This is a genomic window from Corynebacterium sp. NPDC060344, from assembly GCF_042725215.1.
Taxonomy (GTDB): Bacteria; Actinomycetota; Actinomycetes; order Mycobacteriales; family Mycobacteriaceae; genus Corynebacterium.
Genome location: NZ_JBHXCS010000003.1, coordinates 228,598 through 286,268 on the forward strand (window position 1 = coordinate 228,598; position 57,671 = coordinate 286,268).

The window sequence follows — 57,671 nt, forward strand, 5'->3', positions numbered from 1 at the left end:
CGAGCTCGAGTCGTTCCGGCCCCGGTTCATCCTGGAGCACCTGCGGGCGATCGCGGAATCGGATGTGCCCATCGAGCGCTGGTACCACTGGTGTTTCGTGGACAACTGGGAGTGGGCCGACGGCGAGGAGCCGCGGTTCGGCATCGTCCACCTGGACTACGAGACGCAGGAGCGCACGCTCAAGCCGTCGGGGCGCCTGCTCGCCGAGCTCGCCGCCGCCGGGCGCATCACCCCGGAGCTGCACGGGCGCTACACCGCCGGGCAGCGCTACCCGGTCGCCGTCGAGGGCACCGACCCCAACGTGCGGTCCGGTCCGGTCGGGGCGGCCGAATGAGCGCGGCGGAGAAGGCCATCGCCGACGTCGGGCGCTTCAGCTCCGACCCCGCGCAGCGCACGCCGGTGACCACCGGGTGGATCGTCCGCTACGGGCTGCTGTACCTGGGGCAGAACATTTCGTGGGCCGCGCCGACGCAGCTGCTGCTGGCGCAGCAGATCCTGGTGTGGCACCCGGGCGACAAGGAGCAGAAGCTCGCGCTGCTCATGGCGATCGGCGGCTTCTTCTCCATCATCGGCCACCCGTTGGCGGGGTGGCTGTCGGACCGCACGAATTCGAAGTGGGGCCGGCGCGCGCCGTGGATCCTCTTCGGGGGCCTGGCGGCGGCGGGTGCGCTGGTGTTCCTCGGCGCGGCGCCGGGCTTCGCGGCGCTGACCATCGGCTGGGCGGTGTTCCAGCTGGCGATCGCGGCGTCGATCAACGCCGCGCAGGCGGTGGCGCCGGACACCGTGCCCGACAAGCAATATGGCGTGGTCTCCGGCGTGCTGGGGCTGACGTACACGCTCGGCGTGGTGCTGGGCACGGTCGTGGCGACCCTTTTCGACGTCGGCTTGGCCTACATCGTCACCGCCGCCCTGCTGCTGGTCTTCATCGGCCAGTTCCTGCCGGGCTTCCGCGACGTGTCCCGGGTCAGGTCGCGGGGCTCGCTGTCGCCCATGCTTGACGACGCCCACCCCAGCCAGTCCGACGTGGTCCCCGCCGTCGCCGAGGCGCGCGGTGGGCTGTACCGCGACTTCACGTGGGTGTTCATCGCGCGGTTCCTGGTGACCACGGGCAACTCCGTGGCGTTGTTCTACCTCTTCTATTACTTGCGCGATCACATCGGCCACGCCGACCCGGATGCCGGGGTGCTGGTGCTCACCGGCGCCTATGCCGGATGCGTCGTGGTCACGGCGATTGCGTCGGGCAAGGTGTCGGACAAGCTGGGAAAGCGCCGCGTGTTCGTGGCGGCGTCGTCGCTGGGCGTCGCGGGGGCGTGCGCGCTGATGGCGGTGGCGGAGTCGTTCGCCATGGTCGTCGGGGCCGCGGTGCTGCTGGGCCTGTCGTGGGGCGTGTTCATGGCGGTGGATCAGGCGCTGATCAACCAGGTGCTGCCCAAGCCGGAGGAGCGCGGCCGCGACGTGGGCGTCATGAACCTCGCCGTCGCCGGCCCGAACATGGCCGCCCCGGTATTGGCCGCCTTCGCGCTGGCGAACCTCGGCGGCTACCCCGGCTTGTACATTTTCGCCGGAGTGCTCACCGCCGTCGGCGCCGTGCTCGTCTACCGGGTGCGCTCGGTGGCCTAAACCCGGCGGGCCATCCGGGCCATCGATTAGGGTTCCAGGCAGTCGTCGAAAGGTTCTTTTCCGTGCGCATCCCGCCGCTGCCCGTGACCGAAACCGCTCAGCCCAAAGCTGCTCAGCCCCATTCCGTCCGGCCTTCCATGCTCCGCCGGATCCTCGCGCCGGTGACGGTGCTGGCACTGGCCGGCGGGCTGGTGGCGGCGCCGACGGCCGCGGCGGACGAGCATGCCGATCTGGGCGGCCTCGACTGGGGCGAATGTCCGACCGCGGCGATGACGGCGCCGGGCACCGTGTGCGCGGATGTCCAGGTCCCGCGCGATCACGCCGACCCGGGTGGAGCGGAGATCACGTTGACGGTCAGCCGGGTGCCGGCGACGGGGGAGCGCCGCGGCGTCATCGCGGGCAATCCCGGCGGACCCGGCGGCGATGCGCTGGGCATGTTCTCGGATGAGGCCGTGCGCATGCCCGACGCCGTCCGCGAGCATTTCGACCTCATCGCCGTCGAACCGCGTGGGCTCTCCTGGGGCACGCCGCTGAAGTGCAATGTGGCGGGCATTCCGACTTCGGGGATCATCGCCGGGCAGGTCGGCGCGATGTACACGGCGTGCGAGTCCAATGATCCGGGTTACGCGGCGACCATCACCACGGAGAACACGGCCCGCGACCTCGAGCACGTCCGCGGGGTCCTCGGCCAGGATGAGCTGCACTTGTACGGCCTGTCCTACGGCACGGATCTCATGGGCACGTACGCGACCCTGTTCCCGGGCAGCACCGGCCGCGTGGTCCTCGATTCCTCGGTGGACCCGGCGCACCGGTATTTCCAGTTGGGCGATGCCCGCGAGCAATGGCGCCGGGACGCCCTCAACGCCATGTTCCAGTGGATCGCCGACCACGATGAGCAGTACGGGTTGGGCACCACTCCGCTGCAGGCGTACACGAGGTGGTCGCAGCGCATCAACGAGGAGGTCGGCGCGCCGGGCCAGGTGTATCCGCCGCCGACGCAGGTGGGCGACGTCCCCGCGGTGTTCGCCGACAATCCCAAGGCCGTCAATGAGCTTGCCGACGCCATTCTCCCCGCCGTCTGGCGCGGCCATTCCTTCGCGGCGTCGATGCTCCGTCCGGGCGCAGGCGCGCAGTCGGTGCTGCTGCAGATGACGTTCGCCGCGACGTACTCGGAGAGCATGTGGCCGCAGATCGCCGATGCGATCGTCACCGGCGACGTACCGGTCCCGCCGACGCCGGAGGGCGTCACGCCGGAAGATGCCGTCGCCCAGTTGGAGGCCATGACCACGGTGGAGCGCGCCATCGTGTGCAACGACAACGTCTCCGACGCCGACCCGACGCGGATCCCGCGCGCGTACGTCGACCAGTACACAGGTGGGGACATCTTCCGCGTCAACGCCGATGCCCTGGCGTCCGGGCAGCTGTGCCTGGGGTGGCCGGGCCACCGTGCCGCGGTCGACCTCGATGGCGCGGCGCTGAAGACCCCGCCGCTTCTGCTGCATTACGACAAGGATGCCGCCGTCACCGGCACCGGCGGCCGGGCGATGCAGGCGGCCATGGGCGGCGAGTTGATCGAGTTGCCGGGCTACAGCCACGGCGTGCTCGTGGGCAACAACGACCCGGATCAGGTCGCCGATGCCGTCAGCGCCCACTACCTGGGATAGGACCGTCTCACCGGTCACTTCTTCCGGTCGTCGCGGCCCTTCTGCCATTCGCGCACGTCATCGGAGTTCCACAGCGTCAGGCCGTGGAGCTTCGTGGCGGGCACCGGCGCCTTGCCGCGGCCCGCATAACTGGTGAACGTGCCTCGGGCCGTGCCGGTGAACTCGGCGCATTCGGCCGCCGTCCACAGCTCGACGCCGGTGTCCTTGTCGATGATGCGGGGATCCATGCGAACCACGATAGCCACGCTTTACCCCTGCAAACGATCCCGACTGACAGTGCCATCGACTTGTGATCTGGGCTCAACGCAACCGTGACTCAACCTCGAACTCGGGGCCAGAGGATCTCCGTCGACCCAGGGTCCTCACACGGCCCGTAGGCGCTTTGACGTCCGCGGGGTGGGTGAACCCCGCTGCGGTGCAATCCTGAGAACAACCTATTCAAGAACGTCCCGTACGTGGCCTGGGGAGGGGACATGCACGGGATGAAATTGAATTTTCGGGGCCTCTTTTCTTCAAATTCGTCCCGTAGGTGCCCATCGGAGCGGACACGTACGGGATGAAATTGAATTGTTGGGTCAGCGCCAATGAATATCCACGGCTCGCGGGGTGGGGGACGGGTTGCGTGGCGGCTCGAAGCGGGGCGATAGGTGTTCAGGGGACTCGTGGGGTGGGGGCCGGCTGCGTCGTGGCTCGCCGCGGATCCCGAGGTGGGGATCCTGCCGTGCCGTGATGTCGGCGGGGTTGGAGGCGGCGGGGTTAGAGGCGGCGGCATGGGCGAAGGGCGCATGCGAAAACCGCCGCACCCGACGGGTGCGGCGGCCTGAAAACTCACGTGGAGGGGATGACGGGAATCGAACCCGCGTCTTCAGCTTGGAAGGCTGAGGTATTAGCCACTATACGACATCCCCGCAGCTCAGATGGGGCGGTGGGATCGTCGTAAAGCGAAACCCGCCCCGCATGAACGTGGGGGAAACTATAGCGCACCCCGTGCCCGCCGCCATAATCGCCGCGCAACCGCCTTAAACCGGGGCGGTGATCACCCCCCGAATGGGAGACACGTAGACTGCACGACGTATTCACAACGGGGTATGGCGCAGCTTGGTAGCGCACTCGCTTTGGGAGCGAGGGGCCGTGGGTTCAAATCCCGCTACCCCGACCAGCATCACGGGCACTCCCGTGGTCTGTGAAATCATCAACTCACAATCTACTAACAGGAGTGTGCAACCAGTGAAGTCCTCCGTCGAGCAGCAGAGCGCCACCCGCGTCAAGATCACCGTCGAGGTCCCCTTCGACGAGCTCAAGCCCGAGTTCGACAAGGCCCACGAGGCCCTGTCGCAGCAGGTCCAGATCCCGGGCTTCCGCAAGGGCAAGGCCCCCGCCAAGCTCATCGAGGCGCGCGTCGGCCGCGGCCCGATCCTCGAGCAGGTCCTCAACGAGATGGTCCCGTCCCGCTACGGCCAGGCCGTCGAGGAGCACGACCTGAAGGTCATCGGCCAGCCCGAGGTCGACGTGACCAAGCTCGAAGACGGCGACGTCGTCGAGTTCACCGCCGAGGTCGACGTCCGCCCCGAGATCGAGCTGCCGGACTTCTCCGACATCTCCGTCGAGGTCGACGCCCTCACCGCCGACGACGACGCCGTGCAGGCCGAGCTGGACAACCTCCTCGCCCGCTTCGGCACCCTCACCGGCGTCGAGCGCGCCGTCGAGGACGGCGACTTCATCTCCATCGACCTGTCGGCCACCGTCGACGGCGAAGAGCTGGAAGAGGCCTCCACCGAGGGCCTGTCCTACCAGGTCGGCTCCGGCGACCTGATCGACGGCCTGGACGAGGCCGTGACCGGTCTGGCCCAGGGCGAGTCCAAGGAGTTCGGCACCAAGCTCGTCGCCGGCGAGCACGAGGGCGAGGACGCCCAGGTCACCGTGACCGTCCAGTCCGTCAAGGTCCGCGAGCTGCCCGAGGCCGACGACGAGTTCGCCCAGATGGCCTCCGAGTTCGACACCATCGACGAGCTGCGCGAGGACCTGGCCAAGCAGGTCGAGACCACCAAGAAGGGCGAGCAGGCCCAGCAGATCCGCGACAAGGTCCTGGCGGCCGCGCTGGAGAAGACCGAGGTGCCGCTGCCGGAGGGCGTGGTCAAGGAGCAGGTCGACGGCCAGCTGCAGCAGCTGCTCGGCCAGTTCGGCGGCGACGAGGCCGTGCTGAACACCATGCTCGAGGCCCAGGGCACCACCCGCGAGCAGTTCGACGCCGACTCCCGCACCTCCGCCGAGGAGGCCGTGCGCACGCAGCTCTTCCTCGACGAGCTGGCCGAGGCCGAGCAGCCGGAGGTCTCCCAGCAGGAGCTCACCGACCACATCCTGTTCACCGCGCAGTCCTACGGCATGGACCCGAACCAGTTCATCCAGCAGATCCAGCAGTCGGGTCAGCTGGGCAACCTGTTCGCCGACGTCCGCCGCGGCAAGGCGCTGGCCGTGTCCATCCTGAAGGCGACCGTCAAGGATTCCGAGGGCAACGACATCGACGTCGCCGAGTTCTTCGGTGAGGCCGAGAACACCGAGAACACCGAGAACGCCGACGCCGCGGCCAAGGCCGACGAGGCCGACGCCGAGAAGTAAGGCACCGCCGGACGGGGACCGTCGCAAAGCAAGAAAGATGCTTGACGACGACCCCGGCCCGACCGCACAGCCGGTCCCGGCCGGGGAACGCCAACCGCCGATCCCCGGCCCCCGACGCTGACAGCGAACATGGGGCCGTCCCGAAACAAAGGGGCGGTCCCTTTCGTTACCCTCAATGAGAGATCCCGCCCCCGAGGCGGGCCGCCCGTGAAACGGCGGCGAAGGCGAAATGGAAGGGAAACCCTTTTTCGATGAGCGAGCAGAACCACGCCCCGGCCGACTCCGTGTTCGACAAGCTGCTGAAGGAGCGCATCCTTTTCCTCGGCGACCAGGTCGACGACCAGATCGCCAACAAACTGTGCGCCCAGATGCTGCTGCTGTCCGCCGAGGACCCCGAGCGTGACATCGCCCTGTACATCAACTCCCCGGGCGGCTCCGTCACCGCCGGCATGGCCATCTACGACACCATGAAGTTCGTGCCGTGCGACGTGGCCACCTACGGCATGGGCCTGGCCGCCTCGATGGGCCAGTTCCTGCTGTCCGCCGGCACCCCCGGCAAGCGCTACGCCCTGCCGCACGCGCGGATCATGATGCACCAGCCGTCCGCCGGCATCGGCGGCACCGCGTCGGACATCACCATCCAGGCCGAGCAGTTCGCGCAGACGAAGAAGGAGATGGCCCGCCTCATCGCCGAGCACACCGGCCAGCCGCTGGAGCGCATCGTCGAGGACTCCGACCGCGACCGCTGGTTCACCGCCGCCGAGGCGCTCGAGTACGGCTTCGTCGACCACGTGGTCACGTCGCTGAAGGACGCCCGCGACGCCCGCACCGGCACCGCCTCCGGCAACACCGCCAGCGATGACGCCGAGCGCGACGCCGAGAACGCCGCCGACGTCGCCCGCGAGCAGGACTCCGGCCAGTAGGCCCGGGGCGCAGGAAAGCGAGCCACGAATCATGCACCGCGAATACCCCGGCCAGAAGCCCGGTACGAACACGTCCGAAACGAACATGGAGATGAGCACCAACATGCAGATGCCGCAGTCGCGCTACGTGCTGCCGTCCTTCGTCGAGCACTCCAGCTTCGGCGCCAAGGAGTCGAACCCGTACAACAAGCTGTTCGAGGAGCGCATCATCTTCCTCGGGTCGCAGGTCGACGACACCGCCGCCAACGACATCATGGCGCAGCTGCTGGTGCTCGAGGGGCTGGACCCGGACCGCGACATCACCATGTACATCAATTCGCCGGGCGGTTCGTTCACGTCGCTGATGGCGATTTACGACACCATGCAGTACGTGCGCCCCGACGTGCGCACCGTCTGCCTGGGCCAGGCCGCGTCGGCCGCCGCGGTGCTGTTGGCCGCGGGTGCGCCGGGCAAGCGTGCGGCGCTGCCGAACACCCGCGTGCTCATCCACCAGCCGGCGACGCAGGGCGTGCAGGGCCAGGTGTCCGACCTGGAGATCCAGGCCGCCGAGATCGAGCGCATGCGCAAGCTGATGGAGGAGACCCTGGCCGAGCACACCGGCCAGACCGCCGAGCAGGTGCGCCGCGACACCGATCGCGACAAGATCCTCACGGCCCAGCAGGCCAAGGAGTACGGCATCATCGACCAGGTCTTCGAGTACCGCAAGCTGAACAAGTAGGCGGCTGCGCGGATGGCCGCCCGCGCCTGGTTCGCGGCTGGTTCGCGCCTGATCTGCGGCCGTTGCGCGTTCGACCCGGTTCCCGAGAGGGGGCCGGGTTTTCGCGTATCCGGGCCCCGCTTCACGACGGCCGCCGCCGCGCACGACCACCGCCGCGCACGACCACCGCCGCCGGGATCCACGCCGCCCACGACCACCGCCGCCGGTCCGAGTGGCCGCCCGACCATCGGATCCGCCGTCAGCGCAGGCCTTTCCGTCCCGAACGAGCGCCAATTTCCAAACCCCGACATCGAAACCCCGACATCAGTGGTGATGTCGGGGTTTGGGCGCCGTTCGTGGGCTGAAGTCGGGGTTTAGAAGTCGGGGTTTGGGATCGAGAGCCTGGATTCGAGGCTGGTGTCGGGGTGTGGCGCGGTGATGGTGCGGCGGAGCAGCCGGCCGAGTCGTCCAGAGTTCTCCACAGGGGCGGATCCATCCACAATTGACGGTCCGTCGTGAAGCAAGCGAATGGCGGGAACGCGGGATGCGGGCGAAGCTGCGGCCATGAGGAATTGGAAAGAGCATTTCGGGCTGATCGAGGTTCGCACCAAGGCCGGCGACCACGTGTGGGGCAACGTGAACCGCTATCTGTTTCTCACGGCGGAAGTGGCGATGCCCCTCGAGCCGTACGCGAGTCTGCCGCCGTGGGAGCAGGCGACGGCGAGGGCGGCGGCGGTCGCCTTGACCATCGATTCGGCGGTGGTCGTGGGCTCGGCGGCGGCCCGGCTGATGGGCATCCAGGTGCTCGGCTGGGCGCAGCCGACCGTGGACACGATGCTGGTGGATGGCAAGCATCCCAAGGCGAAACGCTTGTGGCCGAGGGGCGTGACGTTCCGCTACGGCCACCTGCCCGCCGATTGCGTGTACGAGGAGCACGGGATGCGGGTCTCGCGAATCAGCCGGACGCTGCGCGACATCTGCTGCTTCGACGGCGTGGCGGCGGGCGTGGTGGCGTTGGATTCGGCGCGGCACAACTGGCCGGACATCCCGATCGGGCAGGTCCGCGACGCGATGCTCGCGGGCCCGCGGTTCAAGGGCGCGGCGGCGGTGCGCGAGGCGGTGGCGTTGTCGATCCCGAATTCCGGCAGCGTCTCCGAGACTCGCGCCCGCCTGCTGCTGAGGGGGCTGGCTGGGATCGTGACCATCGAGGTGCAGGCCAAGTTCATCGACGAGGAGACGGGGGAGACGTATTACGTGGACTTCCTTATCAACGGCTGGCTGATCCTCGAGGTCGACGGCGACGTGAAGTACGACGGGGTGACGTACGGCAGGACGGACGATGTCATCCGCAAGGAGCGCCGCCGCGAGAAGGCGCTGCAGAACATGGGCAAGGTCGTGGTGCGGGTGACGGATCCGCTCGACGCCCCGGCGGTGGTGGCCGCGGCGCTCGATCGCTTCGCCCACGCCGTGCCGGTGGCGGCGTGAGCGCTGTGCCCGCTTCCTGCTTTGCGACGCCCACGTCCCCGCCACCCGGCGCCCCCGTCGAAGGGGCCTGGGGTCACCGGCCCGCCACTACCTCCGCCGGAGCGCGCCCGGCAGTTCGGATCGGGTGCGGATGCCCAGCTTCCGGTACACGCGCGTGAGGTGGTACTCGACGGTCTTGGGCGACAGGAACAGCTCGGAGGCGGCCTCGCGGTTGGAGGCGCCGTCGGCGATGAGGGCGGCGATCTCCTCCTCCTGCGGCGTCAGCCCGGCGGCGTTGGTGGTGCGGGTGCCCAGGCCGCCGGCGCGGCGCTCGCGGTTGCAGCGGTCGACGAACTCGGTGGCGCCCATCGCCGCGAAGATCTCGCCGGCGCGGGCGAACATCTCGTCGGCGCGGCGCCGCCGCCCGAGCCTGCGCAGCACCTGCCCGTATTCGTAGATGATCCGGCATTGGTACGCGGGCATGGGCAGGGATTCGATGGCGTCGACACCGTCGTCAAGCAGGCGCAGGCCCTCGTCGACGTCGCCGCGGGCAATGGCCAGCCCGCCGGCGGGGACGGAGAGTTTCGCCTGGCTGGACAGGATGCCGGAGCCGTCGTGGCGGTCGAGCGCGGTCTCGGTGACGGATTCGGCGTCGTCGATGCGCTCGACGCGCAGCAGCGCCTGGGCGTAGACGTCCTCCCACGGCCAGAAGCCGGGCTGGAGGATGTCGCGGCGGGCGTTGATGGCGGCGAGCATGTCGCCGGCGCGGGCGGCGGTGGCCGAATCGGTCGCGAGCGTGGCCACGTGCATGCGGCACATCGCCGACGGCACCGATTGGATGAGGAAGGAGTCCGGGCTGATGCTCAGCCGGTTGACGTACGAGCGCGCCAGCCCCGTGTCGCCCCGGTATGCGGCGATCTGCGCGCCGGTCCACAGCAGCAGCGGTTCGAGCAGGCGAATCTCGTAGCGTTCGGCGCGCGCCAGGCCGCGCTCGACGACCGCCATCGCATCCGCCCATTCGCCGAGGACGTAGTGCGAGCGGGCGAGCCAGCCGTCCATCCACAGGCTGATGCGCTCCGACCCTTCGGCCTGCGTGCGGTTCTGCAGCAATTGGCGGGCGACGACGGGGTCGTCGTGGACCAGCGACAGCCACCCCAGGGCCATGTCGCGCCTCTGGGAGTGGAGCGGCGATTCTGCTTTGCGACGGTCCAGATCCGGCCTCGTTCCCTCCAGCGCAGAGTGCCCGATCAGCGCGATCGCGGCGGATTCCTCGGAGGCGCCGTCGCCGTCGCGCGACCATTCGGCAGCTCTGCGGGTCCATTCGACGACCTCGTCGGGGCGCCATTCGACGAGGCCGAGGAGGGCCTTGCGGGCGGCGACGCGGGCGCGGAGATCGGGTGGGATCGGGGCGCCGGACTTCGCGATCGTCTCCGCCGCCCGGTCGATGAGGTAGCGGGCCTCGCCCTGGCGGCCCTCGTGGAGCGCGAGGTAGCCCAGCAGCGAATCGTGGCGGGGATCGGCGGCGCCGGGGCCCAGCGACCGGGCGTGGAGGCGGGCTTCGGGGATGTCGGAGGCGGAGATCATGGCCTCGATCGCGTCGAGGCGCAGCGTGTCGCGGGTGGCGGCGTCGCCGGCCAACTCCGAAGCCAGGCGCAGATTCCGTGCGGCGTCGCGCCAATGGCCCGCGCCGCCGGTGGCGCGGCCGTAGTCGGCGAGCTCGGCGGACAATGCCGGATCGGGGCCGTCGGCCGCGGAAGCCCGCTGGTGGAGGGCGGCGACGGCGTCGCCCCGCTCGGCGAACGTCGCGGCGGCTCGCTCGTGGAGGGCGGCGCGCCGGGCGGGCGGCATCTCCGCGAGCAGCACCGCCCGGTCCATGGGCACCGCGAAGTCGACGGAGGAATCGCCGGGCCGCACCGTCACTCGCAGCACGCCGGCGGCGACGGCCTCGTCGAGGGAGGTGCCGCCGGGATCATCGGCGAGGTCGCGGACCTGGGACACGGGGGCGGCGCGATCGAAGATGGCGACGGCGTCGGCGATGCGGCGGGCACCGTCGGAAAGCGGGGCGAGGCGGCCCCGCAGCGACGCCGCCCACGACGGCGGGAGCGGGATTGTCGGATCGGGGTCGCGCCAAAAATCTGCCGGCGCGGCCTGGAGCACCTCACGGATGCGGCCGGGCCACCCGCCGGTGATGCGGCGCAGCGCCATCGCGGCCGAGGCGTCGATGGGGGAGCCGACTGCGGCGTAGACCAGGGCGCGGACCTCGGAGACCTGCATCGGCGGCACCGAGGCGACGACGTCGGCGATGCCCGCGAGAGTGCGCAGCTCCTCGTCTGCGGCCCCGCCGGCATCATGGGCGAACACCACCGCGATGCGGCCATGGAGGAAACGCCGCGTCATCCCCGCGAGCTGGCGCAGGGAGGTGGCGTCGGCGTGCTGGGCGTCGTCGACGACGATGACCGTCGACGACGCCGGTACGTCGAGGTGCCGGGCCAACCGCGTGGACAGGCCGGCGACGGCCGAGGGGGAGGGGGCGCCGCCGGGGCCGGAATCGAGGAGGGATGCCTCCGACAGCGCGTCGGCGGGGGCGGCGCCCGCACGGGCCGCGACCTGCTCGAGGACGGTGCCCGGGCGGTCCGCCTCCCACGGCAGCGCCGACACCCGGATGCCCTGGTAACCGGGGAGGTTGGCCAGGACGTCGTGAAGCAGGGACGACTTGCCGGAACCCGCCGGGCCCGTCAGCAGCGCCAACGTGCCCTCGCCGGCGCCGGCGGACATGATCCGCTCGATCAGGGAGCGCGCGGGAGCTCGGCTGATCGGGTTCGGCATCGCGGATCCGGGGGACGTCATGATCCCCCGATGGTACGCGACGCGAAACCCGCCGGACCCCCTGCGAACTGCGAGGGGATCCGGCGGGCGCTGCGGGAAGGGCACGGTCGGCGATTAGCCCTGATCGCCGCCGGCGACGGGCAGCACCGAACCGGTGATGTACGACGCCTCCTCGGAGGCGAGGAAGCAGATCGGGCCGGCCTGCTCCTCGAGGGTGCCGTAGCGGTTCATCACAGTGGAGTCCACGGTCTGGTCGACGATGCGCCGGTACCAGGCCTCCTCGCGCTCGCCCTCCGGCGACGGGCCGCGGGCGACGCGGCGCTGCGGGGCCAGCGTGCCGCCCGGGGCGGTGGCCACGACGCGGATGTTGTGCTCGGCCGCCTCCAGCGCCAGCGCCGAGGTCAGCGCATTGACGCCGCCCTTCGACGCCGCATACGGGGCGCGGTTGACGCCGCGGGTGGCCACGGAGGAGACGTTGACGATCGTCCCGCCGCCGCCGTCGATGAGCACGGGCATCGCGGCCCGGCACATCCACAGGGTGGGGAAGAGGCTGCGGCGGATCTCCTTCTCGATCTCCTCCGGCGCGTAATGCTCGTACGGCTTGGCCCAGATGGTGCCGCCGACGTTGTTGATGACGATGTCGACGCTGGTCAGCTGCTCCGCGGCCGCGGCCATGGCGGCGGCCGCGCCCTCGAAGGTCTCCAGGTCGGCCGTGACGGAGCGGACGGTGCCCGCGCCGGCGTCGGCGAGCGACTCGGCGACCTCGTGAACCAGGTCGGAGCGGTCGACGAGCATGACCGAGCCGTCCTCGTGGGCGATGCGCTGGGCCACGGCCCGGCCGATGCCCTGGGCGGCGCCGGTGATGACGACGCCCTGGCCGAAGAACCGCTCCGGCGTGATCAGCCGGGGACGATCGCCGATGTCCGCGCCGACCGGGGCTCCCGCGCCGGTGCCGTCGCCGCCGCGGCCGTCGCCGACGGACCGGGTGGCCGACTTCAGTCCGATGACGGGGCCGCTCATGCCGGCACCTGCTCGTCCTCGATGGCGCGGTGCATGGTGTCGATCGCGTGGGTGTTGTGCGCGCGGATCAGCTCGGCGGCGCGGGCCTTGTCGCGGGCCTCGACGGCGTCGACGATGGCCAGGTGCTCGTCGGCGATGTCGCCCTGGATCCACTTCGCGTCGGCGAGCTCGCGGTTCATGACCTCGATGACGGCCAGGTTGCGGTACGCCGCCAGCAGCGCCGGGTTGCCGGTGCGGGTGAACAGGAACTCGTGGAACTCGTTGTTCGCCGCGGTGAACGCCTCGGAGTCGACGATCTTCTCGCCGTCGATGTGCTCGTTGACGGCCACCGCCAGGCGGCGGTATTCCTCGACGTCGACGTCCTTGAGGCGGTGCAGGCTCAGCTCCAGGGCACCGAGCTCCAGGGCCATGCGGGCCTCGAACTGGGAGGTGGAGTCGGCCTTGGCGGAGTGGACCTCGCCGGTGACGACGCCCGGGGCGGCCACGGCGACCTCGTCGCGGGCGGCGTCGCCCTCGCCGGTCGACGTCGACGTGACCTCGACCTCGGCCGAACCGGCGCCGGCGGGGCCGGCGGCGGAGGAGAACTTCTCGTAGTAGAAGTTGGCCGGCGGGTTGGGCTGGTCGGCCAGGAAGACGCGGACGGCCTCGACCATCGGCGGCGGGCCGCACAGGTAGACGTCGGCCTCGCCGTCTTGGAGGTGCTCCTCGGTCATGTGCTGGGTGACGTAGCCCTTGCGCTCGTGGTCGGACTCCGGATCGGAGACCACGGTGATGTAGTCGAAGTCCGGCAGGCGGTCCTTGAACGCGTCGAGCACGTCGAACTTGACCAGGTCCATGTCGAAGGTGGCGCCGTAGATGAGGCGCACCGGGACGTCGAGAAGCTCGTCTTCGGTGAGCTTCTCCAGGATGGACAGCACCGGCGCCAGGCCCGTGCCGCCGGCGAGCAGGAGGATCGGCGCCAGCGGCTCGCGGAGGAAGAACGAGCCCATCGGGCCGGTCATGGCCAGCTTGTCGCCGACCTTGGCGCGCTCCTCGAGGTAGCCGGTCATCAGGCCGCCGCGGGTGAGCTTGACCAGGAAGGACACGGTGTCCTCGGACGGGCCGGACGAGAACGAGTACGAGCGCGTCTGGTCGGTGCCCGGAACGGTGATGTTCATGTACTGGCCGGGCAGGTACGCCAGCTCGGAGCGGTCGTCGAGTTCCACGGAGAAGCCCACGGTCGACTCGGAGTGCCGGACGATCTCGGTGATCGTGCCGGTGACGGTCGACGCACCGGTCTTCGCCTGCTCCGAGGTGGTGGCCACCTGCAGGACGATGTCCGTCAGCGGCGTCATCTGGCAGGGCAGGCAGTAGCCTTCCGCGGCCTCGGCGTCGGACAGGGCGTCCTCGATGTACTCGCCGTCCTCGTAGTCGCCGGCTTCGCAGAACGCCTTGCACGTTCCGCAGGCGCCGTCGCGGCAGTCGAAGGGGATGTTGATGCGGGCCTTGTAGGCGGCGTCGGCGACGGTCTGGTCTTCGTCGCAGTCGATGAACCGGGTGATGCCGTCTTCGAAGGCGAGGGCGATCTGGTGCGTCATGGGTTTCTCCTCGTAGAGCGTGTGTTCCGTCTGGTTCGCGCCGGGCGGCGCGGGCTGGGCCGTGCCCGCGCCATCGGGCGCCGGGCGGTTCTACACGTGGTAGATGTCCACCACGTGGTGGATGTAGTCGTTCTTGAGCACCACGCGCTTCTTGGTGATCAGCGGCTGTTCGCCGGTGACGTCGAGGGTGAGGTTGGTGGTGCCGAAGTAGGTGTCGGTGGTGTTGTAGCGGAAGTAGAAGGTGATCCAGTTGAAGGTCACGTCCACCTCGCCGTCGCGGCGGGCGAGGATTTCCACGTTGGTGATGTTGTGGCCGGTGCGCGGCTCGGGCAGCGACGTCGCGGACGACCGGTCGGTGCGGATGCGGAAGACGCGGTCTTCCAGGCCGCCGCGGTTGGGGTAGTAGATCAGCGAGATCTCGGACTGGGGGTCCTGGGTCAGCTCGCCGGCGTCGTCCCAGGCGGGCATCCAGAATTCGGCGTCTTCGCGGTAGCACTGGAGCCAGTCCTCGAAGCGGCGGTCGTCGAGCAGGCGGGCTTCGCGGTAGAGGAAGTCCTCGATGTCGCCGCGGGCGATGGTGGCGGCGCGGGTGCCGTCGGGGGCGTCGTTGCCGGCGCCGTTGGCGTGGGCGGTGCCGTCGAGGGCGATGGTGTCGGTGGGGGTGCTCATGGGTTCTCCCTGTCTGGGTCTGTGGGGTGGCCGTCGCAAAGCAAAGTGCCTGCTTGACGACGGCCCGGCGTGGGTTTTCTACTGGGCCGCGACGCGGGAGCGGCGGCGACGGCGGCGCTCGGGGGCGGCGGCGTTGGCGGCTTCGCGGGCGCGGGCGCGGGCCAGGGCGGCCTCGCGGGTGGCGGCGAAGGCGGCGGCGTCGTCGGCCTCGTCCTTGAGGCGCTCGGCGTCCTTGGCCACGGCGTCGTCCATCAGCTCCATCCAGTAGCCGTGCTGGATGGGGTAGAGGCCCTCGTCCTCGGTGCGGGCGCCGGAGGACAGCACGCCGTTCATGCCCAGGCCGCGGGCGACGTCGTCGGGGCCGGTGAGCTGGTGGCCCAGGCCGCGGGTCATGTCGTTCCAGGGGAAGGCGCTGGCCTGGTAGGTCTTCTGGCAGGAGCGGAATTCCTCCAGGTCATCCGGGGTGGCCATGCCGGTGGCGTTGAAGAAGTCCTCGTACTGGCGGATGCGGTTGGCGCGGGCCTCCGCGGACTCGCCCTTGGGGGCGATGCAGTAGATGGTGACCTCGGTCTTGTCCACGTCGATGGGGCGGATGTGGCGGATCTGCGACGAGAACTGGTCCATCACGTAGACGTTCGGGTACAGGCACAGGTTGCGCGAGGCGCCGACCATGAACTCGCCCTTCTCCTCGCCGAACTCGGCCTTGAGCTCTTCCTTGCGGTCGTAGAGCGGGCGGTCGGCGGGGTTGCCCCACCACATCCACAGCAGCATGTGGCCGTGCGGGAAGGAGTGGTAGCCGCCGCCCTGCTTGCCCCAGGTGCCGGCGTCCATGGCGCGGGTCTCGTTGGTGGACTCGCCGGAGCCGCGGCGCGAGGTGGTCGCGGCGTAGTTCCAGTGGGTGGAGGAGACGTGGTAGCCGTCGGCGCCGTTTTCGGTCTGCAGCTTCCAGTTGCCGTCGTAGACGTAGGTCGACGAGCCGCGCAGGACCTCGAGGCCCTCCGGCGACTGGTCGACGAGCATGTCGATGACCGTGGTGGTGTCGCCCAGGTGCTCCTCGAGGGAGGGCACGTCGGGGTTGAGGGAGCCGAAGAGGAAGCCGCGGTAGCTCTCGAACTTGGGCACGCGGCGCAGGTCGTGGGAGCCGTCCTTGTTGAAGTTCTCCGGGTAGGCCCCGTCCTTCTCGTCCTTGACCTTGAGCAGGGCGCCGTCGTTGCTGAACGTCCAGCCGTGGAACGGGCAGGTCAGGGTCGTGCGGTTGTCCGTCTTGCGGCGGCACAGCATCGCGCCGCGGTGGGAGCAGGCGTTGATCAGCGCGTTGAGCTCGCCGTCCTTGGAGCGGGTGATCATGATCGGCTGGCGGCCCATGTAGGTGGTGAAGTAGTCGCCGGGGTTGGGGATCTGCGACTCGTGCGCCAGGTAGATCCAGTTGCCCTCGAAGATGTGGCGCATCTCCAGGTCGAAGATCTCGGGGTCGGTGAAGATGCGGCGGTTGACGCGGACGACGCCCTCGTCGGGCTGGTCCTCCAGCGCGCGGTCGAGGGTGGTGCGGATGTCATCGAGGGGGGTGCTCATGGCCTGGCCTCCTGGGTGATGGGGGTTGGGGGCTTCACGACGGCCCGGCGTTGGATCCGGGTTGCGCGGTGAGGCGGGGGTCATGTGCCGCGACACCGTGGCTGGTGTGGTGCGGCTCACGATCCATCATGAGTGAGGATGCCGTGGATCACACTAGGGAGATGCCTAGGGTTGACCTAGGGGTCGGCGTTCGTTGTTTGGGCGACAAATGGTCGAACAAGGCCGTGAACTGGGGCTTTGATCGTCGTAAAGCAAATAGCAGATGAACTGTCCCTGAAATCATGACAATTAGGAGGGTTGACTACCGCTGTGTGCTGGCGCACAGTTGGGTCATTCCAGTCGGGCGGACCACCGCACCGAGCCCCGCAACCGCGGTGGCCGGACCGGCCGGACAAGCACCAGCCCCCTTCCCGGGCCACCCGGCCCACGACCCGAGGAGAGCACCATGACCCAGACGCTCGACACCAACCAGACCAACGGCCAGGCCGTGGACCCCACCGCCCACGACTCCGGCAACAAGGCCACCGACAAGTTCAAGTCCGAGCGCGTCACCGCCGACACGTCCAAGGAGCGCGCCGCCGCGATCTACACGGACCTGCTCGCCGCCATCGCCAAGGTCGCCCACGACCACCAGGTCACCTACGACGAGTACCGCGTGCTCAAGCAGTGGATGATCGACGTCGGCGAGTACGGCGAGTGGCCGCTGTGGCTCGACGTCTTCGTCGAGCACGAGATCGAGGAGATCCACTACAACCGCCTCGACTACTCCGGCACCAAGGGCTCCATCGAAGGCCCGTACTACGTGGAGAACTCCCCCGAGCTGCCCGCCGTCTGCGAGATGCCGATGCGCGACAAGGACCGCGCCGCCACCTCCCTGATCTTCAAGGGCCAGGTCACCGACCTCGACGGCAACGGCCTCGCCGGCGCCCGCATCGAGCTGTGGCACGCCGACGAGGAGGGCTTCTACTCCCAGTTCGCCCCGGGCATCCCCGAGTGGAACCTGCGCGGCACCATCGTCGCCGACGACGAGGGCCGCTACGAGATCACCACCCTGCAGCCCGCCCCGTACCAGATCCCCGCCGACGGCCCGACCGGCTGGTTCATCGAGTCCCACGGCGGCCACCCGTGGCGCCCGGCGCACCTGCACCTGCGCGTCACCCACCCGGGCCACCGCCCCATCACCACCCAGCTGTACTTCCAGGGCGGCGACTGGGTCGACACCGACGTCGCAACCGCCGTCAAGCCCGAGCTGATGCTCGACCCGAAGCCCGACGCCGACGGCAACAACGTCGTCGAGTACGGCTTCGCGCTGGACGCCGACAAGGAGAGCTAGGCGCCGCAGTCACCGCGACCGCGCCGGCCCTGTGCACCCGGCGCGGCCGGTGGCGGCACTGAAGCCTCACCACTGAAGCTGCGTTACTCAAGCCTCACCCCATTCATGCGCGATCACGGCGCGCCACCCCCGACCGCTCCTGTGCGGCCGGGGGCGGCCGCGATTGACGGGCACCACCGCACCCACCGCCGAAAGGACCCCCATGACCGACCTGACCATCGAGCGGGTGACCAGCCGAATCCTGGACATCCCGCTGATCCGACCCCACGGTTTCGCCACCACCACCGCCACCGCCCAGCCGATCCTGCTGGTCGAGGTCGCCACGGCCTACGGCGTGCGCGGCTGGGGCGAGGGCGTCGTGCCCGGTGGCCCGTGGTGGGGCGGCGAGTCCGTGGAGACGATGAAGGCCATCGTCGACCGGTACCTCGCACCCGTCATGGTGGGCCGCCGCCTCGACGAGCTCGCCGGCATCATGCGCGACCTGGAGAAGGTCGTGGCCAATGCGCGCTTCGCCAAGGCCGCCGTCGACGTGGCCATGCACGACGCGTGGGCGCGGGCGCTGGGCATCCCGGTGCGCGACCTGCTCGGCGGCGCGGTGCGCGATTCGATCGACGTCACCTGGGCGCTGGGCGTCCTGCCGCTGGACACGGCGCTGGAGGAGATCGACGAGCGCATGAACGGCGTCGGCCACCGCAGCTTCAAGCTGAAGATGGGCGCCGGCGATCCGGCCGAGGACACCGCCCGCGTCGCCGAGCTGACCCGCGCGTTGGCGGACAAGGTGCCCGGCGGCGTGTCCATCCGCATCGACGTCAACGCCCGCTGGGACCGGCTTACCGCGCTGCGCCACCTGCCGGTCCTCGCCGAAGCCGGCGTGCAGCTTTTCGAGCAGCCGACCCCCGCCCACGACCTGGACACCCTGCGCGAGATCACCCGCCGCACCGGAGTGCCCGTCATGGCCGACGAGTCCGTGTGCTCCCCGGCCGACGCCCTGGCAGTGGTGCGCGCCGAGGCCGCCGACGTCATCGCGGTGAAGACCACCAAGCTCGGTGGCCTGCGCGAATCGATGAAGACGGTCGCCATCGCCGAGACGGCCGGCCTGGCCTGCCACGGCGCGACCAGCCTGGAGGGGCCGATCGGCACCGCGGCGTCCGTCCACTTCGCCTGCGCGACCGAGGGCATCTCCTACGGCTCGGAGCTCTTCGGCCCGATGCTGCTCAAGGAGACCTACACCCAGACCGACCTCGTCTACGCCGATGGCCGCGTCGCGCTTCCGCAGGGCCCCGGGCTGGGGCTGCTTCCCGACGATGACAAGGTCGCCTTCTACACCCGCGACTGACCCCGCGGCGCCGCCGAACCCCGCTGTTCACGGCCCCGGCTCACCACTTCGGCTCCTGCCGAGGAGTGGGCGCCGATTCCCGCCGCTAACGACTTCGGTTCCTGGCCAGGAGCGGGGCGGTCGGGGAAGGGGCGGGCGTCGTCAAGCAAGAAGCCGAACCACCGAAAACCGGAACCACACCGGCCGGGACACACCGGCCGCAAAACTCAACAGGCCGGGATCGACCGGCCAGAGAAGAAGGAGAAGATCATGGCGCTGTTCCATGTGCGTATGGACGTCGACATCCCCAAGGACCTCGACCCGCAGGTGCGCGACGAGACGATCGCCCGCGAGAAGGCGTACAGCCAGGAGCTGCAGCGCGCCGGCAAGTGGGTCGAGATTTGGCGGATCGCCGGCGAGTACTCGAACTACTCGATTTTCGACGTCGCCGATGCCGACGAGCTGCACGAGATCCTGTGGGGCCTGCCGCTTTTCGGCTACATGAAGTGCACCGTCACCGCCCTCGCCCGCCACGGCTCCAAGGTGGACTAGCAGCGGGGTGGGGTGTGGGTGGTGCCGCCGACCGTAAACCCCGACAGCTAAACCCCGCCATCACCTGGTGAACGTCGTGAAAATCCCGACTTCGCTGGTGAAGTCGGGGTTTAGCTGTCGGGGTTTGGGATTGGCGGCCTCGACAACGGCGCCACACCACGGGTTCAGTGGCCGCAAGGCCAAACCACGGGGTCCACAACTCGGGGTCACTCGAAAATCGGCCCCAAACCACGGGGTCACCACTGATCCCGTGGTTTAGACCCCGTGGTTTGGAGATGAGCGGCGGACGAGGCGGAGGCGGGAAGGCGGAAGGGGTGGGAGCGGCGGAGACGGGGAGGGGGAAACAGCGCGGGGGATCAGGCGAAGAAGTCGACCAGAGCGGCGTTGACCTGCTCGGGGGCCTCGACGGTCGGGACGTGGGCGCCGGGGGAGACCTCGACGTACGTCGCTTCGGATCCGACGCCATCGCCGATGGCCTTCAGCGCCGCCGGGGGAGTCGACTCGTCCTCGGCGCCGGCGAGAACCAGCACGGGGCACGTGATCTCGGGCAGGCGATCGCGGAAATCCCAGTGGGCCAGGGCGTCGGCGCAGGAGGCGTAGCCGGCACCGCGGGTGGACAGGATCATGCGGCGGTAAAACTCGGTGGTCGCGGGATTGGCCTCGCGGAACTCCGGCGTGAACCACAACCCGACGACGCCGTCGACCATCGGCGCCATGCCCTCGGCGCGCGTCAGCTCCGACCGCGGATGCCACTTCTCGGTCCCGCCGAAGTACGCGGCCGTGCAAAGGAACGCCGCCCGGCCCACGCGCCCCGACGTCGCCGTCAGGTACTGCGCGATCGCGCCGCCCAGCGACAGCCCCACGACGTCGAAGTTCCCGACGGCGAGGGAATCGAGGGTGGACAAGACGTCGTCGGCAATCGAATCGAAAGTGGTCTCACCGGCCCCGACCTGCGGATCCGGCGACAAACCGTGCCCGCGATGGTCGAGCGCGATGACGCGGCGGGTGGCCGACAGCGCATCGAGCTGCGGCAGCCACATGTCGGTGGTCGAGGCGATGGAACCGAGGAAGACGACGGGGTCGCCGCCGTGCTCGGCGCCGAATTCGACGTGGTGCAGGATCATGGGTGCTCCTTCTTTCCTTTATTCCTTCTCCAGCACGGCTGCCAGGCCCTGCCCGCCGCCGATGCACATGGTGGCCAGGCCGCGGCGGGCGTCGTCGCGGCGGGCCATCTCGTGGCACAGCGTCACCAGCATCCGGGCGCCGGTGGCACCGACGGGGTGGCCCAGCGAGATGCCGGATCCGCGCGGGTTGAGCCGCGGGTCGTCGGCGTCGATGCCCCACTCGGCGAGCACGGCCAGCGCCTGGGCGGCAAATGCCTCGTTGAGCTCGATGAGGTCCATGTCGTCGAGGCCGAGCCCCAGCCGCCCCAGCACCTTCGCGGTGGCGGGCGCGGGCCCGATGCCCATGGTCTCGGGGGCGACGCCGGCGACGGCCCATCCGGCCAGCCGCGCCATCGGTTCGAGCCCGAGCTCGGCGGCCTTGGCGCGGGTGGTCACGATCATCGCGGCGGCGCCGTCGTTCTGGCCGGACGCGTTGCCGGCGGTGACGGTGGCTTCGTCGTCCTGGCGGCCCATGACGGGGCGCAGGCCAGAGAGCTTGTCGACGGTCGTGCCCGGCCTCATGTGCTCATCCGCCGCGATCATCGTCGGGGGATCGTTGCGGCGCTTGCCGGCGACGGCGACGGGGACGATCTCCTCGGCGAAGATCCCGGTGTCGCGGGCCTCGACGGCGCGGCGGTGGGACTCGGCGGACAGTTCATCCTGGGCTTCGCGGGTGATGGAGTACTCGCGGCGGAGGTTCTCGGCGGTCTCGATCATGCCGCCGGGGATGGGGTGGTCCTTGCCGCCGGCGGTGGCGCGGGCCTCGGAGAGGCGGTCGCGGAAGGTCATGTCGCCGCCCTTCGAGCCCCAGCGCACGGCGGAGTCGACGGTGTACTCGGTGCGGCTCATGGACTCCGCGCCACCGGCGATGATCAGTTCGGCCGCGCCGCAGGCGATGTGGGCGGCGGCGGTGGCCACGGCCTGCAGGCCCGCGCCGCAGCGGCGGTCGAGCTGCATGCCCGGCACCGACTCTCCCAGGCCGGAGTCGAGCGCGACGATGCGCCCCAGCGCCGGGGCGGAGCCGTTCGGGTTGGCGTGGCCGAGGATCACGTCATCGACCTGGTCGCCGGTGATGCCGGTGCGCGCGATGATCTCGCGTACGACGGCCGACGCCAGATCCTGGACGGGCACGTCGACGAACGCGCCGCCGTAGCGGCCGACGGGCGTGCGCAGCGGGGAACACAGGACGATGTCGTCGGGCTTCTTCTCGGTGATCGCTGAATCGGGGGAGGTCATGGGTGCCTTTCGGGAGAACCGGCCCCGGCGGCCGTGGCGGGAAAACCACGGTCGGCGCGGCGGGCCGGGGATCTCATCGGGGTGGGGTGGGTGTGGGGTGGAGGGGGACGTCGTCAAGCGGGAAAAGCAAGCCGTCAGTGCTGAGCGGCCAGGTCCCCCGCAATGGCCGCGGCGGTGTCCAGCACCGCGGGGAGGAAATCGCGCAGGAGGGCGTCGAGCTCATGGGCGGCGGTCTGCGTGGAAACGTTGATCGCCGCCACCGTCCGCCCATCCGTGCCCCGGATCGGCGCCGCCAGCGAGCGCAGGCCCGGCTCGAGCTCCTGGTCGACCAGCGCCCAGCCCTGCGACCGGACCTGCTTGAGCTCGCGGCGCAGCTCCTTCTCCGTGCCCAGCGACCGCGGCGCCAGGCGCTCGACGTCGGTGGTGGCGAAGTAGGCGTCGAGCTCGGCGTCGGGCAGATCGGCCAGCAGCACGCGGCCCATCGACGTCGCGTAGGCGGGGAAGCGGGTGCCCAGCGTGATGGAGACCGTCATGATGCGCCGGACCGGCACGCGTGAGACGTAGACGATGTCGGAACCGTCGAGCACCGACATCGAGCTCGACTCGCCGACGCGGGCGGAAAGCTGCTCCAGCCGGGGCTGCGCGATGTCCGGCAGCGACAGGCTGGACAGGTAGGAGTAGCCCAGCTCGAGGATGCGCGGGGTGAGCCAGAACTCCGAGCCGTCCGTGCCGGCGTAGCCCAGGTCGACCAGCGTGTGCAGGAAACGCCTGGTCGTGGCGCGGGCCAGGCCGGTGGCGTCGGCGACCTGCGCCAGCGTCTGCCGCGGCCGCTCGGCGCCGAATGCGCGGATGACGGACAGGCCGCGCGCCAGCGACTGGACGTGGAGGGCGTCGGGGGCCTTCGGTTCGTTCATGGTTCACCTTCCGGTTGGTGCGGTATGCGAACTACTGTACAACCTGCGAACGCCAGTGTACAGTTTCGCTCATGCTTGACAAGACCCTTTCCTCCGCAGATGCCGCGGTGGCCGACATCCCCGACGGCGCGTCCATCGCCGTCGGCGGATTCGGGCTGGTCGGCATCCCCTCCGTCCTCATCGCCGCGCTGCGCCAACTCGGCTCCGGCGACCTGACCATCATTTCCAACAATTGCGGCACCGACGGCTTCGGCCTGGGCACGCTCCTCGAGGACCGGCGCATCACCCGGACCATCGGCTCGTACATCGGGTCGAACAAGGAGTACGCCCGGCAGTACCTGGCCGGCGAGCTGTCCGTCGAGTTCACGCCGCAAGGCACGCTCGCCGAGCGCATGCGCGCAGGTGGGGCGGGCATTCCGGCGTTCTACACCACCGCCGGCGTGGGCACGCAGGTCGCCGAGGGCGGCCTGCCGGTGCGCTACAACCCCGACGGCACGATCGCCGAAACGTCGAAGCCGAAGGAGACCCGCGAGTTCGACGGCAAGCTGTACGTCCTCGAGGAGGGCATCCGCGCCGACTACGCGCTGGTCCACGCCCACAAGGGCGACCGTTACGGCAATCTCGTCTTCAACAAGACGGCCATGAACTTCAACCCGGATGCCGCGATGAGCGGCCGGACGACGATCGCCCAGGTCGAGCACCTGGTCGACTCGATCGACCCCAATGATGTCGATCTGCCGGGCATTTACGTCGATCGCGTGGTCGTCGTCGGCCCGCAGGAGACCGGAATCGAGAACAGGACGGTGAGCGAGAAGTGACCTGGACGAAGCAGCAGATGGCCGCGCGCGTGGCCACGGAGCTGGTCAATGGCCAGTACGTGAATTTGGGCATCGGCATGCCGACGCTCATCCCGGGGTACCTGCCCGAGGATCTCGAGGTCGTGCTCCACTCCGAGAACGGCATCCTCGGCGTCGGCCCGTACCCCGCCGATGACGAGGTCGACCCCGAGCTGATCAACGCTGGCAAGGAGACCATCACCATCGCCGAGGGCGGGTCGTACTTCTCGTCCTCGGATTCCTTCGCCATGATCCGCTCGCGTGCGGTCGACGTCGCGGTTCTCGGCGCGATGGAGGTCTCGCAGTTCGGCGACCTGGCCAACTGGATGATCCCGGGCAAGATGGTCAAGGGGATGGGCGGTGCAATGGACCTGGTCCATGGTGCGCAGCAGATCATCGTGATGATGGATCACGTCACCAAGAAGGGCGCGTCCAAGGTCTTGCCGGCGTGCGTGCTGCCGTTGACGGGCGCGAAGTGCGTGGACATGATCGTGACCAATTACGCGGTCTTCGCCGTCGACGCCAACGAGGGCCTGACCCTGCTCGAGTGCGCGGAGGGCGAGACCGTCGAGTCGGTCCGCGCCGTCACCGATGCCCCGTTCGCGGTGTCGGAGAGCCTGGAGCAGTCCGTTTAGCTTTCCTTTTTCGCTTGACGACGCCCACGTCCCCGCCCCCGGCCATCAGGCCGGGGGCGCCGTCGTTTTCTTGGTGCTGGCTACGGCGGCGGGAGTGTCGGAGAGCTGCGCCGGCGCGAGTGGGGTGCGCGAATGGCGGGTGCATGGGTGTGTGCGGGCGCCGAAATTCAATTTCATCCCGTGCGTGTCCGTCTGATGGGGCACGTACGGGATGGAATTGAAGTTTGAGGGGGTCGATTCTTCAATCTCATCCCGTGCGGCCGCGATCTTCGGGCCACGTACGGGATGAAGTTGAATTGGTGGGTGAGTCCCCGCTACTTCGGTGTGATCGGGCGGCGCTGACCTGCATGGATGTGGAGGCGTTCCTCAAGGCTCTCAGCGCGTTCGGGGCGTGGCAGGGGCCGCGCGGCCGGAGTCAACGGCGCTACGGGGCGTCTGGCGGATTCGATGCATGAGGCGGCGCCCCCGGCCGAGTGGTCGGGGGCGCCGTCGTTTTCGGATGGTCGCTGTCCGGGCGGCGGCCGTGCTGACCAGGCGGTGACCGTACTTACCGGGTGGCTACGGCGGCGGTGTGTGCGGGCGCCGGAATTCAATTTCATCCCGCGCGTGTCCGTCTGATGGGGCGCGTACGGGATGGAATTGAACTTTTCGGGGGTCGATTCTTCAATCTCATCCCGTGCGGCGGTGATCTTCGGGTGACGTACGGGATGATCTTGAATTGGTTGGTGAGGCCCCGCTTCTTCGGCGCGGTCGGGCGGCGCTGACCTGCATGGATGCGCTTGCGCCCCTGAAGGCGCTGAGAGCGATCGGGGCATGGCAGGGCGCGCGGCCGGAGTCAACGGCGCTACGGGCCTTCTGGCGGATTCGTTGCATGAGGCGGCGCCCCCGGCCGAGTGGTCGAGGGCGCCGTCGTTTTCTAGCGGTGGATTTCCGGCCGCACATTGCTGGCGGTAGATCTCTGGCCGCCGAGTTCGTGCGGTGTGCGAGTGGTGGTGTGGGGCACTCGCGGTGTTGGCTACCGGGTGGTGACTGTAGCTATTGGGTGGGGACCGTACTTACCGGGCGGTGACGGACGCGGGGGCGCCGGCGTGCTGCGGCTCCTCGAGGAGCTCGACGCGCTGCTCCTGCGCCGGGGAGCGCGGCACCATCGCGGTGAGCACGGCGCCGATGAGGGCGAGGCGGGCGAAGATGTACAGCGCGGAGCCCGACGACAGTCCGGCGCCGATGATCAGGCCGCCGATGACCGGGCCGAGAATGCCGCCGATGCGGCCGAAGCCTGCGCACCACGCCACGCCCGCGGCGCGGGCCTCGGTGCCGAAGTAATTCGCCGTCAGGCCGTAGACCAGCACCTGCGTGCCGATCGTGCCGAAACCGGCGATCGCCACCGCCGCATAGAGCACGCCCAGCGGCAGGTTCATCGGCAGCACGACGAGGCACAGCGCCGCAATGGTGAAGGTGCCGGCGACGACGCGCTTGGCGCCGACGCGGTCGGCCAGCCACGACGCCGCGAGGCCGCCGACGATCGCGCCACCATTGAGCACCACGAGGAACAGCAGCGAACCCTTGGCCTGGCCGCCCGCGCCCTCCATGATCTTTGGCAGCCACGTGTTCAGGCCGTAGGTGAGCAGCAGGCCGGTGAAGCTCATGAAGCCGATCAGCAGTGCGCCGATGGCGTACTTGCGCGAGAACAGTGCGGCGTAACCGACCTTCTCGGCGGGAGGGGGAGTGGAGTCGGCGTCGTCAAGCGAGGCAACCGGGACCGACGGCATGAAGTGCTCCAGGGGCAGACCGTGCTTGTCGCACACGGCCAAGGCCTCCTCGGAGCGGCCGACGGAGACCAGCCAGCGCGGCGACTCCGGCAGCGCGAACATGACCAGCGGCACCAGGAACAGCAGCGGCGACGCGCCGATGAGGAACAGGCCGCGCCAGCCGATGGCGTCCAAAAGCAGGATGGCCAGCACCGACGCCATGACGCCGCCGGCCGGGATGCCCGAGTAGACGATGGCGTTGAACAGGTTCTTGCGGCCGCGCGGAGCGAACTCCGCGATGATCGCGCCACCCGTGGCCACGATCATGCCGACGCCGACGCCCGTGAGAAAGCGCAGGAAGCCGAACGCGAGAGTCGACGTGGCCAGCGCCGTCAGCGCCATGCCGGCGGAAAACCACACCGACGCGACCAGCATCACGCGCTTGCGGCCGAACTTGTCGCCCACCGCGCCGGCGGTCAGCGCGCCGACCAGCACGCCGATGAGCGCCCAGGCGCCCAGCGTGCCCGCGGCCTCCGGGGACAGGGCGCCGATCTGCGACGGGTCGGCCAGCAGCGTCGGCAGGACCGCGCCGTAGACGACGAGGTCGTAGCCGTCGAAGAGGATGGCCGTGGCGACGACCGTGAGAACGAGCAGCACCGTGCGGCGGTGCTCGCGGGAGGCCCACGGGCCGGAGTCGGCCGCGGGGGAGGAGTGCGGGGTGGCCGCGCTCGAGGGGGAGGGGGAAGCGGAGGGGCTCATGAGTGGCTCCTTTGTCGTGTCGGATCGGGAATCGTCGCCCGGTGCGGGTCATGCGGCTCGCGATGCTGTTCGCATTGCGAACGATGATGCGTTGGGTGAACGTTTGCCGTTGGAAGGAATCTACAACGGGTGAGGCCGATCACAAACGGTCAATCTCGTGACGGGGGCCACGGTCCGGAAAGTTCGCAAAGCGCACGCGAAACGGGGTGCGTCCGGCGCGGTTCGCGGCACGAACAAGGCCCCCACCTGCCGCGATCGCGTCGGATCGGGCGGGTGGGGGCCGATGTGTTCGCTGTCCGGTCAGTGACCCTTCGGGGGTGCCGCGGGGGTGCGATCGAGGAGCATGACCACGATGACGCCGATGACAAGGCCCCAGAACGGCGCCGAAATGCCGAACAGGCTCATCTCCGAAAAGGTCACCAGGAAGCACGCCAGCGCCCCGGCCGACGCGGCGCCGGAAAAGCCCGCCAGGAAGGCGTTTTTCAGCGGCGCGAACATGGCCACGCCGGCCAGCGTCGCGATGAACGCCGCGGGCATCGCCAGGATCGCGCCCGTGAACGCCGGGGCGATGAGCCCCACGCCGATGGAGAAGATGCCGCACGCGATCGCCGCGGCGTAGTGGTTGCGCTTGGGCCCCTCCGCGACGAGCAGCGCGTTGGTCGGCCCGGTCAGGCACGTCGGCGTCGATCCGAGGAACGCCAGCGGGATGGTGGCCACGCCCGACGCCGTCGCCGCGACGTTGGTCGGCGGGCGGTGCCCGGCCGCGCGCAGCACCGCGACGCCCTGCCCGTTCTGCACGATGACCACCGTGATCGCCAGGGGGATGACCAGCTCAATCGTCGCCGCCCACGAGAATTCGGGCATGGTCAGCACGGGCGCGGCGACGATGCCGCCGTCGAGCGCGCCGTCGCGGAACCGTCCGAATGCCACGGCCACGACGGTGCCCACGCCCGCTGCCAGGGCGACCGGTGGCAGGAGCTTTGCGACGGACGAAACCGTCGAGAGGCCCACGAAAATCAAGATCATCGGCAGGGCGATGACGGGGTCGGTGAGAGAGGCGTCGATGAGCTCGAGTCCGAAGCGCAGGAAAATGCCCGCGACCATGGCCATGACCACCTGCGGCGGGAGCGCGTCCATGATGCGCCCGACCAGGCCGGTCCAGCCGAGTGCGATGACCAGGATGCCCGTGAGGATGTACGCGCCCAGGACCTCGGCGAACTCGAGGTGGGACAGGGCGTCGCCGGCGATGACGGTGCCGGGGATGGTCCAGAAGTACGCCTGCGGCGAGCGGTACCACCAGCTCATCGCGATGGTCAGCAGACCGTTGCCCAGGAAGACGCCGAAGATCCACGACGACACGAGGTCGCCGCTGAGGCCGGCGCCGCCGTCGGCCGCGGCGGCCGCGGCGAGGATGACCGCGATCGGGCCGGATGCCGCGAAGAGCAGCGCGACGAAGGCAGAGCCGACGGCGGTGGCGGACATGTCCGAGACGATCTGCCGGAGGCCGGGGCGCTCGGCCGTCGACGGTTCCAGCGCGAGGAGTGCCTTCGGGCGGCGGCGGGGTTCGTGGCGCTGAGGTTTGGAGGTGGGCTGCGGGTTTTCGTCCGGAGTGGGCTGGGGATCGTGCTCTGCCGCCGATGGTGTGGCCTGTGTCCTGCTGGTTTTCATGGTGCTCCGTGGGGCGTTGGTGGGCGGCGGCGTGCGGCGCGCCGAGTGTGAGGTGGCTCTCACCGTACGGACGAGTTCGCAATACGGCAATGTGTGCGGTAAGCGAACGGTCTCGGGGTGGGAGTGGCGCCGGTCGGTAGGGTTGGGGAATGTCGATCACCTCCGTGTTTTCCGGGTCCCGCACCTCCGCCTTCTCCGGCGCCGGCACCCGCTCGCTCGTCGCACCCCGCCGCGCCCGGTCCCGCTCCCGCACCCGCTCCCGCGTCCCCGAGTCCGTGCGCCTGGCCACCGTCGTCGTCCCGCTGGCCGGCGTCGGCGCCCTGCACTTCCCGCCGCAGACGGCGCGCGTCGTCGACCGCTTGATCCCGGATTTCCTGCCGGGCCCGAAGCGCGCGTGGACGGTCGGCTCGGGCGTCGCCGAGGTCGGAACCGCCGCGGCGCTCATGGTCCCGCGCACTCGCCCCGCCGCCGCCGTCGTGGCAACGGGCCTGCTCACCGCCCTGTGGGCCGGAAACTTCCAGATGGCCTGGGACTGGCGCGACGCCAGTCCCAAAAAGCGCGCCATCGCCTATGGCCGCCTGCCCCTGCAGATCCCGCTCATCGCCGCCGCCTGGTCCCTGCGCTGATCTCGCGGCGGCGGTTGGGTCGCTGCGCTGGGTTCGACGCGGGCGGATCGGACCGTCGTCAAGCGGAAAACGGGCGACGGCGCGCCGGGCCGCCACGGCTGATGGGACCCATCCGGGATGGCGGCTAGGCTGGGTGCGATCGAGCCCGACCCCACCGCCGGTGGCGGGGACGGGCCCGGCGGAATAACGTCGACGCGTCCGGGGTTGCCTCCGTAAGGAGGCCGCACCAACGGCCGGGATCGGCGCGGCGCGGAAATGGACGCGCCGGTGGACTTTCGCCGACGACACGACAGGAAGCGGGGCCGGACGGGATATGGCACGTATGCAGGAAAGCGCCGATCTGCTGAAATGCTCCTTCTGCGGGAAGAGCCAGAAGCAGGTCAAGAAGCTCATTGCGGGACCGGGCGTCTACATCTGCAACGAGTGCATCGAGTTGTGCAACGAGATCATCGAAGAAGAGCTCAACGTCGGCTCGGCACCGGAGGACAGCGGCGATCGCCTGCCGCGACCCGTGGAGATCCGCGACTTCCTCGACGAGTACGTCATCGGCCAGGACGTGGCCAAGCGCACGCTCGCCGTGGCGGTCTACAACCACTACAAGCGCATCCGCGCCGAGGAGCAGGGCGCGCGCGACGACGTCGAGCTGTCGAAGTCGAACATCCTCATGCTGGGCCCGACGGGCTGCGGCAAGACGCACCTGGCGCAGACGCTGGCCCGCAAGCTGGACGTCCCCTTCGCCATCGCCGATGCCACGAGCCTGACCGAGGCCGGCTACGTCGGCGAGGATGTGGAGAACATCCTGCTCAAGCTGCTGCAGGCGGCCGATTTCGACGTGGCCAAGGCGCAGCGCGGCATCATCTACGTCGATGAGGTGGACAAGATCTCGCGCAAGTCGGAGAACCCGTCCATCACCCGCGACGTCTCGGGCGAGGGCGTGCAGCAGGCGCTGTTGAAGATCCTCGAGGGCACGGTCGCCGCGGTGCCGCCGCAGGGCGGGCGCAAGCACCCGAACCAGGAGTTCATCCAGTTCGACACCTCCAACGTGCTGTTCATCGTGGCGGGCGCGTTCGCCGGCCTGGAGAAGGTCGTGCAGGAGCGCGTGGGCAAGAAGGGCCTGGGCTTCGGCGCGGACGTGCACTCCAAGTCGGACGTCGACGAGGTCGACCCGTTCGGCGAGGTGCTGCCGGAGGACCTGATCCGCTTCGGGCTGATCCCGGAGTTCATCGGCCGCCTGCCGGTCATCGCGTCGGTGACCAACCTTGACGAGGACGCGCTGGTCCGCGTGCTCACCGAGCCGCGCAATTCGCTGGTGCGCCAGTACGAGCGCCTCTTCGAGATGGACGGCGTGGAGCTGCGCATCGACGACGACGCCCTGCACGCCATCGCGTCGAAGGCCATCGAGCGCAAGACCGGCGCCCGCGGCCTGCGCGGCATCATGGAGGAGATCCTGGTCCCGGTCATGTTCGACGTCCCGGACCGCGACGACATCGCGCAGGTGGTCATCCACCGCGGGTGCGTCGTCGATGGCGAGGCGCCGGAGCTGGTGCTCGCCGAACCGGACGAGCGCAGCGCGTAGGTTCCCGTGGGCCGTCGCAAAGCTCCTGCTTGACGACGCCCACCGCACGAAACGGCCCGGCCCCCACATCGAAGGGGCCGGGCCGTTTGTGCCGTCTGGCGCTACTCGTCGTCGTACATGTCGGTGAACGCGGGCGCGACGTCGCCGTCGGCGCGCTCGTCGAGGATGGCGGGGGAGTCGTCGGCGTAGACCTCGTCGACCAGGCGCGGCTCGACCTTCCGGCGCGGGGTGGTGGTGACGTAGGACGTGCCGTGCTGCCACGTCGTCGACGCGGTGAGGAAGCCGGTCACCGCGTCGCGGGCCATCTCGCGCAGGCGGTCGATGAGGGTCTCCGACGTCAGCTCCAGGCTGTACAGATTGCCGAAGGTGCGCTCGTTGAGCGTGGGGAACTGCGCCATCGACGCGACGATGTAATAGATGTCCAGGGCGGAGACGTCGGTGCGGAAGGCGCCGTAGTCGCGGCCCAGGAGCAGCACGCGGTCGAACTCGAGGACGATGGGGGACTGCTCCGCCATCGCCGACGACTCCTCCAGCGGGAGGATCGGGTGCATGTTCTCCTGCGCGATGAAACGCACCGCCGACGGGTTGTTGGCGAAGCAGTCGAAGATGACGCCGACGACGTGGCGCAGCACGTCGACGGGGACCTCCGAGTCGACCCGCAGGGCATCGGGGTCGGGGCGCAGCAGGCCGAGCACGTGGTTCATGGTCGTGCGGTAGAGGCCCATCTTGTCGCCGCAGTGGTAGTGCAGCATGCGCTTGGAGACGCCCGACGACGACGAGATGGCGTCGAGGCGGGCATCGGCGTACCCCTTGGCGGTGAATTCGCCGAGCGCCGCCTCGAGGACGGCGTGGGGGATCGCGTCGGTGCTCCCTGAGGCCTTCATGTATCGCCTTTCCTGGGTTTCGGGTGGTCCCCCGACGGTGATCGGGGGTGTCCGCCCCGCTTGTCGCGGCGTGTGGCCGGAAAAAGGGGAAATGGTGGGGCGGATCCGCTTCATGCTATCGATATTCGTCCGCCGCTGGCCCCGTCCTCCCCCATCTGCGCAGTGGGCGATGCCGCTATATCGTTGGGCGCGTAAGCGAATCCAAGGAAAGGACCATCGTGAGCGTTTCCCCCGTGAAGGTTGCCGTCACCGGCGCCGCCGGCCAGATCTCGTACTCCCTGCTGTTCCGTCTCGCCCATGGCGACGTCTTCGGTTACGACGTCCCCGTGGAGCTGAACCTCCTCGAGATCCCGGCCGCACTGGGCGCGACCGAGGGCGTTGCCATGGAGCTGCAGGATTCCGCGTTTCCGCTGCTGCGCGGGATCAACGTCACCGACGACCCGAACAAGGCCTTCGATGGCGCCAACGCGGCGTTCCTCGTCGGCGCGAAGCCGCGCGGCAAGGGCGAGGAGCGTTCCGCCCTGCTGTCGGCCAACGGCAAGATCTTCGGCCCGCAGGGCCAGGCCCTCAACGATCACGCCGCGGACGACATCCGCGTGCTGGTCGTCGGCAACCCCGCCAACACCAACACCCTCATCGCCAACGAGCACGCGAAGGACATCCCGTCCGACCGTTTCACCGCGATGATGCGCCTGGACCACAGCCGCGCCCTGTCGCAGCTGGCCGGCAAGCTGGACCGCACGGTCACCGATTTCGAGAAGGTCGTCGTGTGGGGCAACCACTCCGCGACGCAGTTCCCGGACGTCACCTACGCCACCGTCGGCGGCGAGAAGGTGTCGGATCTGGTCGAGCAGTCGTGGCTGGACGACGAGTTCATCCCGCGCGTGGCCAAGCGCGGCGCGGAGATCATCGAGGTCCGCGGTTCCTCCTCGGCCGCGTCGGCCGCCTCCGCCGCCATCGACCACATGCGCGACTGGGTCCAGGGCGTCCCGGGCGATGACTGGGTGTCCGTGGCGCTGCCGTCGGATGGTTCCTACGGCATCGACGAGGGCCTGGTCACCGGCATGCCGTGCCGCTCCGTCGACGGCAAGTGGGAGATCGTCCAGGGCCTGGAGATCTCCGACTACCAGCGCGCCCGCATGGACGCCAACGTCGAGGAGCTGCGCGCCGAGCGCGAGGCCGTCGCCGACCTGCTGCCGTAGGTCCCGCCTCCGTAGTCGGCCCGCAGCCGGACCGCATTGGTCCGGGAGGGGCCGTCGCAAAGCACGATGCTTTGCGACGGCCCCTTCGCCATGCCGGGGCGACTGCCGCAGACGTGGTGGGCGGTGCGATCCGGGCGACCCTCTAGACTGTCCGACGTGACCAACGCCGAGAATCTTCCGAACCGCGCCGACAATCTGCCGAAGTCGTGGAACCCCTCCGAGGTGGAGGCGGATCTCTACCAGGGCTGGGTGGATGCCGGGTACTTCACCGCCGACGCCACCAGCGACAAGCCGGCGTATTCCATCGTGCTGCCGCCGCCGAACGTGACCGGCCAGCTGCACATGGGCCATGCGCTGGACCACACGCTGATGGACGCGCTGGCCCGCCGCAAGCGGATGCAGGGCTTCGAGGTGCTGTGGCTGCCGGGCATGGACCATGCGGGCATCGCCACGCAGACGAAGGTCGAGGCGCAGCTGAAGGAGTCGGAGGGCAAGGACCGCTTCGATTACGGGCGCGAGGAGTTCATCGACCGCGTTTGGGAGTGGAAGAAGGAGTACGGCGGCAAGATCGGCGGCCAGATGCGCCAGATCGGCGATTCCGTCGACTGGTCGCGGGAGCGGTTCACGCTTGACGACGGCCTGTCGCGCGCCGTGCAGACCATCTTCAAGGAGCTGTTCGACCAGGGCCTGATCTACCGCGCGAAGCGGATGGTCAACTGGTCGCCGGTGCTGCAGACGGCGATCTCGGACATCGAGGTCAAGTACGAGGACCGCGACGGTGAGCTGGTGTCGTTCCGCTACGGCGAGGGCGAGGAGTCGATCGTCGTGGCCACCACCCGCGTGGAGACGATGCTCGGCGACGTCGCCGTGGCCGTGCACCCGGACGACGAGCGCTACACGGCGCTGGTGGGCACGACCCTGCCGCACCCGTTCCGCGACGACCTGTCGCTGCAGGTCATCGCCGACGATTACGTGGATCCGGAGTTCGGCACCGGCGCGGTGAAGATCACCCCGGCGCACGACCCGAACGACTTCGCCATGGGCCAGCGGCATGACCTGGACATGCCGGAGGTCATCGACAAGACCGGCACCATCGCCGGCACCGGCACCCGCTTCGACGGCATGGACCGCTTCGAGGCGCGCGCCGCGGTGACGGAGGCGCTGCGGGAGCAGGGGCGCATTGTCAAGGAGATCCGCCCGTACGTCCACTCCGTGGGCCATTCGGAGCGTTCCGGCGAGGTCATCGAGCCGCGCCTGTCCGAGCAGTGGTGGGTCAAGGTGGACAAACTGGCCCAGATGTCCGGCGATGCGATCCGGAAGGGCGATACGACCATCCACCCGGCGTCGCAGGAGCCGCGCTGGTTCGACTGGGTCGACGACATGCACGACTGGTGCATCTCGCGCCAGCTGTGGTGGGGCCACCGCATCCCGATCTGGTACGGCCCCGAGGGCGAGATCGTGTGCGTCGGCCCGGATGACAAGGCGCCCGAGGGCGAGGGCTGGACGCAGGACCCCGACGTGCTGGACACGTGGTTCTCGTCGGCGCTGTGGCCGTTCTCCACGATGGGCTGGCCGGAGGCCACCCCGGAGCTGGCCAAGTTCTACCCGACGTCGGTGCTGGTCACCGGCTACGACATCTTGTTCTTCTGGGTCGCGCGCATGATGATGTTCTCGACCTTCGCCGCCACCCTGCCGAATTCGCCGCTGGGCGAGGGCACCGACGGCCGCCCGCAGATCCCGTTCACCGACGTGTTCCTGCACGGCCTGGTGCGCGATGAGCAGGGCCGGAAAATGTCCAAGTCCCTGGGCAATGGCATCGATCCGCTGGACTGGGTGCGCGACTACGGCGCCGACGCGCTGCGCTTCACCCTGGCCCGCGGCGCGAACCCCGGCTCGGACCTGCCGGTGGGCGAGGATTCGGCGCAGAGCTCGCGCAACTTCGCCACCAAGCTGTTCAACGCCACCCGATTCGCGCTGATGAACGGCGCCCGCGTGGGCGATCTGCCGGCGCGCGAGACGCTGACCGACACCGACCGCTGGATCCTCGACCGCCTCGAGCAGGTCCGCGCGGACGTCGACGGTGCGCTGGACAAGTACGAGTTCGCCAAGGCCAACGAGGCCCTGTACCACTTCGCGTGGGACGAGTTCTGCGACTGGTACCTGGAGATGTCCAAGGTGGACTTCCCGCGCCTGGCCGAGGGCGAGGAGCCGACGGCCGAGCAGGCCGCCCGCTCCGAGTCGACGCGCCTGGTGCTCGGCCATGTGCTGGATGTGCTGCTGCGCCTGCTGCACCCGACGATCCCGTTCGTCACCGAGGTGCTGTGGAAGGCACTGACCGATGGCGACGAGGGCACGCCCGAGTCGCTGGTCATCGCGTCGTGGCCGGTCGAGGGCGAGGCCAATGGCGGCACCGCTGCCGATGCCGACGCCGCCCGCCGCATCGACGACGCCCAGAAGCTGGTCACCGAGGTCCGCCGCTTCCGCTCCGACCAGGGCGTGAAGCCGTCGCAGCGCGTGCCCGCCCGGTTCGACGCCGCCGCGGCCGATCTGGCCGAGCAGGAGGGCATCGTCCGTTCGCTGGCGCGCCTGGAGACCCCGGAGGACGGCTTCACCGCCACCGCCTCCATCGAGGTCCGCCTGTCCGCGGCCACGGTGACCGTGGAGCTGGACACCTCCGGCACCGTCGACGTCGCCGCCGAGCGCAAGCGCCTGGAAAAGGACCTCGCCGTCGCCGAGAAGGAGCTGTCCGGCACCGAGAAGAAGCTGGGCAACGAGTCCTTCCTGGCCAAGGCCCCCGATGCGGTCGTGGACAAGATCCGCGCCCGCCACCAGGTCGCGCGCGAGGAAATCGAGCGCATCACCGCCCGACTCGAGGGACTGCCGAAGGCATGACGCGACCCAACGACGACGGCCGGGGAGACGACGAGCTCCGTCTGATCCTCGATGGCCTTGATGATCTCGATGACGTCAATGACGTCAATGACCTTGCTCCGGCCGACCAGGCGGCCGGCGAGCCTCTCGAGCTGGCCGACGACGACGGTTTCGACCCCGCCACCGCCCAGATCGTGGAGGACACCGAGCCCCGCGAGCTGGCGGCCGACGGCGCGAATGCCGCGGCCGAGGAGCGCGACGGCGGCGCCGACGTGGACCTGCTGGGCCGCTTCGGCGCGGTGTCCATGGACGAGGAGGGCCTGAGCCTTCCCGTCGACGTCGACCAGCCCGTCAACGCTGCGGCCTCCGAGGAGGTCACGGCCGACGATCTCGCCGACCTCGCCGCCGTCGAAGCCGAGCTGGACACCCGATGGCCGGAGACGAAGATCGACCCGTCGCTGGAGCGGATCGAAAAGCTCATGGACCTGCTCGGCAACCCCGAGCGGTCGGCGCCGGTCATCCACGTCGCCGGCACCAACGGCAAGACGTCGACGGTGCGCATGATCGAGTCGCTGGTCCGCGCGCTGGGCCGCCGCACCGGCCGCACCACCAGCCCGCACTTGCAGTTGGCCACCGAGCGCATCGCCATCGACGGCTCGCCGCTGCACCCGCGCGATTACGTGCGCATCTGGCGCGAGATCGAGCCCTACGTGGAGCTCGTCGACGCCGCCTCCGAGGCCGAGGGCGGCCCGCGCATGTCCAAGTTCGAGGTGCTCACCGCCATGGCCTACGCCGCGTTCGCGGACGCCCCGGTCGACGTCGCCGTCGTCGAGGTCGGCATGGGCGGCACGTGGGACGCGACCAACGTCGCCCACGCCGACGTCGCGGTGGTGTGCCCGGTCGGGCGCGACCACACCGACTACCTCGGCGAGACGCTGACGGAGATCGCGGGGGAGAAGGCGGGCATCATCAAGTCCCGCTGGAACGCCGATGATCTGCTGGCGCCGCCGGACAACGTCGCGGTCATCGCGGAGCAGGAGCCGGAGGCCATGGAGGTCCTGCTGGCCCGCGCCGTCGAGTGCGACGCCGCCGTCGCCCGCGCCGGCGCCGAGTACGGCGTGGTGGCGCACACCCTGGCCGTCGGCGGGCAGAACCTGACGCTGCGCGGCCTGGCCGGCGAGTACGAGGACATCCACCTGCCGTTGCACGGCCCGCACCAGGCCCGCAATGCGGCCACGGCGCTGGCCGCGGTGGAGGCGTTCTTCGGTGCCGGGCCGGGCCGGCCCTTGAGCATCGACGCGGTTCGCGAGGGCTTTGCGACGGTCACGTCGCCCGGCCGCCTCGAGCGCGTCCGCTCCACGCCGACGGTGTTCGTCGACGCGGCCCACAACCCGCACGGGGCGAAGGCCCTGCGCGAGGCGCTGACGGCGGAGTTCGAGTTCCGCAAGGTCGTCGGCGTCGTCGCGGTGCTCGGCGACAAGGACGCCCGCGGCATCCTGGAGGAGTTCGAGCCCTACTTCGAGGAGCTCGTGGTCACGCAGAACGCGTCGCCGCGGGCCCTGCACGTCGATGATCTGGCCGACCTGGCCGAGCAGATCTACGGCGAGGAACGCATCCACCGCATCGACACGCTGCCGTCGGCGGTCGAGCTGGCCATCGCGCTGGCGGAGGAGACCGACTCCGGCGACGGCATCGTGAGCGGCTCGGGAGTGGTGGTCACCGGTTCGGTGGTCACCGCCGGCGAGGCGCGGACCCTGTTCGGAAAGGACCCCCAATGACCGACGCCCGATCCACCGGACGGCCGGATGGCGACGACGCCGGCCGTCGTGAAGCGAACATGACCGCCGAGGAATTGCGCGCCTACCGCGAGGGGCGCGACCTGTCCGGCGGCGGCAAGTACGGGCCGCTCGGCGCCGGCCACGCCCCGGAAAAGGACCCGATGAAGGGGCTGCGCGGCGTCATGGCCGGCACCCTGATCATGCAGGCCATTTCCGTGTGGTTGGGGTTGACCGTCGTCGCGCGCGTCGATGGCGGCGGGCTGTTCGGCACGACCTTCGCCATCTGGTACATCGCGCTGCTGGGCCTGGCCATGGTGGTGCTGGCGTTCCTGCAGAAGAAGTCGTGGGCGCTGCCGGCGAACATCGCGCTGCAGGTGCTCGGCGTGCTGGCGATCCTCGCGCACTGGTCGATGGGCTTCGTGGGCATTTTCTTCGCCATGGTGTGGGCGTACATCCTGCACCTGCGCAAGAACCTCATCGCCCGGATGGAGCGCGGGCTGCTGACGACGCAGCACCTGTGATGCGTGCCACGCCTCCCCGTCGCACTGCGGAGGCCGCGGGGAAGTAGGATGCAGCGCATGACCGAACGCACTCTGATTCTGATCAAGCCCGACGGCGTCCGCCGCGGCCTCGTCGGCGAGGTTCTCGCCCGCATCGAGCGCAAGGGCCTGAAGCTGGTGGCCATGGACCTCCGCGTCGCCGACAAGGCCACCGCCGAGGAGCACTACGCCGAGCACAAGGAGCGCCCGTTCTACGGCGAGCTCGTGGACTTCATCACCTCCGCCCCGCTGGTCGCCGGCGTGGTCGAGGGTCCGAACGCCATCGCCGCGTGGCGCCAGCTGGCCGGTGGCACCAACCCGGTCGAGGCCGCCACCCCGGGTTCCATCCGTGGTGACTTCGCCCTCGAGGTCGCGGAGAACATCGTCCACGGCTCCGACTCCGCCGAGTCCGCCGAGCGCGAGATCGGCATCTGGTTCCCGAACCTCTAGGTCGCGGTTTTTCCGCCGGTGTCCGGCGGTCCGTTTCACCGGCTTCCCGCATTTGCGTGCGGGGGGCCGGTTTTCGCGTGTTCGGGGCGTGCGGGTGGCGGCATTGGTCGGTCGGGTGTGCGACAATGGCGGGCGTACGCCGCGTTCGCTCCGCGATTTACTGGAACGACGTTGACCGCAGAACGCCCGTACGCCGACAGAACTTGAATAAAACGACGATCGCCGCTTTCGCGGCCCCCGGACTTGCGCGCGTTCGCGCTGGTCGGCGCGTGGGCCTGGCGGCTTGAGGAGAACCGCATATCGTGCTGGATTTCAGCGACAACACCGTGTCGAGCGCCCGTGATTTCGATCGGGCGGCGGCGCCGGAGAAGATGCGCGTGCATGCCCTGGCGAAGGCCGTGGGCGTCACGTCGAAGGATTTGATCGCCGCCCTGGGGGAGTTGGGCGTGGCCGTGAAGTCGGCGTCGTCGTCGGTGGCGGCGGCCGACCGGGATCGCTTCCTGGATGCGGTGGCTGGTTCGGCTTCGCTTGACGACGCCCCGGCGGCCCCGAAGTCCGCCGCGAAGAAGCCCGCCAAGAGGGCGGCAAAGAAGACGGCGAAAAAGGCGTTCGCGGCGAAGGCGCCGGAGAAGGCCGCCGAGGAGCCTGCGGAGGAGTCCGCCGACAACAAGGCGGAGGAGAAGCCGGCAAAGAAGACGGCGAAGAAGTCCTCCACCAAGAAGGCCGCCACCAAGAAGTCCGCCGCGAAGAAGTCAACCAAGCGCACGGCGGGCAAGAAGGCCGCCCCGGCGAAGAAGGCCGACGACGTCGACGTCGCCGAGACCATCGTCGCCGACGCCCCCGACACCCCGGAGCCGGTCGAAACCGACACCCAGGCCGCCGAGACCACCGACGCCACCGAAGCCCCGAAGAAGGCCACCCGCCGTTCGCGCTCCCGCCGCACCGCCAAGCGCACGGTGTCGAAGCCGGCCGCGCCCGCGAAGAAGGCCGATGACGTCGAGGTTGCCGAGCCGATCATCGCAGCCGCCGCCGACTCCGCCGACTCTGCCGACGCCTCCGACACCACCGAGGGCGATCACCTCGTCGAGGTCGTCCCGCCGGTGACGCCGCCGCCGGCGGAGCCGACCTTCGCCATCCCGGTGTTCATGGCCCCCGAGCCGGTCTCCGTGGTTTCCGCGGGCACGTCGACGGCGTCGGCCGACGCCATCGCCGATGCCGTGGACGACTCGGTCGATTCCGGCTCCAGCTCCGACGCTGACGCCGATTCCCGCTCCACGTCGTCGGACGACTCCGACGAGTCCCGGGAGCCCCGTCCGCGCCGCCGCCGTCGTGGCCGCGGCCGTGGTCGCGGTGGCCAGGACGACTCCGCCGCCGACGAGGGTTCGGCGAAGGGCGGGGACGACCGGGACGTCGCAAAGCAGGACGGCAAGAAGCAGAATCAGCAGGCCCCGAAGGCCGACGAGCCCGGCGATGCCGAGCCGGAGGTGCCCGTCGTCGACGAGCCGGTGGCCATCAAGGGCTCGACGCGGCTGGAGGCGCAGCGGCGCCGTCGCGCGGACCGCCGCGCTGAATCCCGCAAGCGCCACGTGATTTCGGAGGCCGAGTTCCTGGCCCGCCGCGAGTCCGTCGAGCGCACCATGGTCGTGCGCGAGCGCCGCCGCCACGACAATCAGGGCATGGTCACGCAGGTCGGCGTGCTCGAGGACGACCTGCTGGTCGAGCATTTCGTCACCTCCGACACGCAGACGTCGATCATCGGCGACATCTACCTCGGCCGCGTGCAGAACGTGCTGCCGAGCATGGAGGCCGCGTTCATCGACATCGGCACCGACCGCAACGGCGTGCTGTACTCGGCGGACGTCAACTGGCGCGCGTTCGGCTCGTCGGGGCGCTCCCGCCGCATCGAGCATGCGCTCAAGGCCGGCGACCAGGTGCTGGTGCAGGCGACGAAGGATCCGCTGGGCCACAAGGGCGCCCGCCTGTCCATGCAGATTTCGCTGGCCGGCCGGTTCCTGGTCTACGTGCCGGGCGGCCACAGCGCGGGCATCTCGCGCAAGCTGCCGGAGCCGGAGCGCAAGCGTTTGAAGGAGATCCTCAAGGAGGTCACCCCGTCGGGGTCGGGCACGATCATCCGCACCGCCGCGGAGGGCGTGCCGAAGGAGGCCATCGCCGCGGACGTGAAGCGGCTCGAGGGGCTGTGGCAGGACATCGACAAGCGCACGGCGGAGGCGAAGAACCGCAAGGGCGCCAAGCCGCAGACGATGTACGAAGAGCCGAACATGCTGATCAAGGTCGTCCGCGACCTGTTCAACGAGGACTTCTCCCGCTTGGTCGTCGAGGGCGACAAGGCGTGGGGCATCGTGCGCTCCTATGTCGACGAGGTCGCGCCGGATCTGGCCGACCGCCTGCAGCGCTACCGTCCCGAGCAGCATGGCGGCGAGGACGTCTTCGCCCACCACCGCATCGACGAGCAGCTGGCAAAGGCGCTGGACCGGAAGGTGTGGCTGCCGTCGGGCGGCACGTTGATCATCGAGCGCACCGAGGCGATGACGGTCGTCGACGTCAACACCGGCAAGTTCACCGGTGCCGGCGGCAATCTCGAGGAGACGGTCACCCGCAACAACCTGGAGGCGGCGGAGGAGATCGTCCGCCAGATGCGCCTGCGCGATCTCGGCGGCATGATCGTCGTCGACTTCATCGACATGGTGCTGCCGGAGAACCAGGACCTGGTGCTGCGCCGGCTGAAGGAGGCCCTGGGCCGCGATCGCACGCGCCACGAGGTCTCCGAGGTGACGTCGCTGGGCCTGGTCCAGATGACCCGCAAGCGCCTGGGCACCGGGCTGTTGGAGACGTTCTCCACCACCTGCGAGGCCTGCGATGGCCGCGGGCTGATCATCCACGTCGATCCGGTCGACCATGATCATGAGCCGCAGCAGGGCCGCCACAAGGGCCGCCGCCAGCAGTCGCCGGGCAAGCACCCGGTGGCCGAGGCGATGCACCGCCACGATCACAAGGATGATCGCAAGGACGACCGCGGGGACTCCGCGAAGGATTCCGGCGATGCGCCGCAGGACGAGCAGCTTGACGACGCCTCGCGCGGTTCCTCCTCCGACGACCGCGCCCAGTCCGGCGGCTCCGGCCGCCGCCGTCGTGGACGCCGTGGCGCGCGCCGCGGTGGCGGCTCCGAGCAGAGGCAGGATCAGGGCCGCGACGAGCAGCAGCACCGTGACGACCGCGTCGAGGAAATGTCCGAGGAGGACCGCTCCGTCGACGAGTCGGTGACCCGCGCCGAGTCGGAGGAGTCGCGTCCGCCGCGCCGCCGCCGTCGCGGCCGCCGGTCCACGTCGCGTGGTCGCGGTGACGCCGATGGCTCGCGCCGCTCCGATGAGTCGGGGTCGGATGATGAGGGGTCGCGTCGTCGTGAAGCCAGCCGCGGCAACCGCGACGAGCACGCCGACGTCGGGGATGCCCTGGCGCGCGTGGCCGCGCAGGCCGTGGCGGAGGCGAAGGACAAGGATCCGGACGAGCCGTCGGACGACCGCTATGTGTCGCGATCGGCCCGGCGCCGTCGCCGTCGCGTGGTGCACGCGTCGCAGCAGGCGCAGGAGTCGCAGGGGCAGGAGCAGGACCGGGACACCAAGTCTGACCGGAATGTGAAGGCCGACCGGGATGCCAAGTCTGACCGTGATGGGAAGGCTGAGCGGGATGCGAAGTCTGACCGTGATGCGAAGGCGGCGCGTGGTGGCAAGCGGAAGTCGGACGAGTTGTCCCGGACCCCGGAGCGCACCGTGTCCGTCGAGTCGAAGCCGAAGCGCGGTGCCGAGGATGCCCCGGCCGAGCCGGAGTCGTACGAGGAGGCGTTGGCGGCCTTCGAGAAGTCGCCCCGCCGCAACCGCCCGACCCGTGGCCGCTCGCGGTCCGATCATGCGCCGAAGCCAGAAGATTTCGGTGCCGGTGAGGGTGCCGCGAAGGGCTCGGGCAAGGATTCCGGCCAGGACTCCGGCAGCGATGGCGCCAACGAGCGCGGTGGCCGTGTTGGCCGCGGTGCGCGGGGCTCCCGTGGCCGCGTGCGCCGCAGCGTCAGCTCCAAGTCCGGTGGCGCGAAGGATGCGCCGGCGATGAGCGCCGATGCTCCCAAGGAGCAGCCGAAGGAGCAGTCGAAGGGCCAGTCGAAGGATCAGTCCGAGGGCCAGTCGAAGGGCGCGCCGAAGGGTGCCGCCACCGAGGCTCCCGCCCGTCGACGTGGCCGCCGCCGCGCGGTCCGCCGCGTGACCACCCATGGCGACGCCGACACCTCGGGCTCGCAGCAGGATTCCCTGCAGGGCTCGCAGGAGCAGGAGTCGCCGAAGCAGGACGCGCCCAAGAAGCGCGCGGCCCGCAAGAGCACGGCCAAGAAGAATGCGCCCAAGCAGGACGCCGCTTCGAAGTCGAACTCTTCCGGGGAGAAGGGCGGAGGGGAGAAGGGTGGCGTCGCAAAGCAAGGCGATGCCGACTCCCAGCCCCGCCGCGGCCGCCGCCGCGCAGTCCGACGGACCACGCGCGGCTAACGCCCCACCCGCCGGCGACTGGTGACTATGGCCCCCGACCCGCGAAGCACATCGCGGGGCGGGGGCCATCGCGCCCGAATCGCCCGGCCCAACCGGCGGCGGCGGAGCGCAGTTTGTCATTTGCGGGGGCGATTCGCTAGTCTTGACCAGTCGCTGTTCAGAGGCGTATCGGGCATGCCCGAATCGAGCCCGTGCCGGGCACGCGGAAACCCGCGACAACGAGCCATGAGGCCCGCCCCTGAACGCAGAAGAAACTGTCCATGTCGAGGGACTTACGTGCCTCGAGTCGAGTAAACGAAAAAGGGGTAGCCCTCCTATGTACGCGATCGTCAAGACCGGCGGCAAGCAGTACAAGGTTGCCGAAGGTGACCTCGTCAAGGTCGAGAAGATCGAGGGTGAGCCGGGTTCCACCGTGGCTCTCACCCCGGTTCTGCTCGTCGACGGCTCCGACGTCACCTCCGACGCCGAGAAGCTTGCCAAGATCACCGTGAACGCCGAGATCGTCGAGGCCGCCAAGGGCCCGAAGATCCGCGGCATGCACTACAAGAACAAGACCGGCTACAAGCGTCGCTTCGGTCACCGTCAGCCGCTGACGGTGCTGAAGATCACCGGCGTTTCCAAGTAAGCCACCGAAACAAGCTTTTCCTTAAGGAGGAATCATGGCTTCTAAGAAGGGTGCATCCAGCACCAGCAACGGCCGCGACTCCGAGGCCAAGCGCCTCGGCGTGAAGCGTTTCGGCGGCCAGCAGGTCAAGGCCGGCGAGATCCTGGTCCGCCAGCGCGGTACCTCGTTCCACCCCGGTGAGAACGTTGGTCGTGGCGGCGACGACACGCTCTTCGCCCTCAAGGCCGGCGCCGTCCAGTTCGGCACCAAGCGCAACAAGCGCACCGTCAACATCGTCGAGGCCGAGACCGCCGAGGCGTAAGCCCCACGGTTTCTCCCGGGCGGTCGGTTTTTCGCCGGCTGTTCCGGGTGCCTCCACCGCCGCCCTGCGTTTCGACGCGTGGGCGGCGTTGGCGTTTTCGTGCCGGGAGGATGCCACTGCCGCCGCTCCGCGTTTCGACGCGTGGGCGGCGTTCGGCATTTCTCGTGCCGAGAGGATGCCACTGAATTCGCCGACCTGCGGAAACGCGGTTGGCGACGCGCCGTTGGTATCTCCTCGTCACGAGCGGCGCGCGGGTGCTCTGCGGCGCGGGTGCGGCGCGTGCCGCGGTTCGGGCAGCGCGTACCGGGAGGGGCTGCATATCTGACGAGTGTGCGCTGGAGGGGCCGTACCGCACACTCGTGGGCGGAGAGTGGGCTGCACATCTGACGAGTGTGCGCTGGAGGGCGCGTACCGCACACTCGTGGGCAGGGAATGGGCTGCACATCTGACGAGATCGCGATCCGATGTGTGGATCGCGATCTCGTGTGGGGCGCCCGGTGTGGGCGCGAGTCAGCCGCGGGAGGCCAACGCCAGGGGGAGCACCTCGCGGCCGGTGGCGGAAGCCAGGGCCGCGGCGGCGAGAGTCGCGGACCAGCCGGTGTCGACGCAGTCGGTGATCAGGAGGATGGGGCCGTCGCCGAGCTCGAGCTCGGAAATCGCCGCCCAGTCCCACCGGTCGGCGAGACCCGCCACCCGGTACGCGGAGTTCTGGGCCTCCACCGCGCGGGACCCATCGCGCACGGGCAGGACACCGCCGAAGCTCATGCGGCCGATGTCCGAGACCGCGATGGCGCAGGCCACGACCATTTCATCGAGCGCCGAACCATGCTGTGCCGAGCCCGCCCCGTCTGCGTCCACGGCATCGTGGGTGACCAGGGCGACGACGGTATCGGGCCGCGAGTCCCAATCCCAGCCGGCGAGCACGTCGACGAGATCCCTCAGCACCCGATCCCGCTTCCACTCGGTCGCGTTGGGGCGCCAGGACGCCTCGGTAAGAAGGGCATTCAGCGCCGGTCCACGGGCGATGTCGTTGAGGCGGCCAATCGCCCGTCCCTCGCCGATGCCCGCGATTTTGCCCTTCAGCGGCACACGCAAGCCGGTCTGGCCCAGCGTCGCCCCGGCGCGCCCGCCACCGACACCGCCAGCACCGACGCCACCAGCACCACCTCCAGTACCGCCATCGCCGCCGGCCATCAAACGGTCGAGGCCGGTCGGCCACTGCTTCCGCGCCGGGATGCGCACGCCGGGCTCGGTCAGCCGCGCCTTGACCACGTCGTCGACCTGGGCATCCACGTCGGGGGAGAGGTGCCGGCCGGTGCAGTTGTCGCAGCGACCGCACGGCCCGGTCGCCGTCGGATCATCGAGCTGGCGGCGCAGGAACAGCATGCGGCAGGCATCCGGGTCCGGCTCACCATTGCGTGAAGACGCCGCCCCGCCACCCTCGCCCCCCTCACCTTCGGAGCGGCCGATGCCAGCACCAGCGCCACCCCCAAGTCGCTCGTAGGCGATCATGGCGTCCTGCTCGGCCTTGCGGGCCTCCGCCAATCCGCCGTAGCGGGCGGCGTCGTACTCCCAGTCCGCGCCGGTGGACACCCAGCCGCCCCGGACGCGGCGGACGGCGCCATCGACGTCGAGGACCTTCAGCACCTGGTCCAGCCGCGACCGCGACAGGTCCACGGCCGTCTCCAACCTCGCCGTCGACGCCGGCTGATCGCCGTAGGACGCCAGCTCGTCGAGCAGCGACCGCACCACGTCTTCCGCGGGAAACGACAGCGAAGCGAAGTACTCCCAGATGTCGCGGTCCTCGGCACCCGGCAGCAGCACGACCTCGGCGCGATCGGTGCCACGGCCGGCACGCCCGATCTGCTGGTAGTACGAGATCGGCGACCCCGGCGCGCCCATGTGCACCACGAAGCCCAGGTCCGGTTTGTCGAAGCCCATCCCCAGCGCCGACGTCGCCACCAGCGCCTTGACCTCGTTGCCCACCAGCGCCGCCTCCAGCCGCTCGCGCTCGGCGGCGTCGGTGCGCCCGGTGTACGCCGCGACCTCGTACCCGGCCGCCGCCAGCGCCGCCGCCAAATCCTCCGCCGCCGCCACCGTCAGGCAGTAGATGATGCCCGACCCCGGCAGCTCGCGCAGGTGCGACGCCAGCCACGCCGGCCGCTTGGTCGTATCGGGCAGCCGCACCACGTTGAGCCGCAGCGATTCCCGGTCCAGGCCGCCGCGCAGCACCCCGGTGCCATCACCGAGCTGCGACCGCACGTCCTCGACCACTCGGTCATTGGCCGTCGCCGTCGTCGCCAGCACGGGCACGCCAGGCCCCAGCCCCGCCAGCAGGTCGCGGATGCGCCGGTAATCGGGCCGGAAGTCGTGGCCCCAGTCGGAGATGCAGTGCGCCTCATCCACCACGACCATCCCCGCCGCCCGCGCCAGCGCCGGCAGCACGTCGTCGCGGAACTGCGGATTGTTCAGCCGCTCCGGCGACACCAGCAGCACGTCGACGCCACCGCCGGCCACGCGCCGTTGGATGTCGTCCCACTCCGTCATGTTCGCGCTGTTGACGGTCTCCGCCTCGATCCCGGCCCGCCGCGCCGCCGCCACCTGGTTGCGCATGAGCGCCAGCAGCGGCGAGATGATCACGCTGGCCCCGCGCCCGCGCCGCCGCAGCAGCTTTGCGGCGATGAAGTACACCGCCGACTTGCCCCAGCCCGTGCGCTGCACCACCAGCATCCGTTCGCGCCGGTTGACCAGCCCGTCGATCGCGCGCCACTGGTCGTCGCGCAACGTCGCATCCGGGCCCGCCAGCCCGCGCAGCAGCTCATCGGCTTCCTCCCGCGTCGCGGGCTCGGCGGCTCGGTCCTGCGGGGGCTCGTGGGTCGGCTCGTGCACCTGCTCGGCATCCATGCCCCCACTAAAGCACGCCCCCCGGATTCGCCCATTCGAACGCTTGGCAGGCACTTCCGCGGGCTGCTTGACGACGTCCCGGCCTCCCCGCCGCAGCGGTGTGCCCGGGCGAAGGGAGGTGGCGTGAACGTCGTAAAGCAGAGAGAGGACGGGCATGAAGGCGGCGAAAAGGGGAGGTGGGGCGGTGTGCTTCAGGTGGGCAAGTGATCTGCGTCGCAGGTCACGGGGGACGTTGCACTTCTCACGATCCCTGCCGAATCATTCGGGTTGGGCGGCGGATTGTGCGACAATCGGGGGCTATGCGGGGGTCCGATAAGTCGGACCCGGCTTTTGCGTGCCCGGAACCGGTAGCGCGCGGGCCCCACCACGGCCCCCGTCCCCAGCACCCGGAGGAATGAGGCCCCATGTCACGGTTCATCGATCGCGTCGTCCTGCACTTGCAGGCGGGCGACGGCGGCCACGGCTGCAATTCCGTGCTGCGCGAAAAGTTCAAGCCCCTCGGCGGGCCCGACGGCGGCAACGGAGGGCACGGCGGCGACATCGTGCTCGAAGTCTCGCCCCAGGTGCACACGCTGATGGACTTCCACTTCCACCCGCACATCAAGGCCGAAAAGGGACGCCCCGGCGCCGGCGATCACCGCAACGGCGCCCGCGGGCAGGACCTGGTGCTGGAGGTGCCCGAGGGCACGGTCGTCATGAGCCAGGACGGCGAAGTCCTCGCCGACCTCACCGGCAAGGGCACACGCTACGTCGCCGCCCAGGGCGGATACGGCGGCCTGGGCAACGCGGCACTGGCGTCGCGCGCCCGCAAGGCCCCTGGCTTCGCCCTGCTCGGCGAGCCCGGCGAGGAAAAGGACCTGGTCCTCGAACTGAAGTCGATGGCCGACGTCGGCCTGGTCGGCTTCCCCTCGGCCGGCAAGTCCTCGCTGGTCTCCGCGCTGTCGGCGGCGAAGCCGAAGATCGGCGACTACCCGTTCACCACGCTGCAGCCCAACCTCGGCGTGGTCAACGTCGGCCACGAGTCCTTCACCGTCGCCGACGTGCCGGGCCTGATCCCCGGCGCGTCCGAGGGCCGCGGCCTGGGCCTGGACTTCCTGCGCCACATCGAGCGCTGCGCCGTGCTGGCGCACGTGGTCGACTGCGCGACGTACGAGTCCGACCGCAACCCCGTCGACGACATCAAGGCCCTCGAGCACGAGCTGGCCAACTACCAGTCCGAGCTCGCCGGCGACGTCGGCCTCGGCGACCTGGCCGAGCGCCCGCGCGTGATCGTGCTGAACAAGCTCGACGTGCCCGAGGCCCAGGAGATGGCCGAGTTCATGCGCGAGGAGCTCGAGGAGTTCGGCTGGCCGATCTTCGGCATCTCCACCGCCACCCGCGACGGTCTGAAGGAATTGACCTACGGCCTGTCGGAGGCGGTGGCGAAGTACCGCAAGGACAACCCGGCGAAGAAGGAAGAGAAGCCGGCCGTCATCGTGCCCAAGGCCGTCGGCCGCCGCGGCCGCACGCAGGACTTCGAGATCGAGCGCGACCCGGAGGATCCGGACGGTTTCATCGTGCTGGGCCGCAAGCCCCGCCGGTGGATCCTGCAGACGGACTTCGAAAACGACGAGGCCGTCGGCTTCCTCGGCGACCGCCTGGCCAAGCTCGGCGTGGAGGACGCCCTGGCCAAGGCCGGCGCCGTGCCGGGCTGCCCGGTCACCATCGGCGAGATCACCTTCGAGTGGCAGCCGCACACCGCCGCCGGCGTCGACGACTTCGTGCCGTCCGGCCGCGGCACCGACCAGCGCCTGGAGACCACCGACCGCGTCTCCGCCGACGAGCGCAAGCGGGCCTCCCAGGCCCGCCGCGGCCTGATCGACGAGTTCGACTTCGGCGACGGAGAACAGGCCGAGCGCGAGCGTTACCAGTAGTTTTCATTTCATCCAGCAAGCCCCCGCCAACGACGAAACGAAAGGGCCCATGAACCCGCCTTACTCCAGCTCCACCCGCGACAGCATCCGCAATGCGAAGAGGATCGTGGTGAAGATCGGTTCATCCTCGCTGACCGGGCCGGACGGCCGCACCGACCCGGCGAAGATCGACGAAATCGCCGAGGCCCTGGAAAAGCGCATGGCCAAGGGCAGCGACCTGATCCTGGTGTCCTCCGGCGCCGTGGCGTCGGGCATGGGGCCGCTGGGCCTGTCGTCGCGCCCGACCGACCTGGCCACCAAGCAGGCCGCCGCGGCCGTCGGCCAGGTGCGCCTGGCGCAGGAGTGGTCGCGCTCCTTCGGCCGCTTCGGCCGCACCACCGCGCAGGTGCTGCTGACGTCGGCCGACGCCGGCGACCGCCCGCGCGCCCGCAACGCGCAGCGCACCATCGACCGCCTGCGCCAGCTCCACGCCATTCCGATCGTCAACGAGAACGACACGGTGGCCACCTCCGAGATGCGCTTCGGCGACAACGACCGCCTGGCCGCCCTGGTGTCGCACCTGGCGTTCTGCGACGCGCTGGTGCTGCTGTCCGACGTCGAGGGCCTCTTCGACCGCAACCCCTCCGAGCCGGGCGCGAAGTTCGTCCCCGAGGTGTGGAGCGGCAACGACCTCAAGGGCGTCATCGCCGGCGACGGCGGCAAGCTGGGCACCGGCGGCATGGCGTCGAAGGTCTCGGCCGCGCGCCTGGCTTCCCGCGGCGGCGTGCCGGTGCTGCTGACGTCGACGGAGAACATCGACGCCGCCCTCGACCAGGCCGACGTGGGCACCGCCTTCGCGCCGAAGGAGGACCGCCTGTCCGCGTGGCAGTTCTGGGTCCTCTACGCCGCCGACGCCTCGGGCGTGCTGCGCCTGGACGCCGGCGCCGTCACCGCCGTCACCGAGCACCGCCGCTCCCTGCTGCCGGTCGGCCTGACCAGCATCGACGGCGAGTTCTCCGCCGGTGACATCGTGGACATCGTCGGCCCCAACGGCGAAGTCGTCGGCCGCGGCGAGGTGGCCTACGACTCCGAGGAGCTCTCCGGCATGGTCGGCCGCACCACCGCCGAGCTTCCCGACGGCATGCAGAAGCCCGTCATCCACGCCGACTACCTGTCGGAGTACGCCTCCCGCGCGTAGGTCGGGCACCCCTCGAGCACCCCACCCCGGATTCCAGCCCCGCGCCGGAGTCCGGGGTTAATCATTGCCGCATGCGGCGGGCATAATCGGGGCATGGTGTCCAGGATCGCGGGAATTGTGGGGGAGCTGCTGATCACGTTCGGCGTGATCATCGCCCTGTTCGTCTTTTACCAGCTCTATTGGACGGGAGTGTCCACGGGCAAGGCGCAGGCGCAGGCGGCGGATAACCTCCGGTCGCAGTGGGTCGCCGGCGCCCCGGCCGATCCCGCGGCCCCGGCGCCGGCCCCCGAGGAGGGCCAGCCGCCGCTCGATCCCACCATCGGCGGTTACGGCGATGGCTGGGGCACCGAGGGCGCGCCGGTGGCGTTCCTCACCGCCCCGAACGCGGGCATCCAGGACTTCGTCGCCTTCGAGGGCGTCGACCTGGGCACCCTGGCCAACGGCCCCGGGCATTACCCGGGCACGGCGCTGCCGGGCCAGGTGGGCAATTCCTCCTTCGCCGCGCACCGCGACGGCAATGGCGCCCCATTCGACAACATCGATCGGCTGGGCACGTGCGACGACATCATCGTCGAAACGCAGGCGGCCATCTTCCGCTACAAGGTCCTGCCGGTCGACGGCCTGGCCGGTGCGGGCGAGGCCTTCGATTGCGTGCCGGAGGGCACGATCGTGCCGGGCGTGCCGGGCCGCCACATTGTCACCCCCGACCAGTCGCAGGTGGTCACGCCGCATGGCGAGGCCTCCATGGTCACCTTCACCACCTGCCACCCGCAGTGGTCGAACACGCACCGGCTCATCGTCCACGGCGTCCTGGCCGGCGTCGAGCCGAAGGCGGTGGCGTAGATGTACGGGCCGTTGTGGCGCGCGCTGCCGGGGCCGGCGTGGCTGAAGGCCATCATCGTGCTGGCCGTTCTGGTGGGCCTGTTCTTCCTCCTCATGAACGTCGTGTTCCCGTGGGTGGAGACGATCGTCCCCTGGACCGACGTTGCCGTGGAATAGCCCCGTCCCGGGGTGCGACCGGACGCCGACCCACCTCTTGCTTTGCGACGCTCACGCGCAGCCACACCAATGTGCGGGGACATGGGCGTCGCAAAGCCCCAGGATTTGAAGCCCACCCCGGGGGAGTCCCTACACTGGGGCCCATGACTGACGCGACCACTGACCAGACCATGACCGATGCCCGCGCCGCGGAGCGCGACGAGGTGATGGACAAGGCCCGCCGCGCCAAGGCCGTCTCCCTCGAGCTGGCGCGCTACACCTCCGAGCGCAAGAACCGCATCCTCCTCGCCGCCGCCGATGCGCTGGTGGCGCAGGCCCCGAAGATCCTCGAGGCCAACGCCGCCGACATCGACGCCGGCCGCGAGCGGGGGCTGGCGGAGTCGCTGATCGACCGCCTCAAGCTCGACGAGGATCGCATCGCCGGCATCGCCGGCGGCCTGCGCCAGGTCGCCGCGCTGCAGGACCCGGTGGGCGAGGTGCTGCGCGGCTCGACGCTGCCCAATGGCATCAAGATGTCGCAGGTCCGCGTGCCGCTGGGCGTGATGGGCATGGTCTACGAGGCCCGCCCGAACGTCACCGTCGACGCCTTCGGCCTGGCGTTGAAGTCCGGCAACGTGGCGCTGCTGCGCGGCTCGAAGTCGGCCGTCAACTCCAACACCGCCCTGGTGGAGGTGCTGCGCGGCGTGCTCGCCGAGGACGGCGCCCCCGAGGACCTGGTGCAGCTGCTGCCCTGCGAGACCCACGACTCCGTCCAGGATCTGATCACCGCCCGCGGCCTGGTCGACGTGGTCATCCCGCGTGGTGGCGCCGGCCTGATCGAGGCCGTGGTCACCCGCGCCACCGTCCCGGCCATCGAGACCGGCACCGGCAACTGCCACCTGTACATCGACGGCTCGGCCGACGTCGACGAGGCCATTGCACTGCTGATCAACGGCAAGACCCGCCGCTGCTCCGTGTGCAACGCGACCGAGGTCGTGCTGCTGGATTCGGCGCTTGGCGACGACAAGATCGCGAAGGTGCTCGACGCGCTGGTCGAGGCCGACGTGAAGGTCCACGGCGACGCCGACAACCTGCCCTGGGGCGGCGAGATCATCCCGGCGACCGACGAGGACTGGAACGACGAGTACCTGTCCTTCGACATCGCCGCGAAGGTCGTCGACGGCGTCGAGGCCGCCGCCGACCACGTCAACGTGCACGGCTCCGGCCACACCGAGGCGATCTCGGCGCAGGACTGGAAGGCGTGCGAGGCGTTCGTCGAGCGCGTCGATGCCTCGACCGTCAATGTCAACGCGTCGACCGCCTTCACCGACGGTGAGCAGTTCGGCATGGGCGCGGAGATCGGCATCTCCACGCAGAAGCTCCACGCCCGCGGCCCGATGGCGCTTCCGGAGCTGACGTCCACCAAGTGGATCTTGCGCGGCACGGGCCACACGCGGCCGTAGGGGTTCAAGGCCGAGCTCGGACCCGGGCTTGGCCCGGGCCAGGGGATGGGTCGGGCTTCGCCGGGCCCGGACCGGGATGAGCGGGCTTGGCCCGCGATGAACGGGGGGAGACCGATCGCGCCATGTGGGCGCGGTCGGTTTTTTGTTTTCGCCGTGGACTTCGTTGGGGTTCGCGGGGCGGGTTTTCTGGTCGGGTGATGTCCGTTTTCCGGATCCGCCGTGAATTTGCACATTGAGTGAAAATGTAATGTTCGTGCAGGTCGGAAGGGTGGCGGCCGGGCGGGGGTATGTGCGGGCGCAGATTCCGGTGGGGAAATTGACGAGTGTTGTTCACGGTGTGAACATCGATAACGTTCGCGGGTAACGCCGTTACCGCACATGTGAAGTCAGCCTCGCCACGGAGATTCCACGATGCCCAAGCACGCCACCGCCGCCGTCAATCGCACCGCCACCGCCACTGTCGCCGGCACCGCAACCGCCATTTCCCGACCCGTTTCCGCCGCCGGCCGCCGCAGGATCACTGCGGCGGTCGCGGCGTCCGCGTTGCTGCTCGGAGCCGTCGGCACCGCGCCCGCCGCCCTGGCGCAGGACTCTCCGGCCGTGACGGTCGGCTCCGGGGCCATCGGGGCGCCCATTCTCGGTTCGTTGGGCAGCTCGGCGTCGTCCGGAAGCTCGTCCTCGCTCGGTTCCTCCTCGCTGGGGTCCAGCGCCGTGGGCTCGCTGGGCTCCGCCGCGATTGGGTCCATCGGTTCGGCGTCCATCGGTTCCGCCGCCGTCGGTTCGCTCGGCTCGGCCGCGCTGGGCAGCTCCGACTCGGCGCCGTCGGTGCCGTCCGCCGATGATGTCCAGGATGTGCAAGCGCCCGCCGCTCCCGAAGCTCCGGTGGAGGAGGCCCCCGCCCCTGAGGCTCCGGCCGACAAGGCGCCCACGGCGGACCCGACCCACGCCGCCGTCCCGACGCACGCTCCGGCCACCCACGCCAAGCATGCCGAGCATGCCGAGGCCTCCGGCGGACTGCCCGTCACCGGCATCGACGCGGCCGTGCTCGCGGGCATCGCCGCTGCCCTGGTGGCTCTGGGCGGTCTGCTCATCGGCCGCCGCGCCCGCGCGTAAACGACCCCCACTCGACCCCCACTCGACCCCCACTCGACCCCACTCGATCTCACTCGACGTCACTCTTCGCCAAGAAAGCTCAGGAACCAGCATGACCATCACGCACTCCACCAACGCGACTTCCGCCACCTCCGCCGACCGCCGCACGGGGCGCCGAAGCGTCCGTCGCACCGTCGTGGGGGCCGCCGCCGCGACGTCGCTGATGATCGGTGCCGTTGGTGCCGCGCCCCTCGCCGTCGCGCAGGGCGGAACGACGACCCTGGGAAGTGCGACGATCGCCGGCGCAGTTCTCGGGTCGCTGGGTTCTTCTTCGCTGGGGTCGTCGTCAAGCTCGTCGTCGCTGGGCTCCAGCGCGGTGGGCTCCGTGGGCTCGGCCGCCATCGGGTCGATCGGTTCGGCGTCGATTGGCTCCGCCGCCGTCGGATCGCTGGGATCGGCCGCGCTGGGCAGCTCGGATTCGGCGCCGTCGGTGCCGTCGGCCGATGACGTCCAGGACGTGCCGGCTCCGGCCGCACCCGCCGCTCCCGAAGCCCCGGTGGAGGAGACCCCCGTCAAGGAGGCTCCGGCCGACAAGGCGCCCACGGCTGACCCGACCCACGCTGCCGCCCCGGCGCACGCTCCGGCCACCCACGCCAAGCACGCCGAGGCTTCCGGCGGTCTGCCGGTCACCGGCGTGGATGCGGGCGTGCTCGCCGGCATCGCCGGTGCGCTGCTGATCCTGGGAGGGCTGCTCGTCGGCCGCCGCGCCGTCGCCGACAAGTAGCACGGAACCGGCAAGCCCCGGCCCCAGCCACGGTCACCGCGCGGCCGGGAGCACCTGGACCTGCATGGCCTTGACGGCCGCCCGGACGGGCATGCCCTCCGCCAGCCGCAGCGTCGCCAGCGAGTGGGCGGAGATCTCGGCGATGATCACGGTCTCCCCGTCGACCGCGCCCAGTTCCACCCCGACCGATGAACCCTGGTGGTGGATGGCGCGGACGGTGCACTCGATGTCATTGCGGGCACTCGATTCCCGCGAGCCCTCACCCGCCGCATGCAGGGTGACCGACCTCGGGGAGAACAGGCCCACGACCGTGTCGCCCGAGCCAATGTCGCCGCGGGCCACGCCGGTCAGCTCGGTACCGGCGGGGGTGAGGACGGCGATGGTGGCGTCGTCAAGCACCCGTGCCGTGCCCCGCACGGCGACCAGCCCCGCGAACTGCGCCAGGAACGGCGTCGCGGGGGCGGCGAGCAGATCGGCGGGCGCCCCGGCCGCGGCGATGCGGCCGTCCTCGATGACGATGGCGTGATCGGCCAGCGTGGCCACGTCGACGGGATCGTGGGTGACCAGCAGCGTCGTGCGGCCCCGCAACCGGCGGTGCAGGACCCCTCGCAGCGCGGCGGCGGAGGCGGCGTCGAGGGCGGCGAAGGGCTCGTCGAGGAGGATCGCATCGGTGTCGGCCGCCAGCGCCCGGGCCAGCGCCACCCGCGAGGCCTGCCCGCCGGACAGTGAAGCCGGACGGCGATCCGCGAGATGGGCCACGCCGATCGCGGCCAACTCCCGACGAGCGCGGTCACGGTCGCCGCACGCGAACTCGACGTTGCCCAGCACCGTGCGATGGGGCAGCAGCGCCGGATCCTGGGTCAGCAGCACCGCGCACGCAATGCCGCCGCCGACGCTGGCCGGACCGTGCACCGGCAGCCCCGCGAGCGCGCGCACCAGCGTCGACTTGCCCGCGCCATTCGGTCCGATGACCGCGGTCGTCCGCCCCGCCGGGACCGTCGCCCGTGCATCGAGCACGCCCGGCACGGTCACGGACACAGCCAGGTCCCCACCGGCTCGCAATTGCTTGACGACGCCCACCTCCCCGCCATCCGCCCCCACCTCGACGGCGGCGGGGGAATCGGTGCCCCGGCCCCGGTGGCCCCGGCGGCCCAGCCACCACGGCACGGCGGCGCCGACGGCGACGAGCACGATGGCGATGGCCAGCAGCACCGCCGCCAGCGCCAGCGCCAGGTCGGGATCGTTCTCGCGCTCCAGATAGATGGCCAACGGCAGGGTGCGGGTGACGCCGGGCAGCGACCCCGCGAAGGTCAGCGTGGCGCCGAACTCGCCGAGCGCGCGGGCCAGCGACAACGTGGCGCCCGAGACGATCGCGGGCAGCACCATCGGCAGCGTCACGTGCCACAGGATGCGGCTGCGCGACGCCCCCAGGCCCGCCGCCGCCTCCGCATGCCGAGGATCCAACCCGCGCACCGCACCTTCGACGGCCAGCACCAGGAACGGCAGCGACACGAACACCTGCGCCAGGACGACGGCGGCGGTGGAGAATGAGAAGACCTGCGCAAGCCACGGCCACCGCGAACCGACGACGCCCGTGCGCCCGAACGCGGCGAGCAGCGCCAGGCCGCCCACGACGGGCGGCATGGTCATCGGCAGCACCACGGCGACCCGCAGCGCACCCGACCACCGGCGGGCCCGCGCCATGAGCACGGCCAGCGGAATGCCGACGGCGATCACGATCACCGCCGACACCAGGCTCGTGCGCAGTGACAATCCCAGCGCCGCAGCCCCCGCCTCGGAGGCGACGAGCTCGGGCACCCGCGCCCACGGCACCCGCATCGCCAGGGCCACGACCGGGATGACCGCGACGGCCAGCGCAATGGCGGCCGGCACGGCGATCCAGGCCGGGGGAGCGGTGCTCGTCGAGCGTGGGTGGGAGGTCATCGCGTGGCGGGTCCCTCGGCCGAGGCGGTCGCGGAGTCGGGCGCCGAGTCGGGTGCCGCGTCGGTCGTCGAGTCGGGAGCGGGGCCGAAGCCGTCGTCGGCGAGGATGTCGCGTCCCCAATCGGAGAGCACCGCCCGGATCCACGTTTCGGCGTCGGAGAATCGTTGGCCGTCCTCGCCGGCATTGGCGGTCACGGCGATGGGGTAGTCGTTGACGGACTCGCCGGCGCCGTCGATGTCGATGGCCTCCACGCCCGTCGCCGCCGCGGCATCGGTGCGGTAGACGATGCCCGCGTCGGCCTGCCCCGACTCGACTTTGCCGCGCACGTCGGAGACCTTGGATTCCTCCGACACCGGGGAATTCTCGGCGCCCGTGGCGTCCACGATTGTCTGCGTGGCGGCGCCGCACGGGACTTCGGGGGCGCAGATGACCAGGGTGGCGTCGTCAAGCGAATCGTCCAGGCCCGTGACCCCGGCGGGGTTGCCCTCCGGCACGATCAGCGTGAGGGTGTTGGTGGCGAAAGTCTGCGGTGCGCGCACGGCACCCGCCTCCTCCGCGCGGCCCATCGTGCGCAGGTCGGCGGTGGCCAGGACGTCCGCGGGCGCGCCCGCCTGGAGCTGGTCGACCAGGTTCTGCGAGCCGTCGAAGGAGAACACCACATCGATGTCGGGGTTGTCCTCCTCGAAGCGCGCCTCGATCTGCTCGAACGTCTTTTGCAGCGACGCCGCCGCGAACACGGTCAGCGTCCGCCGCTCGCCGTCGCCGCCATCCGTGCCGCCCGTGCATCCGGCCAGCCCCGTCAGCGCCAGCGCACCGACCAGGGCGGTGACACCGACGAGCGTCCTGCGCTTGGTGGCTTTACGACGGCCAATGCTCACCGCAGTTCCCTCGCTTCTCCGTGGTTCTCGATAGTTGGTTCAACGTTAGCGTCGGCGGGCGTCCATGAGCGGCGACCGAGTGGGGCGCGGTCGGGTGCTCCCACGCCGTTTCGGAGGCCGCCCCATCATCGTTCGTGCCAAGGAGATGCCAACGCGGCGTCGATAAGCGCATCCGCCCAGGTGGCGAAAACCGGTGGCATCTCCTCGGCACGAAAGCGCGGAACACCCCGCGGCGTGGTGGCCGCGGGGTGCGATTCGCAGGTCACAGCGGCGGGTGCGGCGGGTGCGGCGGGTGCGGCGGATGTGGAGGCGGTGGGCGTCGCCAAGCACAG

General features: G+C 70.1%; 43 protein-coding genes, 2 tRNA genes and 1 pseudogene (1 of these 46 running past the window's edge). 30 read left to right on the forward strand and 16 right to left on the reverse strand.

Features of this window, described 5'->3' with window-relative positions; translation table 11 throughout:
• From ACFWGD_RS05985 to ACFWGD_RS05995, 3 genes are all read left to right on the forward strand, one after another.
• Positions 1 to 334 carry the final stretch of a glycoside hydrolase family 1 protein gene (locus ACFWGD_RS05985; RefSeq protein WP_377777679.1) on the forward strand. 1,100 nt of this gene lie to the left of the window's left edge, so only the last 334 of its 1,434 coding nucleotides appear in the window; the start codon falls outside the window, past its left edge; it ends in the stop codon at positions 332 to 334.
• On the forward strand, positions 331 to 1,620 hold the full coding sequence (locus tag ACFWGD_RS05990; protein ID WP_377777680.1) for an MFS transporter: 1,290 nt from the start codon (positions 331 to 333) through the stop codon (positions 1,618 to 1,620). Before ACFWGD_RS05985 ends, ACFWGD_RS05990 begins: the two co-directional genes overlap by 4 nt.
• 137 nt (positions 1,621 to 1,757) lie before the next feature.
• Positions 1,758 to 3,284 carry an alpha/beta fold hydrolase gene (locus tag ACFWGD_RS05995; protein ID WP_377777681.1) on the forward strand — a complete coding sequence of 509 codons (1,527 nt, stop codon included), beginning with the start codon at positions 1,758 to 1,760 and terminating at the stop codon, positions 3,282 to 3,284.
• Between the two features lie 14 nt (positions 3,285 to 3,298).
• Here the strand turns inward: ACFWGD_RS05995 and ACFWGD_RS06000 are convergent, their stop codons facing one another.
• Positions 3,299 to 3,511, reverse strand: a complete 213-nt coding sequence (locus tag ACFWGD_RS06000) for a helix-turn-helix transcriptional regulator (RefSeq protein ID WP_377777682.1) — start codon at positions 3,509 to 3,511, stop codon at positions 3,299 to 3,301.
• A gap of 606 nt (positions 3,512 to 4,117) precedes the next feature.
• Positions 4,118 to 4,192, reverse strand: a tRNA-Gly gene (locus tag ACFWGD_RS06005).
• Positions 4,193 to 4,366: 174 nt separating this feature from the next.
• On the opposite strand from ACFWGD_RS06005, the gene ACFWGD_RS06010 reads away from it, so the two are divergent.
• The 5 genes and pseudogenes from ACFWGD_RS06010 (at position 4,367) to ACFWGD_RS06030 (ending at position 9,005) form a co-directional block, all read left to right on the forward strand.
• Positions 4,367 to 4,443 (forward strand) — tRNA-Pro (locus ACFWGD_RS06010).
• Between the two features lie 68 nt (positions 4,444 to 4,511).
• Entirely contained in the window at positions 4,512 to 5,900 is a 1,389-nt protein-coding gene (tig, locus tag ACFWGD_RS06015; protein ID WP_377777683.1) for a trigger factor, read from the forward strand.
• A gap of 251 nt (positions 5,901 to 6,151) precedes the next feature.
• Positions 6,152 to 6,715 (forward strand): annotated as a pseudogene (locus tag ACFWGD_RS06020) (ATP-dependent Clp protease proteolytic subunit); the annotation flags it as partial.
• Between the two features lie 199 nt (positions 6,716 to 6,914).
• Positions 6,915 to 7,541 (forward strand): ATP-dependent Clp protease proteolytic subunit, encoded by a 627-nt coding sequence (locus tag ACFWGD_RS06025; protein WP_377777684.1) that lies wholly within the window; start codon positions 6,915 to 6,917, stop codon positions 7,539 to 7,541.
• A gap of 543 nt (positions 7,542 to 8,084) precedes the next feature.
• Positions 8,085 to 9,005 (forward strand): hypothetical protein, encoded by a 921-nt coding sequence (locus tag ACFWGD_RS06030; RefSeq protein WP_377777685.1) that lies wholly within the window; start codon positions 8,085 to 8,087, stop codon positions 9,003 to 9,005.
• A gap of 87 nt (positions 9,006 to 9,092) precedes the next feature.
• Here ACFWGD_RS06030 and ACFWGD_RS06035 read toward each other — a convergent pair whose 3' ends face one another.
• The 5 genes from ACFWGD_RS06035 to benA all read right to left on the reverse strand — a co-directional run bounded on the left by ACFWGD_RS06035 (position 9,093) and on the right by benA (position 16,648).
• The gene (locus ACFWGD_RS06035; RefSeq protein WP_377777687.1) at positions 9,093 to 11,831 is read right to left on the reverse strand and encodes a LuxR C-terminal-related transcriptional regulator; all 2,739 of its coding nucleotides are present in this window, start codon (positions 11,829 to 11,831) and stop codon (positions 9,093 to 9,095) included.
• Positions 11,832 to 11,924: 93 nt separating this feature from the next.
• Complete coding sequence (locus ACFWGD_RS06040) at positions 11,925 to 12,830, reverse strand: 1,6-dihydroxycyclohexa-2,4-diene-1-carboxylate dehydrogenase (protein ID WP_377777688.1); 906 nt, start codon at positions 12,828 to 12,830, stop codon at positions 11,925 to 11,927.
• Positions 12,827 to 14,407: a benzoate 1,2-dioxygenase electron transfer component BenC gene (gene benC, locus ACFWGD_RS06045; protein ID WP_377777689.1), complete on the reverse strand. Its 1,581-nt coding sequence runs from the start codon at positions 14,405 to 14,407 to the stop codon at positions 12,827 to 12,829. The genes ACFWGD_RS06040 and benC overlap by 4 nt, the downstream gene beginning before the upstream one ends.
• 90 nt (positions 14,408 to 14,497) lie before the next feature.
• Positions 14,498 to 15,076 carry a benzoate 1,2-dioxygenase small subunit gene (benB, locus tag ACFWGD_RS06050; protein WP_377777690.1) on the reverse strand — a complete coding sequence of 193 codons (579 nt, stop codon included), beginning with the start codon at positions 15,074 to 15,076 and terminating at the stop codon, positions 14,498 to 14,500.
• Between the two features lie 78 nt (positions 15,077 to 15,154).
• Entirely contained in the window at positions 15,155 to 16,648 is a 1,494-nt protein-coding gene (benA, locus tag ACFWGD_RS06055) for a benzoate 1,2-dioxygenase large subunit (protein WP_377777692.1), read from the reverse strand.
• Between the two features lie 445 nt (positions 16,649 to 17,093).
• On the opposite strand from benA, the gene catA reads away from it, so the two are divergent.
• From catA to catC, 3 genes are all read left to right on the forward strand, one after another.
• A complete protein-coding gene (gene catA / locus ACFWGD_RS06060; protein ID WP_377777693.1) occupies positions 17,094 to 17,981 on the forward strand; it encodes a catechol 1,2-dioxygenase in 888 nt (295 codons plus the stop codon).
• Between the two features lie 202 nt (positions 17,982 to 18,183).
• Positions 18,184 to 19,317 (forward strand): muconate/chloromuconate family cycloisomerase, encoded by a 1,134-nt coding sequence (locus ACFWGD_RS06065; protein ID WP_377777694.1) that lies wholly within the window; start codon positions 18,184 to 18,186, stop codon positions 19,315 to 19,317.
• Positions 19,318 to 19,566: 249 nt separating this feature from the next.
• The gene (catC, locus tag ACFWGD_RS06070) at positions 19,567 to 19,848 is read left to right on the forward strand and encodes a muconolactone Delta-isomerase (RefSeq protein WP_377777695.1); all 282 of its coding nucleotides are present in this window, start codon (positions 19,567 to 19,569) and stop codon (positions 19,846 to 19,848) included.
• A gap of 356 nt (positions 19,849 to 20,204) precedes the next feature.
• On the opposite strand, the gene ACFWGD_RS06075 is transcribed toward catC, so the two are convergent.
• The 3 genes from ACFWGD_RS06075 to ACFWGD_RS06085 form a co-directional block, all read right to left on the reverse strand.
• Positions 20,205 to 20,972, reverse strand: a complete 768-nt coding sequence (locus ACFWGD_RS06075; protein ID WP_377777696.1) for an alpha/beta fold hydrolase — start codon at positions 20,970 to 20,972, stop codon at positions 20,205 to 20,207.
• Between the two features lie 18 nt (positions 20,973 to 20,990).
• Positions 20,991 to 22,247, reverse strand: coding sequence for an acetyl-CoA C-acetyltransferase (locus ACFWGD_RS06080; protein ID WP_377777697.1), 1,257 nt, complete (start codon positions 22,245 to 22,247; stop codon positions 20,991 to 20,993).
• A gap of 134 nt (positions 22,248 to 22,381) precedes the next feature.
• The gene (locus ACFWGD_RS06085) at positions 22,382 to 23,161 is read right to left on the reverse strand and encodes an IclR family transcriptional regulator C-terminal domain-containing protein (protein ID WP_377777698.1); all 780 of its coding nucleotides are present in this window, start codon (positions 23,159 to 23,161) and stop codon (positions 22,382 to 22,384) included.
• A 71-nt stretch (positions 23,162 to 23,232) separates the two neighbouring features.
• Between ACFWGD_RS06085 and ACFWGD_RS06090 the strand changes: the two genes are divergently transcribed.
• Together ACFWGD_RS06090 and ACFWGD_RS06095 are read left to right on the forward strand one after the other, a co-directional pair.
• Entirely contained in the window at positions 23,233 to 23,979 is a 747-nt protein-coding gene (locus tag ACFWGD_RS06090; RefSeq protein WP_377777700.1) for a CoA transferase subunit A, read from the forward strand.
• Positions 23,976 to 24,632, forward strand: a complete 657-nt coding sequence (locus tag ACFWGD_RS06095) for a 3-oxoacid CoA-transferase subunit B (RefSeq protein WP_377777702.1) — start codon at positions 23,976 to 23,978, stop codon at positions 24,630 to 24,632. The genes ACFWGD_RS06090 and ACFWGD_RS06095 overlap by 4 nt, the downstream gene beginning before the upstream one ends.
• Positions 24,633 to 25,687: 1,055 nt before the next feature.
• Here the strand turns inward: ACFWGD_RS06095 and ACFWGD_RS06100 are convergent.
• Positions 25,688 to 27,139: an MFS transporter gene (locus ACFWGD_RS06100; RefSeq protein ID WP_377777704.1), complete on the reverse strand. Its 1,452-nt coding sequence runs from the start codon at positions 27,137 to 27,139 to the stop codon at positions 25,688 to 25,690.
• A gap of 300 nt (positions 27,140 to 27,439) precedes the next feature.
• Positions 27,440 to 28,807 (reverse strand): benzoate/H(+) symporter BenE family transporter, encoded by a 1,368-nt coding sequence (locus ACFWGD_RS06105; protein ID WP_377777705.1) that lies wholly within the window; start codon positions 28,805 to 28,807, stop codon positions 27,440 to 27,442.
• 149 nt (positions 28,808 to 28,956) lie between these two features.
• Here ACFWGD_RS06105 and ACFWGD_RS06110 point away from each other — a divergent pair, with 149 nt between their 5' ends.
• Together ACFWGD_RS06110 and clpX are read left to right on the forward strand one after the other, a co-directional pair.
• Positions 28,957 to 29,433 carry a hypothetical protein gene (locus ACFWGD_RS06110; protein ID WP_377777706.1) on the forward strand — a complete coding sequence of 159 codons (477 nt, stop codon included), beginning with the start codon at positions 28,957 to 28,959 and terminating at the stop codon, positions 29,431 to 29,433.
• A gap of 313 nt (positions 29,434 to 29,746) precedes the next feature.
• On the forward strand, positions 29,747 to 31,009 hold the full coding sequence (gene clpX / locus ACFWGD_RS06115; RefSeq protein WP_377777707.1) for an ATP-dependent Clp protease ATP-binding subunit ClpX: 1,263 nt from the start codon (positions 29,747 to 29,749) through the stop codon (positions 31,007 to 31,009).
• Between the two features lie 101 nt (positions 31,010 to 31,110).
• On the opposite strand, the gene ACFWGD_RS06120 is transcribed toward clpX, so the two are convergent.
• Positions 31,111 to 31,893 carry a TetR/AcrR family transcriptional regulator gene (locus ACFWGD_RS06120; protein WP_377777708.1) on the reverse strand — a complete coding sequence of 261 codons (783 nt, stop codon included), beginning with the start codon at positions 31,891 to 31,893 and terminating at the stop codon, positions 31,111 to 31,113.
• 218 nt (positions 31,894 to 32,111) lie between these two features.
• On the opposite strand from ACFWGD_RS06120, the gene ACFWGD_RS06125 reads away from it, so the two are divergent.
• The 8 genes from ACFWGD_RS06125 (at position 32,112) to rpmA (ending at position 44,206) form a co-directional block, all read left to right on the forward strand.
• Positions 32,112 to 33,095 carry a malate dehydrogenase gene (locus ACFWGD_RS06125; RefSeq protein ID WP_377777709.1) on the forward strand — a complete coding sequence of 328 codons (984 nt, stop codon included), beginning with the start codon at positions 32,112 to 32,114 and terminating at the stop codon, positions 33,093 to 33,095.
• Positions 33,096 to 33,185: 90 nt separating this feature from the next.
• Entirely contained in the window at positions 33,186 to 35,987 is a 2,802-nt protein-coding gene (locus ACFWGD_RS06130; RefSeq protein ID WP_377777710.1) for a valine--tRNA ligase, read from the forward strand.
• 284 nt (positions 35,988 to 36,271) lie between these two features.
• Entirely contained in the window at positions 36,272 to 37,744 is a 1,473-nt protein-coding gene (locus ACFWGD_RS06135; RefSeq protein WP_377777765.1) for a bifunctional folylpolyglutamate synthase/dihydrofolate synthase, read from the forward strand.
• A 59-nt stretch (positions 37,745 to 37,803) separates the two neighbouring features.
• The gene (locus tag ACFWGD_RS06140) at positions 37,804 to 38,265 is read left to right on the forward strand and encodes a DUF4233 domain-containing protein (RefSeq protein ID WP_377777766.1); all 462 of its coding nucleotides are present in this window, start codon (positions 37,804 to 37,806) and stop codon (positions 38,263 to 38,265) included.
• 57 nt (positions 38,266 to 38,322) lie between these two features.
• Positions 38,323 to 38,733: a nucleoside-diphosphate kinase gene (gene ndk, locus ACFWGD_RS06145; RefSeq protein WP_377777711.1), complete on the forward strand. Its 411-nt coding sequence runs from the start codon at positions 38,323 to 38,325 to the stop codon at positions 38,731 to 38,733.
• Positions 38,734 to 39,035: 302 nt separating this feature from the next.
• Complete coding sequence (locus tag ACFWGD_RS06150) at positions 39,036 to 43,280, forward strand: translation initiation factor IF-2 N-terminal domain-containing protein (RefSeq protein ID WP_377777712.1); 4,245 nt, start codon at positions 39,036 to 39,038, stop codon at positions 43,278 to 43,280.
• 316 nt (positions 43,281 to 43,596) lie between these two features.
• Entirely contained in the window at positions 43,597 to 43,905 is a 309-nt protein-coding gene (gene rplU / locus ACFWGD_RS06155) for a 50S ribosomal protein L21 (protein ID WP_046650490.1), read from the forward strand.
• A gap of 34 nt (positions 43,906 to 43,939) precedes the next feature.
• Positions 43,940 to 44,206, forward strand: coding sequence for a 50S ribosomal protein L27 (gene rpmA, locus ACFWGD_RS06160; RefSeq protein WP_046650489.1), 267 nt, complete (start codon positions 43,940 to 43,942; stop codon positions 44,204 to 44,206).
• A 510-nt stretch (positions 44,207 to 44,716) separates the two neighbouring features.
• Here rpmA and ACFWGD_RS06165 read toward each other — a convergent pair.
• Positions 44,717 to 47,110: a RecQ family ATP-dependent DNA helicase gene (locus tag ACFWGD_RS06165; RefSeq protein ID WP_377777713.1), complete on the reverse strand. Its 2,394-nt coding sequence runs from the start codon at positions 47,108 to 47,110 to the stop codon at positions 44,717 to 44,719.
• A gap of 404 nt (positions 47,111 to 47,514) precedes the next feature.
• Between ACFWGD_RS06165 and obgE the strand changes: the two genes are divergently transcribed.
• From obgE to ACFWGD_RS06200, 7 genes are all read left to right on the forward strand, one after another.
• Positions 47,515 to 49,023, forward strand: coding sequence for a GTPase ObgE (gene obgE / locus ACFWGD_RS06170; RefSeq protein WP_377777714.1), 1,509 nt, complete (start codon positions 47,515 to 47,517; stop codon positions 49,021 to 49,023).
• A gap of 49 nt (positions 49,024 to 49,072) precedes the next feature.
• Positions 49,073 to 50,200 (forward strand): glutamate 5-kinase, encoded by a 1,128-nt coding sequence (gene proB, locus ACFWGD_RS06175; RefSeq protein ID WP_377777715.1) that lies wholly within the window; start codon positions 49,073 to 49,075, stop codon positions 50,198 to 50,200.
• A gap of 93 nt (positions 50,201 to 50,293) precedes the next feature.
• Complete coding sequence (locus tag ACFWGD_RS06180; RefSeq protein ID WP_377777716.1) at positions 50,294 to 51,043, forward strand: class E sortase; 750 nt, start codon at positions 50,294 to 50,296, stop codon at positions 51,041 to 51,043.
• Positions 51,044 to 51,199: a hypothetical protein gene (locus ACFWGD_RS06185; RefSeq protein WP_377777717.1), complete on the forward strand. Its 156-nt coding sequence runs from the start codon at positions 51,044 to 51,046 to the stop codon at positions 51,197 to 51,199.
• Positions 51,200 to 51,342: 143 nt separating this feature from the next.
• Complete coding sequence (locus ACFWGD_RS06190; protein ID WP_377777718.1) at positions 51,343 to 52,641, forward strand: glutamate-5-semialdehyde dehydrogenase; 1,299 nt, start codon at positions 51,343 to 51,345, stop codon at positions 52,639 to 52,641.
• A 411-nt stretch (positions 52,642 to 53,052) separates the two neighbouring features.
• Positions 53,053 to 53,754 (forward strand): hypothetical protein, encoded by a 702-nt coding sequence (locus tag ACFWGD_RS06195; RefSeq protein WP_377777719.1) that lies wholly within the window; start codon positions 53,053 to 53,055, stop codon positions 53,752 to 53,754.
• A 91-nt stretch (positions 53,755 to 53,845) separates the two neighbouring features.
• Entirely contained in the window at positions 53,846 to 54,517 is a 672-nt protein-coding gene (locus ACFWGD_RS06200) for a hypothetical protein (RefSeq protein WP_377777720.1), read from the forward strand.
• A gap of 33 nt (positions 54,518 to 54,550) precedes the next feature.
• On the opposite strand, the gene modB is transcribed toward ACFWGD_RS06200, so the two are convergent.
• Together modB and modA are read right to left on the reverse strand one after the other, a co-directional pair.
• Positions 54,551 to 56,461 (reverse strand): molybdate ABC transporter permease subunit, encoded by a 1,911-nt coding sequence (gene modB, locus ACFWGD_RS06205; RefSeq protein WP_377777721.1) that lies wholly within the window; start codon positions 56,459 to 56,461, stop codon positions 54,551 to 54,553.
• The gene (gene modA / locus ACFWGD_RS06210; RefSeq protein ID WP_377777722.1) at positions 56,458 to 57,339 is read right to left on the reverse strand and encodes a molybdate ABC transporter substrate-binding protein; all 882 of its coding nucleotides are present in this window, start codon (positions 57,337 to 57,339) and stop codon (positions 56,458 to 56,460) included. Before modA ends, modB begins: the two co-directional genes overlap by 4 nt.
• Between the last annotated feature and the right edge of the window lie 332 nt (positions 57,340 to 57,671).

What these genes read in the sequence shown, in the direction of transcription:
- benA (WP_377777692.1), bottom strand. Translation starts at nt 16,648, where the DNA reads ATGAGCACCCCCCTCGATGACATCCGCACCACCCTCGACCGCGCGCTG.
- ACFWGD_RS06100 (WP_377777704.1), bottom strand. Translation starts at nt 27,139, where the DNA reads ATGAGCCCCTCCGCTTCCCCCTCCCCCTCGAGCGCGGCCACCCCGCAC.
- ACFWGD_RS06185 (WP_377777717.1), top strand. Translation starts at nt 51,044, where the DNA reads ATGTACGGGCCGTTGTGGCGCGCGCTGCCGGGGCCGGCGTGGCTGAAG.
- ACFWGD_RS06135 (WP_377777765.1), top strand. Translation starts at nt 36,272, where the DNA reads ATGGACGAGGAGGGCCTGAGCCTTCCCGTCGACGTCGACCAGCCCGTC.
- ACFWGD_RS06085 (WP_377777698.1), bottom strand. Translation starts at nt 23,161, where the DNA reads ATGAACGAACCGAAGGCCCCCGACGCCCTCCACGTCCAGTCGCTGGCG.
- catC (WP_377777695.1), top strand. Translation starts at nt 19,567, where the DNA reads ATGGCGCTGTTCCATGTGCGTATGGACGTCGACATCCCCAAGGACCTC.
- ndk (WP_377777711.1), top strand. Translation starts at nt 38,323, where the DNA reads ATGACCGAACGCACTCTGATTCTGATCAAGCCCGACGGCGTCCGCCGC.
- proB (WP_377777715.1), top strand. Translation starts at nt 49,073, where the DNA reads ATGAACCCGCCTTACTCCAGCTCCACCCGCGACAGCATCCGCAATGCG.
- ACFWGD_RS06110 (WP_377777706.1), top strand. Translation starts at nt 28,957, where the DNA reads ATGTCGATCACCTCCGTGTTTTCCGGGTCCCGCACCTCCGCCTTCTCC.
- benC (WP_377777689.1), bottom strand. Translation starts at nt 14,407, where the DNA reads ATGACGCACCAGATCGCCCTCGCCTTCGAAGACGGCATCACCCGGTTC.
- ACFWGD_RS06030 (WP_377777685.1), top strand. Translation starts at nt 8,085, where the DNA reads ATGAGGAATTGGAAAGAGCATTTCGGGCTGATCGAGGTTCGCACCAAG.
- ACFWGD_RS06065 (WP_377777694.1), top strand. Translation starts at nt 18,184, where the DNA reads ATGACCGACCTGACCATCGAGCGGGTGACCAGCCGAATCCTGGACATC.
- ACFWGD_RS06200 (WP_377777720.1), top strand. Translation starts at nt 53,846, where the DNA reads ATGACCATCACGCACTCCACCAACGCGACTTCCGCCACCTCCGCCGAC.
- obgE (WP_377777714.1), top strand. Translation starts at nt 47,515, where the DNA reads ATGTCACGGTTCATCGATCGCGTCGTCCTGCACTTGCAGGCGGGCGAC.
- ACFWGD_RS06080 (WP_377777697.1), bottom strand. Translation starts at nt 22,247, where the DNA reads ATGACCTCCCCCGATTCAGCGATCACCGAGAAGAAGCCCGACGACATC.
- ACFWGD_RS06000 (WP_377777682.1), bottom strand. Translation starts at nt 3,511, where the DNA reads ATGGATCCCCGCATCATCGACAAGGACACCGGCGTCGAGCTGTGGACG.
- ACFWGD_RS06105 (WP_377777705.1), bottom strand. Translation starts at nt 28,807, where the DNA reads ATGAAAACCAGCAGGACACAGGCCACACCATCGGCGGCAGAGCACGAT.
- ACFWGD_RS05995 (WP_377777681.1), top strand. Translation starts at nt 1,758, where the DNA reads ATGCTCCGCCGGATCCTCGCGCCGGTGACGGTGCTGGCACTGGCCGGC.
- ACFWGD_RS06195 (WP_377777719.1), top strand. Translation starts at nt 53,053, where the DNA reads ATGCCCAAGCACGCCACCGCCGCCGTCAATCGCACCGCCACCGCCACT.
- ACFWGD_RS06140 (WP_377777766.1), top strand. Translation starts at nt 37,804, where the DNA reads ATGACCGCCGAGGAATTGCGCGCCTACCGCGAGGGGCGCGACCTGTCC.
- ACFWGD_RS06165 (WP_377777713.1), bottom strand. Translation starts at nt 47,110, where the DNA reads ATGGATGCCGAGCAGGTGCACGAGCCGACCCACGAGCCCCCGCAGGAC.
- ACFWGD_RS06035 (WP_377777687.1), bottom strand. Translation starts at nt 11,831, where the DNA reads ATGACGTCCCCCGGATCCGCGATGCCGAACCCGATCAGCCGAGCTCCC.
- ACFWGD_RS06090 (WP_377777700.1), top strand. Translation starts at nt 23,233, where the DNA reads ATGCTTGACAAGACCCTTTCCTCCGCAGATGCCGCGGTGGCCGACATC.
- ACFWGD_RS06190 (WP_377777718.1), top strand. Translation starts at nt 51,343, where the DNA reads ATGACTGACGCGACCACTGACCAGACCATGACCGATGCCCGCGCCGCG.
- ACFWGD_RS05990 (WP_377777680.1), top strand. Translation starts at nt 331, where the DNA reads ATGAGCGCGGCGGAGAAGGCCATCGCCGACGTCGGGCGCTTCAGCTCC.
- ACFWGD_RS06120 (WP_377777708.1), bottom strand. Translation starts at nt 31,893, where the DNA reads ATGAAGGCCTCAGGGAGCACCGACGCGATCCCCCACGCCGTCCTCGAG.
- ACFWGD_RS06180 (WP_377777716.1), top strand. Translation starts at nt 50,294, where the DNA reads ATGGTGTCCAGGATCGCGGGAATTGTGGGGGAGCTGCTGATCACGTTC.
- modB (WP_377777721.1), bottom strand. Translation starts at nt 56,461, where the DNA reads ATGACCTCCCACCCACGCTCGACGAGCACCGCTCCCCCGGCCTGGATC.
- rpmA (WP_046650489.1), top strand. Translation starts at nt 43,940, where the DNA reads ATGGCTTCTAAGAAGGGTGCATCCAGCACCAGCAACGGCCGCGACTCC.
- ACFWGD_RS06025 (WP_377777684.1), top strand. Translation starts at nt 6,915, where the DNA reads ATGAGCACCAACATGCAGATGCCGCAGTCGCGCTACGTGCTGCCGTCC.
- catA (WP_377777693.1), top strand. Translation starts at nt 17,094, where the DNA reads ATGACCCAGACGCTCGACACCAACCAGACCAACGGCCAGGCCGTGGAC.
- clpX (WP_377777707.1), top strand. Translation starts at nt 29,747, where the DNA reads ATGGCACGTATGCAGGAAAGCGCCGATCTGCTGAAATGCTCCTTCTGC.
- ACFWGD_RS06075 (WP_377777696.1), bottom strand. Translation starts at nt 20,972, where the DNA reads ATGATCCTGCACCACGTCGAATTCGGCGCCGAGCACGGCGGCGACCCC.
- benB (WP_377777690.1), bottom strand. Translation starts at nt 15,076, where the DNA reads ATGAGCACCCCCACCGACACCATCGCCCTCGACGGCACCGCCCACGCC.
- ACFWGD_RS06130 (WP_377777710.1), top strand. Translation starts at nt 33,186, where the DNA reads ATGCCGGGGCGACTGCCGCAGACGTGGTGGGCGGTGCGATCCGGGCGA.
- rplU (WP_046650490.1), top strand. Translation starts at nt 43,597, where the DNA reads ATGTACGCGATCGTCAAGACCGGCGGCAAGCAGTACAAGGTTGCCGAA.
- ACFWGD_RS06040 (WP_377777688.1), bottom strand. Translation starts at nt 12,830, where the DNA reads ATGAGCGGCCCCGTCATCGGACTGAAGTCGGCCACCCGGTCCGTCGGC.